We start from the raw sequence: 56,683 nt of genomic DNA on the forward strand, positions 1-56,683 counted from the left end.
TTGACCATCGGCAGCTGGATCTGCCCTTCACGCACGCCGCGGTACAGCACCGCGGCGACCAGCGAGTCCTGGTCGAGCTTGAGGTCGGCGAGGATTTCGGCGATCTCAAGGCCCGTCTGGAAACTCGAGGTGCCTTCGGACCACAGGTTCTTCGCCGCGTTGTGTTGCTGTTCTGCCTCGCGAGCGAACTCGCAGGCTTGCTTCAAGGCTTCGCGATCCAGTGCCGGATCGATACTGACCGCGTGATCGAGCCAAGCCTCGAGATTGATACTGCCGTCGGTGTTGATCGGCTGGTGTGCTCTCACCTGTACCATCTTTACTTACCTTCCCTATGACGCAGATTCAATGCGTCCACATCGCTGACCTTCGTTGCCCGTGTTTCCGCCCAGGGCTGTGGCGGGTCGGCACGAACGGGTCAGTCGGACAAGCCATCCTGGCTCGCTTCAAATAACGCCATGGCCTCGACATGCGCCGTCTGAGGAAACATATCGAGAATCCCGGCACGTTTTAACCGGTAGCCCTGCTTGATCAATTCGACCGTGTCCCGGGCCAAAGTTGCCGGGTTGCACGACACATAAACCAGCCGCCTGGCACCCAGCGAGGCCAGCTTGCGCACCACCTCGAAAGCACCATCACGGGGTGGGTCCAAGAGTACCGCAGAAAAGCCTTCGCCGATCCACTCGGCACCCGCCAAAGGCTGGGATAAATCGGCCTGAAAAAAGGCAGTGTTATGCAAATTGTTGCTGAGGGCGTTCGCCGCCGCGCGCTCGACCATGGTCTGCACGCCCTCCACCGCCACGACCTCGCGCACCTGCCTGGCCAGCGGCAAGGCAAAGTTGCCCAGGCCACAGAACAGGTCCAGCACTCGCTCATCGGGTCGAGGCGCCAGCCATTGCAGCGCCTGGGCGACCATCGCCTCGTTGACGGCCGCGTTCACCTGAATGAAATCCCCCGGCCGGTAAGCCAGTTCCAGGTCCCAGCTTTCCAGGCGATAACCCAGGGCCTGGCCCGGATCGACCGGTTGCGGCTCGCCTTCGCCATGCAGCCACAACTGGGCTTCATGGAACGCGCAGAAATCCTTGAGGATCGTCAGGTCGGCTTCCGACAACGGCGCCATATGCCGCAGCAATAACGCCAGGGACGAGCCGGCGAACAACTCGACATGACCGAGCGCCTGGGGTTTGCCCAAGCGACGGAGCATTTCCGGCAGGCGACTCATGATCGGCTGCAAGGGCTGTACCAGCACCGGACATTCACCGATGGCTACGATGTCCCGGCTGCCGACGGCACGGAAACCCACTTCAAAATTTTTTGCTTTCTGATCCCAACGCACCGCCACCCGGGCGCGACGTCGGTAGCCGAACTCCGGCCCGCTCAACGGCGCGGCCCACTCATCCGGCTCGACACCGGCCACCCGCGACAGTTGCTCGGCGAGCATGCGCTGTTTCAGGGCAAGCTGTTCGCCATGGGGCAAATGCTGGACGCTGCAACCGCCGCAGCGACCGGCATGCGCGCAGGGCGCTGCACGACGCAGTTCGCTGGAGGAAAACACCCGTTCGGTGCGGGCCTCGACCACTTTGCCGTGGGCACCGAGCACCCGCGCCTCGACCTCTTCACCAGCCAGGGCGCCGATGACAAACCAGGTCCGCCCGTCGACAAACGCAATGCCCCGGCCATCGTTGGCCAGGCGTTCAATGGTCAGGCGCTGCTTCTTGCCGGTGGGCACTTGCGGGGCCCGGCTTCCGCCGCTGGGCTGGAAGCGCAAGCCTCTTTCTTGTTTGGCCATCAGTTGGGCGCGTCGAAGATGCCGGTCGACAGGTAACGGTCGCCACGGTCGCAGATGATCGCGACGATCACTGCATTTTCCACTTCCTTCGACAAACGCAGCATGCCCGCCACGGCACCGCCCGAAGACACGCCGCAGAAAATACCTTCTTCACGGGCCAGGCGACGGGTCACGTCTTCGGCTTCGCTCTGGGCCATGTCGATGATGCGATCCACGCGATCGGCCTGGTAGATCTTCGGCAGATATTCCTCGGGCCAGCGGCGAATGCCGGGGATGGCCGAGCCTTCCATCGGTTGCAGGCCGATGATCTGCACGTTCGGGTTCTGTTCTTTCAGGTAGCGAGAAGTACCCATGATGGTGCCGGTGGTGCCCATCGAGCTGACGAAATGGCTGATCGTGCCGTCGGTCTGGCGCCAGATCTCCGGGCCGGTGGTGGTGTAGTGGGCTTCTGGATTGTCGCCGTTGGCGAACTGATCCAGCACCTTGCCCCGGCCCTCGGCCTGCATGCGCTCGGCCAGGTCACGGGCGCCTTCCATGCCCTCTTCCTGGGTCACCAGGATCAGCTCGGCGCCATAGGCCGTCATCGCCGCCTTGCGCTCGGCGCTGGAGTTGTCGGGCATGATCAGGATCATCTTGTAGCCCTTGATCGCCGCCGCCATCGCCAGGGCGATGCCGGTGTTCCCGGAGGTCGCCTCGATCAGCGTGTCGCCCGGGCGGATCTGGCCGCGCAATTCGCCACGGGTGATCATCGACAGCGCCGGCCGGTCCTTGACCGAACCCGCCGGGTTGTTGCCTTCGAGCTTGAGCAAAAGCGTATTGCTGGTCGCGCCAGGCAGGCGCTGCAAGCGAACCAGCGGAGTGTTGCCGACGCAATCGGCGATGGTTGGGTACTGCAAAGTCATGGCGTATTCGCAATCCGGGCTGCGGGGGCGCCTATCATACCGGCAAACCCGGCGAGGCCATATCACCCAAAGTGTGGTGGTTATGGCTTATGGGAATAAGCAGCTCCAGCCCAAACGCACTCCCGTGGCGAGGGAGCTTGCTCCCGCTGGGTGACGAAGTCGCCCCAATTCGGGTTTGGTGGTGTCAGGCAGGTCGCAGGGGGCCGCTTCGCGCCCCAGCGGGAGCAAGCTCCCTCGCCACGGGGGCGGTGGCTGCTTGAGTGGCGACCAGACGCAGGTTCAACCGCAAGCCCTTCCTGCCGTTCTGCGCCCACAGCCGCCCACCCTGGCGCGCCAGCGCATTACGGGCAATGCTCAGGCCCAGCCCGAAACCGCCGTCTCCCGGGCGAGAGCCATCGAGACGGGTGAACGGGTCGAAAATACGCTCAAGATCCTGCTCGGCCACGCCACCGCCGTCGTCTTCAAGCCACAGCAGCCAGAAACCGCCCTCACGTCGACCGTCCAGCCGCACCACGCCGCCGGGCGGCGAGTGCCGGATGGCGTTGCGCAGGATGTTTTCCAAAGCCTGCGCCAAGGTATTGAGGTTGCCTTGGACCCAGCAATCGGCATCGACCGCGCATTGCAGTTGAGCGCTGGGCCAGCCGCTTTCGTAACAGGCGTTTTCCGTGAGCATTTCCCACAAGGCCTGGACCTGGATCGCCTCGACCGCCAACGGCGCGCGTTCGGTGTCGAGCCAGGCCAGTTGCAGGGTGTCCTCGACCAGTCGCTGCATGCCCTCGACTTCCCGGGCGACGCGCTCGCGCAACTGGTCCAGGTCCTGCTCGCTGTCGCTGGCGACTTGCAGGCGACTCAGCGGTGTGCGCAGCTCATGGGACAGGTCGCGGAGCAGTTGCTGTTGCAGCGCGACGGTCGATTGCAACCGCTCGGACATGTGATCGAACGCCCGCCCCAGCTCGCCCAGTTCATCGGCACGCTCGGTGGTGCGGCTGGACAGGCGCACGCCCAACTGATCGGCCCGCCAGGCATTGGCCTGTTCGCGCAGTTGATTGAGCGGCACCACCAGCAGGCGATACAGCCCGACACAGAGCAACAGCGTGAACAGCCCGGGAATCACGCCGTTGGTCATCACGCGCCAGAACAACTGGTACTGCCCCGGCAGGAAACGCTCGGGCAGTTCGATCACCAGGCTGCCGACGGACGGGTCGCCGGGGAACGGCACCCGCAGCCACGGTCGACCCTTCTTGTGGATCGGCCAATCCAGACCACGGAGGAAGGTCAGCCGCTCGACCTCTTTCTCGGTCAACGGCTGCCCACTCAACGATTGCAGGTCGGAGCCGATCACCCCCACCCAGCTTGCCTCGCGCGGCTGCATGCCTTGCAACCAGCGGTCCACCCCCGCCTGTCGACCGGAACGCCACGCGTGCTCGGCCTCGGCGGCGTAACGCGTGAGGGTGCCGCGGGCCTGGTCCGAGAGAAACTGGTTGCGCTCCTCCATATAACGGCCCCAGGACCAACTCAGCCAGATCATCAGCAGACAGAACGCCACCAGCAGGCATGCCAGTTTCCAGAACAACGAGTGCCGCCCAGGCAGATCAGACCACTTCATCGATGGCACTCAACAGGTAGCCCTTGCCCCACACCGTGCGCAGCTCCCGCGCGGTGTAGCCGATAGACTTGAGCTTGCGGCGGATCTGGCTGACATGCATGTCCAGGCTGCGATCATGTGGTGCATAGCCGCGCTGCAACACATGCTGATAGAGGAAGGCCTTGCTCAGGACTTCACTGTCGCTGCGGTGCAGGACGTCGAGCAAACGGTATTCGCTGCGCGTCAGCCCTGCCCATTGGCCCTGGACCTGTACATCGCTGCGCTGCTCATCAAAGTCCAGGTCCTGCGCCTGGGGCAGAGTCATCATTTGAGCCGGGCGCCGATCCAGCGCCACTCGGCGCAGGATGGCCTCGATGCGCACACGCAACTCCGCCATGCTGAACGGTTTGGGCAGGTAATCGTCGGCGCCGAGGCGAAAGCCGCTGATGCGATCCGCTTCCGCGCCCAGGGCAGACATCAGCAACACCGGGGTCGAATGACTCAGGCGCAAACGGGTCAGCACTGCAAGGCCATCCAGCCCAGGCAGCAGGATGTCCATCAACACCACGTCGAAAGCCTGCCGGCAGGCGATATCCAGGCCATCCTGGCCGTTCTGGCACCAGGTCACTTCGAAGCCGCTGCGGGCCAGGTGCTCATGAACATAAGCACCCAGCACGGGGTCGTCTTCGATGGCAAGGATGCGCGGCGGCACAGCGGGGATGGGATTCATCAGTATCTGCAAACAATTCTCAGTTGAACGATTATTCAAGATCGGCTCCCGACAGGCAACCGCCGTGTATCGCCACGGCAAATGGCCAGCCGATCGGGATGCGCGAGGAGATGAATTTTACGAAGAAGGCTCGCCTGCAAATCGCTACACTGCGCAGATGTTGCGCGCCGGATGCGCGCAAAGCTCAATCGGACCGCTGGATGCAGGAGACAAGTGTGCTCAAGAAACTGGGAATCAAAGGCCGTGTGCTGTTGCTCACCCTGCTGCCGACCACCTTGATGGCGCTGGTCCTGGGCGGTTATTTCACCTGGATGCAGCAATCGGACCTGCACGCTCAGTTGCTGCAACGCGGTGAAATGATCGCCGAACAACTGGCACCGCTGGTCGCTCCGGCCATGAGCCGCCAGGACATCGAGTTGCTGGAACGCGTCGCCACCCAGTCCCTCGAGCAAGCCGACGTTCGCGCGGTGACCTTCCTCGCCCCCGACCGCACACCGCTCGCCCATGCCGGCCCGACCATGCTCAACCGGGCGCCGGAGGGCAACAGCAGCCAACTGCTGCAACGCACCGGCAACGACGCCACACGCTACCTGCTGCCGGTGTTCGGCAAGCATCGCAACCTGGCTGGCGAACTGATTCCCGAAGAAGCCGATCGCCTGCTGGGCTGGGTCGAGCTGGAGCTGTCCCACAGCGGCATGTTGCTGCGCGGTTACCGCAGCCTGTTCGCCAGCCTGTTGCTGATCGCCGCCGGCCTGGGTTGCACCGCGCTGCTGGCCCTGCGCATGGGCCGCACCATCAATCGACCGCTGAGCCAGATCAAGCAGGCCGTGGCGCAGCTCAAGGACGGGCATCTGGAAACCCGCCTGCCACCGTTGGGCAGCCAGGAGCTGGATGAGCTGGCGTCGGGTATCAATCGCATGGCCGGCACCTTGCAGAATGCTCAGGAGGAGTTGCAGCACAGCATCGACCAGGCCACCGAAGACGTGCGCCAGAACCTGGAAACCATCGAGATCCAGAACATCGAACTGGACCTGGCCCGCAAGGAAGCGCTCGAAGCGAGCCGGATCAAGTCCGAATTCCTCGCGAACATGAGCCATGAAATCCGCACGCCGCTCAACGGCATCCTCGGTTTCACCCATTTATTGCAGAAAAGCGAGCTGACCCCGCGCCAGCTCGACTACCTGGGCACCATTGAAAAATCCGCCGACAGCCTGCTCGGCATCATCAACGAGATTCTCGACTTCTCGAAGATCGAGGCCGGCAAGCTGGTGCTCGACAGCATCCCCTTCAACTTGCGGGACCTGCTGCAGGACACCCTGACCATCCTCGCCCCCGCCGCCCACGCCAAACAGTTGGAGCTGGTGAGCCTGGTCTACCGCGACACGCCGTTGTCGCTGGTGGGTGACCCGCTGCGGCTCAAGCAGATCCTCACCAACCTGGTGAGCAACGCCATCAAGTTCACCCGTGAAGGCACCATCGTCGCCCGCGCCATGCTCGAAGATGAGCACGAAGACAGCGTGCAGTTGCGCATCAGCATCCAGGACACCGGCATCGGCCTGTCCAGCCAGGACGTGCGGGCGCTGTTCCAGGCCTTCAGCCAGGCCGACAACTCCTTGTCCCGGCAGCCCGGCGGGACCGGGTTGGGCCTGGTGATTTCCAAGCGACTGGTGGAACAGATGGGCGGTGAGATCGGCGTCGACAGCACGCCGGGCGAAGGCTCGGAGTTCTGGATCAGCCTGCGCCTGCCCAAGACCCGCGACGACGCCGAAGACCTGCCCGGCCCGCCGCTGCTGGGGCGCCGCGTGGCGGTTCTGGAAAATCACGAGCTGGCCCGCCAGGCCTTGCAGCACCAGTTGGAGGACTGCGGTTTGCAGGTGACGCCGTTCAATACCCTGGAAAACCTGACCAACGGCGTCACCGTCGCCCATCAGACGGACCAGGCGATTGACCTGGCCGTGCTCGGCATCACCAGCAACGACATGCCGCCGGAGCGTCTCAACCAGCACATCTGGGACCTCGAGCACCTGGGCTGCAAGGTGCTGGTGCTGTGCCCCACCACCGAACAGACGCTGTTCCATCTCTCGGTGCCCAACCCCCACAGTCAATTGCAGGCCAAGCCGGCCTGCACCCGCAAGCTGCGCCGGTCGCTTTCCGACCTGGTCAACCCGCGCCCGACCCGCACCGAACCCAATGAACCGGTGGCCAGCCGCGCGCCCAAGGTGTTGTGCGTGGACGACAACCCGGCCAACCTGCTGCTGGTGCAGACCCTGCTCGAAGACATGGGCGCCCGGGTGCTGGCGGTGGAAAGTGGTTACGCGGCGGTCAAGGCCGTGCAGAAGGAAACCTTCGACCTGGTCCTGATGGACGTACAGATGCCCGGCATGGATGGCCGCCAGAGCACCGAAGCGATCCGCCAATGGGAAAGCGAGCGGCATTGCACGCCACTGCCGATCGTCGCCCTCACCGCCCACGCCATGGCCAACGAGAAGCGGGCCCTGCTGCAAAGCGGCATGGACGACTACCTGACCAAGCCCATCAGCGAGCGGCAATTGGCCCAGGTCGTACTCAAGTGGACCGGCCTGGCGCTGCGCAACCAGACCCCGGATCGGGGCGCTGATGCCCAAGGCAGCAGCGAGCTGCTGGTGCTCGACCACGAGGAAGGCCTGCGCCTGGCCGCCGGCAAGGCCGACCTGGCGACGGACATGCTGGCGATGTTGCTCGCTTCCCTTGAAGCCGACCGCGAAGCGATCCGCCAGGCCAGCGAGGCCAACGACCACAACGCGCTGATCGAACGGGTCCACCGCCTGCACGGGGCCACGCGCTATTGCGGCGTACCGCAACTGCGCGCCGCCTGCCAGCGCAGCGAAACCTTGCTCAAGCAGCAAGACCCGCGGGCTGCCGCGGCCCTGGACGACCTGGACCGTGCCATCCACAGGCTGGCTAGCGAGGCGCGCATCAGCGCCTGACCCAGCGCAATGGTCACCGGCACAATGGCTGTTAAGCTCGGTTCATCCCAGCGCCAGGAGGCCGCCATGCGTGCAATTCTATTCAGCAGCCAGACCTACGATCGTGACAGTTTCAGCAAGGCCGCCGTACCTGCCGGCTTTGAATTGCAGTTCCAGCCGGCACGCCTGAGCCTCGACACCGTGGCCCTGGCCGAACGGTGCGAGGTGGTGTGCGCCTTCATCAACGACGACCTGAGCGCGCCGGTGCTGGAACGACTCGCGGCCGGCGGCACCCGGCTGATTGCCCTGCGCTCGGCCGGCTTCAACCATGTCGACCTGCCCGCCGCCAAGCGTCTGGGGTTGAGCATCGCCCGGGTGCCGGCCTACTCGCCCCATGCGGTGGCTGAACATGCGGTGGCATTGATCATGGCCTTGAACCGCTGCCTGCACCGCGCCTGCAACCGCACCCGGGACGGCAATTTCAGCCTGAATGGCCTGACCGGCTTCGACCTGGTGGGCAAGACCGTGGGCGTGGTCGGAACAGGACAGATCGGCGCGACCTTCGCCCGGATCATGGCCGGTTTCGGTTGCCAGTTGCTGGCCTACGACCCGTTCCCCAACCCTCAGGTCGAAGCCTTGGGGACCCGCTACCTGCCTTTGGCCGATCTGCTGGCGCAGGCGCAGATCATCAGCCTGCACTGCCCGCTCAACGACCAGAGCCGACACCTGATCAATGCTCATTCCCTGGCAACCCTGCAACGCGGCGCCATGCTGATCAACACAGGACGCGGCGGCCTGGTGGATACGCCGGCACTGATCGAAGCGCTGAAAAGCGGCCAGCTGGGTTACCTGGGGCTGGATGTCTACGAGGAAGAGGCCGAATTGTTTTTCGAGGACCGCTCCGACCTGCCGTTGCAGGACGACGTGCTCGCGCGGCTGCTGACCTTCCCCAATGTCGTGGTGACCGCACACCAGGCGTTCCTGACTCGCGAAGCACTGGCCGCGATTGCCACCACCACCCTCGACAACATCGCCGCCTGGGCGGCTGGCGCTCCGCAGAATCTGGTGGACGGCTGACTCATCCCCTGTGGGAGCGAGCCTGCTCGCGAAGACGGTGTGTCAGCCACACATCGATCGACTGAGGCGCCGCTTTCGCGAGCAGGCTCGCTCCCACAGGGGGATTTCGTCGGCCCGCCCCGCTTGTAGGCGATGCCCAAGCCAGCCCCCGTGCTAGCATATCGCGCCTATCTGGAGGACCCATGGCCGAACACGATTTTCGCTACACCCTGATGAACCCGCAGCACACCTTGACCGAGGTCCGCGCCCTGGCGCCGGGCCGTTACCAGGTCACCGGCAATGGCGGCTCGATCCAGGCCAACGATGTATTGCTCGTCACCCTCAAGGGCAGCAAGGACCTCTCCATGCGCCTGACCGTCGACACCGTTCGCCATCTGCTCAAGCCGATCGGCCAATGGACCGCCATGACCACCGGTCCGGTGTTCGGTGAACTGGCGATCCACACCTGGCAGGTCAAGTGCGACCAATGCGCCAAGGAACTGAGCTTCGAGTTCGCCGTCGATGCCAAGCTCGGCACCAAGGCCCAGAAACCGGCCGCCAGCGCACGCATTGCCGAGCTGGGCTGGACGACCGACGGGGAGAAACACCGGTGCCCGAAATGCCAGGAAGCCGCCTGATGAAACATCTGGTCCTGGCCACGCTGATGGGCGCTGGCCTGATGGGCTGCGCCGCCGATCCGGTGCAACTGCAACACAACCGCAGCTACATCCTCGAATGGATCGGCGAGCGGCCGTTGATGGATTACAGCCACCTGACCATCACCCTCGACGATGACGGTCGTGCCTACGGCAATGCCGGCTGCAACCACTGGTTTGCGCCCTACACCCTGGAAGGCGACCGCTTGAGTTTCGGCAAGATCGGCAGCACCCGCAAACTCTGCGCCCCGGCGTTGATGGAGCAAGAGACGCGTTTCTTGCAGGCGCTGGAGAAGGTCGAACGCTGGGACGTGTCTCCTACGGGCCAGACGCGTTTCTGGCCGGCCCAGGGCAAGCCGCTGCGGTGGTGGTTGGAAGAGGGTTGACTCTTGCGCTGACCGATGCACCGGTCCGGACCAGAGAAAAGGTTGAGTCCTGTGGCCTGGTTAACCCCCCTGTGGCGAGGGAGCTTGCTCCCGCTGGGCTGCGAAGCGGCCCCAAAATGGATCTGCCACTGCGCTGTGTCAGATAGAAAGCAGGGGCCTGCTGCGCAGTCCAGCGGGAGCAAGCTCCCTCGCCACAAAAAGCCTGCCTCGCCATGGAGTGCTATTTCAGTGCTTGCAACGCCTCCAGCCTGGCCATCACCGCCGCCGCCGTCTGCTCTCCCAGCAATTGTTCACGCACCTTGCCCTGGGTATCGATGATGTACGTCACCGGCAGGCCTTCACTGCGCGGGACATCAAAGAACTCGGCCGGATCCCGGGCCAGTACGGTGAAGCGGATGCCCAGCTTCTCGCTGGCGCTCTTGAGTTCTTCGCCTTGCACCTGATCGAAGTTGACCCCGAAGACACCTACGTTGCGTCCCTTGAGCTGTTCGGCCAAGGCATTAAATTCGGGGATTTCAGTGCGACACGGCGCGCACCACTCGGCCCAGTAGTTGAGCACCAGCCATTGTTTGTCCAGCCGCTGCGCGGCAATCGGCTGACCGTTCTGGTCCACGCCGTAATCGTTGCCGCAGCCGCCGAGCAATAAAAAGCCGATGAATGTCAGTGCCGCCGCCAATCGCCTTGCCATGTGCCGATCCTTGTCTGAATGTGGACAGCTGCGCGACCCATCAGGTGCTAGGGGCCTCGCAGCACAGTAGAATAGCCGCCACCTTACGCAAGATGCGACCCGCTCATGACTGATCTGACGCTTTATCACAACCCGCGCTGCTCGAAATCCCGCGGTGCGCTGGAACTGTTGCAAGCCCGTGGCCTGGCGCCAACCGTGGTCCGCTACCTCGAAACCCCGCTCGACGCTGCGCAGTTGGAGCGGCTGCTGGGCAAGCTCGGCATCGATGCACGCCAGTTGTTGCGCACCGGCGAAGATGAATACAAGACCCTCAACCTAGCTGACGAAAGCCTGAGCCAGGCGCAGTTGATCGCCGCCATCGCCGCCCACCCGAAACTGATGGAACGGCCGATTCTCGAAGCAGGCGACAAAGCGGTGATCGGCCGCCCACCGGAGAAAATCCTGGAGATCCTGCCGTGAGCACGCCCTATATCCTGGTGCTGTATTACAGCCGCAGTGGCTCTACCAACGAAATGGCCCGCCAGATCGCCCGCGGCATCGAGCAGGCCGGGCTTGAAGCCAGGTTGCGCACGGTGCCGGCGATCTCCACCGAGTGCGAGGCGGTGGCGCCGGATATCCCCGAACAGGGCCCGCTCTACGCCAGCCTCGATGATCTGAAGAACTGCGCCGGCCTGGCCCTGGGCAGTCCGACCCGCTTCGGCAACATGGCCGCGCCGCTCAAATACTTCCTCGACGGCACCAGCAACCTCTGGCTGACCGGCGCCCTGGTGGGCAAGCCGGCCGGGGTGTTCACCTCCACCGCGAGCCTGCATGGCGGCCAGGAAACCACGCTGTTGTCGATGATGCTGCCACTGCTGCACCACGGCATGCTGATCACCGGCCTGCCCTACAGCGAGTCGGCCCTGATCGACACCCAGGGCGGCGGCACACCCTACGGCCCGAGCCACCACGCCGGCGCCGACGGTAAAAGCGGCCTGAATGAACACGAAGTCGCCCTGTGCCGCGCCTTGGGCCTGCGCCTGGCAAAAACCGCTTTGTTGCTGGAGAACGGCCGTGGCTAAGAAGCCGAAGATCCTGCCGCCGGTCGAGTGGCTGGAGCCGCGTGTGCACATCGCCCGTAACCTCAGCCTGTTGTGCTTTTTCGGCCTGGTGGGGCTGCTCAGCGGGTATTACCTGCTGATCGCCGACCTGCACGGCGCGCGCCCCTGGGTGATTCTGCTGATCGAACTGGTGCCACTGCTGATACTCGCGCCAGGCATGCTCAGCGGCAGCGCGCGCGGGCATTCATGGATGTGCTTCGTGGTGAACCTGTATTTCATCAAGGGCGCGCTGGCGGCCTACGATCCGAACCGGCAATTATTCGGCCTGCTGGAGATGGCGGCGAGCGTGGCGCTGTTCTGCTCGGCGTTGCTGTATGTGCGCTGGCGGTTCCAGTTGAATCGGCGGTTGGCTGGCGAGGGCGATATCTCCGTCGCCTGATAGACCGCCATCGCGAGCAAGCTCGCTCCCACACTGGATCTGCGGCGCTCAGAAATCCCCTGTGGGAGCGAGCTTGCTCGCGATGGCCGCAACTCGGTTTCAATGATTCACGGTATAAGCCAGCATCATCGAGATCTGGCTCAGCGGCCGCCCGCCACTCTCTTCATGCCACTGATTGAACGCATTCTGCACCGTCGCCAGGTCCCGCTGGCTGGTCGGGACTTTATCGATGAGGTCCTGGGCGTTGAGCGCCGCTACGACGTCATAGCTGGGCACGAACGTGTCCTTGCCCATCATCCGCAGGAAACGCGGCGCCGACAGGCCACCCAACTGATGGCCGTGTTTTTTCAGGTAGGTCCACAAGCCGACGATATCGGTCGCCGGCCAATCGGCGATCATCGCACCGAAGCTGCCCTTTTCATGGGCCACATCCAGCACCAGCTGCGCGTTGCGCGGCACGCTCTTGAGCTTGCCCAGGTGGCGGATGATCCGTGCGTCCTGCATCAGCCGTTCCAGGTGCTCGGCACTCATCAGCACGACCTTTTCCGGGTCGAACCTGAAAAACACCTCTTCGAACGCCGGCCATTTCGCGTCGACCAGGCTGTGCTTGAGCCCGGCGCGAAACACCCGCAGCGCCATGGTCGAGAGGTAGCGATCATCGCTGATCTTGCGCAGTTGCGCCGGGGTCTTGGGTACAGGCAGGTGGGCTTCCAATTCAGCCGCCGAACCGAAGCGGTTCAGACAATACTCGTGCAGCCACTTGTAATCGCGCATGCCCTCTCCTGGGATTGAAATGAAAACGGCGCTTGCAAGCGCCGTGAATGCAAGCTGTCGGTAGCGTCAGAGATTCACCACATTGACGAACCGCGGCGTGGCGCTTTCGTCGATGCGCAGGCTGGCGAAATCGAACAGGTTGCGGTCCGCCAGTTGCGACGGAATGACGTTTTGCAGGCCACGGAAAATGCTCTCGGTACGGCCTGGGGTCTTGCGCTCCCATTCCTGGAGCATCTCCTTGACCACCTGGCGTTGCAGGTTTTCCTGGGAACCGCACAGGTTGCAGGGAATGATCGGGAACTGCTTGAAATCCGAATAGGCCTGGATGTCCTTCTCGCTGCAATAGGCCAGCGGACGGATCACCACGTTGCGCCCGTCGTCGGCGCGCAGCTTGGGCGGCATGGCCTTGAGCGAGCCGTTGTAGAACATGTTGAGGAAGAAGGTCTCGACGATGTCGTCGCGGTGGTGACCCAGGGCCATCTTGGTCGCGCCGATCTGGTCAGCGAAGGTATAGAGCGTTCCACGGCGCAGGCGCGAGCACAGCGAACAGGTGGTCTTGCCTTCGGGGATCAGTTCCTTGACCACCGAATAGGTGTCTTTCTCGACAATGTGATATTCAACGCCCAACGATTCAAGGTAGGCCGGCAGCACATGCTCGGGAAAGCCCGGCTGCTTCTGGTCCATGTTCACGGCGACGATGTCGAACTTGATCGGCGCAACCTTCTGCAAATGCATCAGCACGTCGAGCAAGGTGTAGCTGTCCTTGCCGCCGGACAGGCAGACCATGACCTTGTCGCCATCCTCGATCATGTTGAAATCGGCGACGGCCTCACCGGCCAGGCGGCGCAGGCGCTTTTGCAGTTTGTTCTGGTTGACCGTGAGAGTGCCCATGACGCGAAATCCGTGAGGTGTGACGAAAGGCCGGCATTTTACGCAAAAAATCCCTCCCGTGGCACCGCCCTTCGTGGCGAGGGAGCTTGCTCCCGCTGGGTCGGTCCGACGCTTCGGGCGAAGCGACCCTCTGGGACTGCCCTGTTGGCGTCTGCTTCGCAGCCGAGCGGGAGCAAGCTCCCTCGCCACGGGGCGGATTCGCCTGGTATAGCGTACAGCGCACAGATCAGGTCGCGATTAAGCCGCTTCGTTACAGCGCGATTTGCTCTAAGCCGCCCATCCCCTTGACGGTCACTCCTTTCTATACTGCGGCATAAGGTCGCACACACTTACAGACCTTTACTTACCCGGCCCTTTGGCCCGTAGGCGCTCCGTTGGGGGGCGATGGCAATAACAAAGGAGTGACTGACTATGATCCATCATGTCGTGGGGCTCTTTACCCACCCTGATCAAGAATGGAAGGAAATCCGTGGCGATCAGGAGGAAAGCATCAGCCACATGTACCTCACCCACACGCTGATCCTCGCGGCTATCCCGGCGGTGTCGGCGTTCATCGGCACCACGCAGGTGGGATGGGTCATCGGCAATCGCCCACCGGTCATGCTCACCCTGGAAAGCGCGCTGTGGATGACCATCATGTCGTACCTCGCGATGTTGGGCGGCGTGGCGGTGATGGGCGCGTTCATCCACTGGATGGCCCGCACCTATGACGCCAACCCGAGCCTGGCCCGTTGTGTCGCGTTCGCCACCTACACCGCGACGCCGTTGTTCATCGGCGGGCTGGCGGCGCTCTACCCGCACATGTGGCTGGGAATGATCGTCGGCACCGCGGCGATCTGCTACACGGTCTACCTGCTGTACGTGGGTTTGCCGACGTTCATGAACATCCCGCAGGACGAAGGCTTCCTGTTTTCCAGCTCGGTGCTGGCCGTCGGCCTGGTCGTGCTGGTCGCCATCATGGCGTTCACGGTCATTGTCTGGGGATTGGGCGTGGGTCCGGTCTATACCAACTGAAGGCTTGCACAAGCCCTCCAACAAAAAGACGATCTGCCAACACAGGCCGCCGCAAGGCGGCCTTCCTGTGCCTGGGGCCGGCGAAACGACCGCTGGGCAGCTGGGCGATTCGCAACGGCCAGCGCTTGCGGCATACTCGGCTTTCTGGAGACCCGTAAAGCATGCTCGAGCAACTCAATACCCGCGTCGAAGAGTGTTACCAACAAGCCGAATCCTTTTTCAAACGTCCTTTCAAACGCCCGGTGGTCAGCCTCAAGTTGCGCGGCCAGAAGGCCGGTGTCGCGCACCTGCATGAAAACCTGCTGCGTTTCAATCCCCAGCTGTACCGGGAAAACACCGACGACTTCCTCAAGCAGACCGTTGCCCACGAAGTCGCGCACCTGATCGCCCATCAGTTGTTTGGCGACCGCATCCAGGCCCATGGCGAGGAATGGCAACTGATCATGCGCGGGGTCTACGAACTGCCGCCAAACCGTTGCCACACCTACGAGATAAAACGCCGCACCGCCACCCGCTACATCTACAAGTGCCCGTGCGACGGCAGCGACTTCCCCTTTACCGCACAGCGCCACAGCCTGGTCCGCCAGGGGCGGCGGTACTTGTGCCGAAGTTGTCGCAATACGTTGGTGTTCAGCGGGGAGACGCGGGTCGAGTAGCCTGGATTAGTCGTGTCTTGGCCGGCCTCATCGCGAGCAAGCTCGCTCCCACAGGGGATTTTGTGAACGCCGCAGATCCAGTGTGGGAGCGAGCTTGCTCGCGATGAGGCCAGAAAGCACGCTACACAACCACCCCGTCATCCCGCAGCCGGGCAATCCGCTCATCACTGAACCCCAACTCCCGCAACACCTGCTCCGTATGCGCCCCCAGTCTCGCGCCTATATGCCGAGGCTCGGGCAAGCCTTCGGAAAACTTCAACGGGCACGCCATCTGCGCCTGGCTCGACCCGTCGCCACGGGGCACCTGGGAGACCAGATGCCTGGCCTTCAATTGAGGATGCTCAAGCGCTTCGTCCAGCTCCAGCACTGGTTCGACGCAGGCATCCACCTCGGCGAATAGCGCGCAAAGGTCAGCAAAATCGCGCTTCTCGAACTCGGAGCGCAATTGCTCTTTGAGCCGCTGCTGTTGCTCGGGCGCCAGCCCTTGGGCGGCGAGCTCCGGCCGCCCCAGGGCCGCGCACAGTGCCTGCATGAACCCTGGCTCGAGGCTGCCCACCGACATCCAGCGACCATCCCGCGTGCGGTAGTAATCATAAAAACTGCCACCGTTCAGCGCATGGTTTTCCCAACCCGGTTTCACACCGCAGGCCAGGTAACCGGCGCCGGCCAGTGCGTTCAGGCTGAAGACGCAGTCGGTCATGCTCACGTCCAGGTGCTGGCCCTGCCCGCTCTGCTGGCGGGCAATGACCGCCGCCAGCAGGCCGATCACCCCGTGCAGCGAACCGCCGGCGATGTCCGCCGCCTGGATGCCCAGCGGCAGCGGCCCGCTGTCGGCCCGACCGGTGTGGCTCGCCAGCCCGGCCAGGGCCAGGTAGTTGATGTCATGGCCAGCGCGATCCTTGAACGGGCCGGTCTGGCCATAACCGGTGATCGACACGTAGATCAGCCGGGGATTGATCGCCTTCAAGGCTTCGTAACCCAGGCCCAGCCGCGCCATCACGCCGGGGCGGAACTGTTCCAGCAGGATGTCGTGGTCGTCCAGCAACCGCTTGATGATCTCCAGTGCCGCCGGCTGCTTGAGGTCCAGGGCCAGGCTGCGCTTGTTGCGGTTGAGGTAGGCATGGCTGGCCGAGGTGCCCTGGTCATGGGGCGGCAATATCCGCAGCAGGTCAGGACGCTCCGGCGATTCGATGCGCAGCACCTCGGCGCCCATGTCCGCCAGCAACAACGAGGCGAACGGGCCGGGCAGCAGGGTGGAAAAATCCAGAACCTTGAGCGATGCCAGTGGGCCTTGCATGGGCGATCTCCGCTTGAATGGTGCGTTCAAGACTAGGCAGGGCCTGGCGATTGGGCAATTACCGGGGGCGTCGTTCGGGCTGACAAATCCGCTCAGTGCGAGGGTTGTCGTGGCGAGGGAGCTTGCTCCCGCTGGACTGCGCAGCAGTCCCCTGCGTATGACCTGAAGCCATGCGGTGGCAGATATATTCTGGGGTTGCTGCGCAACCCAGCGGGAGCAAGCTCCCTCGCCACAGAGGCATGCCTGCTTCACATTCAAGAACCAACAAAAAACCCGCCGAAGCGGGTTTTTCGTTGCAGCCTGAAGCTTACTTCACAGCGCCTGGAGCAGCGGATTCAGCCGCGACAATCTGCGCTTGCGCGATCTGCTCGTCATCTTCACGCACGTCGGAGATACCGCGACCACCGGAAGCCAGCTCGGTCTGCAGCTGGTCTTCGTCCAGTTCCTTGACCCACTTGGCAACCACGATGGTAGCAACGGCGTTACCGACCAGGTTGGTCAGCGCACGAGCTTCGGACATGAAGCGGTCGATGCCGAGGATCAGCGCCAGGCCGGCAACCGGCAGGTGGCCCACGGCCGACAGGGTGGCCGCCAGTACGATGAAGCCGCTACCGGTTACGCCGGCAGCACCTTTGGAGGACAACAGCAGGACCAGCAACAGGGTGATCTGATGCGTGATGTCCATCGGGGTGTCGGTGGCCTGGGCAATAAACACCGCAGCCATGGTCAGGTAGATCGAAGTACCGTCGAGGTTGAACGAGTAGCCAGTCGGGATTACCAGGCCCACCACGGACTTCTTGGCACCCAGGCGCTCCATCTTGATCAGCATGCGTGGCAAGGCCGATTCCGACGAGGAGGTGCCCAGCACGATCAGCAGTTCTTCACGGATGTAGCGGATCAGCTTGATCACGCTGAAGCCGTGGGCGCGGCAGATGGCGCCGAGCACCACCAGCACGAACACCACGCAGGTGATGTAGAAGCAGATCATCAGTTGGCCCAGTTGCACCAGCGAACCGACACCGTAGGCGCCGATGGTGAAGGCCATGGCACCGAACGCACCGATCGGCGCGAGCTTCATGATCATGTTGATGATGATGAACATGACGTGAGCGAAGCGGTCGATGAAGTCCAGCACCGGCTTGCCGTAGGCACCCAGGCGATGCAGGGCGAAACCGAAGAGCACCGAGAACATCAGCACTTGCAGGATGTCGCCGTTGGCGAAGGCGCCGACGATGGTGTTCGGAATCACGTTGAGGATGAAGGCAACGATGCTCTGGTCTTTACCGGCATTGATGAAGCCGGCGATCTTGCTGGTGTCCAGGGTCGACACGTCGATGTGCATGCCGTTGCCCGGCTGCACGACGTTGACCACGACCAGGCCGATCAGCAGGGCAATGGTGGAAACGATTTCGAAATAGAGCAGTGCATAGCCGCCGGTCTTGCCGACCGATTTCATATTCTGCATGCCGCCGATGCCGCTGACGACGGTACAGAAAATGATCGGTGCGATGACCATCTTGATCAGTTTGATGAACCCGTCACCGAACGGCTTGAGGGCAACGCCGGTCTGCGGGTAGAAGTGGCCGAGCAGAATGCCGATGGCAATGGCTACGATCACCTGGAAATACAGGGATTTGTACAGTGGCTGACGAGTCGTCATGGCAAACCTTCCTCAAGAGTCTCGTGTGACAACATCCACCTGTTGTCCACGACACCTCAATTGCGAACCCTCCTGCACTGGAGGGATTTGTTTTTTGTCGGCTGCACGCGGCAGACCTGTGTATGGCATCGCAAGGCCCGTGCCATTTTTACGAAACGTCCTACAAGTGCCGGGGCAGACGGCGTTTGCTTCTTACCTGGAAATTAAACGCACGCCCAAACTTGGCGGTTTTCCGCCAACCTCCCGCGTCACGTTCCTGGATTTGGCGGATATCCGCCTTGTCGAGCCGCGACGCCCTGTTACCATTCGTCCGCTCAACGGACGGATTTGTGCCATGCGCCAACGCACCATCGCCAGCCACTTCGCCCGCGCCGCCCTGGGTGGCGCGCGTCGGCAGGGGTTCGACTACGTTCCCCTGCTGCAGCAACTGGGCATCAGCCCGGAGCTGCTGGACGAGCCGCGCGCGCGAATTGCCCCCGAGCAATTCGCCCGCCTGTTGCAGGCGCTGTGGGTCGCATTGGCGGACGAATACCTGGGATTTGGCCGGGCACCGAGTAAACCCGGGACGTTCGCCATGATGTGCCACACGTTGATCCACTGTCGGACGCTGGGCAAGGCGCTGCAGCGCGGCCTGTTGTTCTACAGCCTGTTCCCCGACGCCCCGAGCCTGACCCTCGAAGCTGAAGGCGAACGGGTAAGGCTGAGCCTGGACGAGTCGACACTGCGTGATCCCGACCACTTCCTGGCCGAAAGCCTGCTGGTCATCTGGCATCGCCTCGGCAGTTGGCTGATCGGCCAGCGGATCGGCCTGGAACAGGCGACCTTCAGCTATGCCAGGCCAGGCCACGGCGCGGAGTACGACTTGCTGTTCCCCTGCCCCTTGGTCTTCGAGGCGCGAAGCAGCAGCTTGTTATTCCATGCCCGCTACCTGGAGATGCCGTTGCTCCAGGACGAGCGAACCCTCAAGCACTTTCTCGAACGCTCCCCCGCCGACCTGCTCTCGCGCCCGGACGATGGCCACAGCCTCACCAGCCAATTGCGGCGCCTGCTCAGCCGCGACACGGCGCGCTGGCCGGACCTGGACACGGTCGCGGCGCATCTGCATATCAGCTCGCAGACCCTGCGCCGGCATCTGCGCGAGGAAGGCACCAGCTTCCAGGAGCTCAAGGATCAGTTGCGGCGGGATATCGCCATCTACCACCTGGGCCGCGCGGACCTGTCGTTGCAGCAGATCGCCGAACAGCTGGGGTTCTCCGAACCGTCGGCGTTTCATCGGGCGTTCAAGAAGTGGACGGGGGTGACGCCGGGGGCTTATCGGGAGCAGGAGAACTGATTTTCCGGGGATTTTTGCCGTCTGGACTGGCCTCATCGCGAGCAAGCTCGCTCCCACAGGGGATTTGCGCGTACCGAAATCCAATGTGGGAGCGAGCTTGCTCGCGATGGCGCCAGTGAGCCCACCAAAGATCCAGTCAAACCACCGGAAAATGAATCCGGAACGCCGCCCCGCCCAGCTCTGAATCTCCCAGCGTCAACCGGGCGCCATAGCTCTCGATGATGTCTTTTACCACCGCCAGGCCGATCCCTTGCCCCGGATGCTGGCGATCCAGCCGTTCACCCCGCTGCAGGATCCGTGCACGCTGGTCCGGTGGCACGCCCGGTCCATCGTCCTCGATGCTCAACTCCGTCCCGCCGAGCGTCTGGTGCACGCTCACTCGCACGTGCCCCAGGCACAGCCGATAGGCGTTTTCCAGCAGGTTGCCGAGCATCTCCAGCAAGGCGCCCTGCTCGATCGGCACCTGGCAATCCTCCGGCAGGTCGAATTCGACCTGCACGCGCTTGTCGCGATAGACCTTGTCGAGGGTGTCGCAGAGGCTTTGCAACACCGGGCGCAAGGGCACCTGATGGCGCACCAGGCCGCTTTTGCGCAGGCTGGCGCGCTGCAACTGGTAGCCGATCTGCTGGCTCATGCGCTCGATCTGGGTTTGCAGCACCCAGGCCTGCCCACGATCCTCGGGACGCCGGGCCATGTCCTCGCTGACGCCTTGCAGCACCGCCAGCGGAGTCTTGAGGCTGTGCGCCAAGTCATCGAGGGAGTCCCGATAACGGCTGCGCTGCTCACGCTCGCTGTGCAGCAGGCGGTTGAGCGAGCTGGTCAGGCGCAGCAGCTCGCGGGGATGCGCGGTGCTGAGGCTTTCGCGGGTGCCGGTTTCGATTTCGTCCAATTCCTGACTCAGGCGCCGCAACGCCCGCAAGCCCCAGGTCAGGCCGATCCATAACAGCGCCAGCAGCACCGCCAGCGCGGCGCCGAACCCCAGGTAAAGGTTTTCTCGCAGGCCTTGCAGCGTCATTTCGTAATCGTGCACCGGCTGCAGGGTGACGATGCTGAACGCCGCGCTCTGGCCCCCGAGCAGCTTGACCTCGACGTCGTAGACGAAAAACTCCTGGCCGTTGTCCTCGCGGATGCGCGCAAACTGGTTGCCCAGCCCGTCGTAGCGCGGCGCGTAGTTGATGTGTTCTTCCTGGGTCGCCTTCGAACGCCAGACCAACCGCCCTTCGCGATCATAGATGTAGCCCAGCAGGCGGGCATCGGCGAGGTTGAAGCGCTCATCGGGCAATTGCGCCGGCATCTTCAGACGATTGTTTTCCACCCGGGCGGCGGAGATCAGCGTGGTCACGTCCGAAGCCAGGCGCTGCTCGATGGATTCCTGCAAGGCCAGGCTGAAGGCGCCCTGCATCGCCGGCAGCAGCGCCAGCATGAACAACACCGCCAATGTCATGGCGGCCAGCATCAACCGCAACCGAAGCGAACGAATCACTGGCAGCGCTCGTTGAACAGGTAACCCAGGCCACGCACGGTATCGATCGGCTTGAACCCGGCTGGGGCTTCCAGTTTGCGGCGCAGGCGCCCGACCAGCACTTCGATCACATTGGGATCGCGCTCGTCGTCATCGGGATAAAGCTGCTCCATCAGGCGATCCTTGGCGACCACCTGCTGGTGATGGCGCATCAGGTACTCGAGGATGCGGTATTCGTAGGCGGTCAAGGCCAGCGGCTCATCGCCGAGGGACGCCTGCTTGCGGTTGAGGTCGAGCAACAATGGACCGGCCACGATGGTTGACTGAGTGAAACCGCTGGAGCGACGCAGCAGTGCATTCAGCCGGGCTTCGAGCTCTTCGAACTGAAACGGTTTCACCACGTAGTCATCGGCCCCGGCAGCCAGGCCTTCGACCTTGTCCTGCCAGTTGCCGCGGGCGGTCAGGATCAGGATCGGAAAGGTCTTGTCCTGCGAGCGCAACCGGCGAATCAGTTCCAGGCCGCTGATACCCGGCAGGCCCAGGTCGATCACCGCCAGGTCGTGATTGAATTCGCCGACCTGGTACAAGGCTTCCTCGGCATTGGCCACGGCCTGGACCACATGGCCGCTGTCGGTGAGACGGGTTTGCAAATGGTGGCGCAACAACGCTTCGTCTTCGACAACCAATAGTTTCATGGGCCTCTCCCAGGCGAATCAAACAACCAATTTCCAACCAAAGGCGCCGGATCGTACGCGCCGATCCGGCTGCATTCCATCATTGCCTTGCCGCCTAGAACGTATAGTTGGCGGACAGGTAGGTCTGGGCGCTGCTGGTCAGGTCCAGCGACCCCACCTTGGCGCCATCGCGCGGGCTCATCTCGGTGGTGGCATTGCTGCGCAGGTAACGGTAACCCAGTTCCACCGAGGTGTTTTGCGAAATCTGCTGCAGCACGCCGCCTTGCAAGCCAACGGCATAGCCGATATCGCTGTCGCGGCTGAAACCCGAGGAATCCTGGGTCAACTTGGTCAGGCCCGCCGTGCCACCTCCGAACAATTTGGTGCTGGCGGTCACCGGATAGAACAGATCGTAGCTGCCCAGCAGGTTCTCCTGGCGCAGCTTGATTCCGTTGTGGGTGCCCGATACGTTGTCGTAGGTGGCGTAGTAGCGGCCCTGGTCATTCTGCCGACCCAGGCGCAGGCCGTAGGTGGTGTCCTTGCCGATGATACCGTCGGCGTTCGGGTTGTTCAGCGCGCTGTCCAGGGCATTGGATTTCTTGACCTTGTCGCTGGTCTGGCCGAGGGTCAGGCCGGCGAAGTTGTCATCGGCATGGGCCAGGGCGCTGGCGCCCAGCACGGTGAAGGCCAGCAGCAGTTTTTTCATAGCAGTCATGGTCAGGTTCCTTGTGATGCGGTGGTTGTGTGAAGTCGCAGCCACGATATCCAGGGGTCCCTGAACCCCTCTTGAACGTTCTCTGAACCTGGGCTGAATGAATCGGCTAGTCTGTTCCAACAAACTTTTAAGGAGATCGATCATGCGCAGGTTGCTTGCTGTTGTACTTCTGGCCTTGAGCGGCGCGAGCCACGCCGCCATCCAGACCCAGGAGATCCCCTACACCAGTGCCGACGGCACGAAGCTGATCGGCTATTACGCCTATGACGACGCGGTCAAAGGCCCGCGTCCCGGCGTGGTGGTCGTGCATGAATGGTGGGGGCTGAACGACTATGCCAAGCGCCGCGCCCGTGACCTCGCCAGCCTGGGCTACAGCGCCCTGGCCATCGACATGTACGGCGACGGCAAGAACACCGAGCATCCGAAGGACGCCCTGGCCTTCATGCAGGCCGCGCTCAAGGATGGCAAGGCGGCCAGCGCGCGCTTCCAGGCCGGACTCGACCTGTTGAAGAAACAACCGCAGACCGACCCGGACAAACTCGCTGCCATCGGCTACTGCTTCGGCGGCAAGGTGGTGCTGGACGCGGCGCGCCAAGGTGTTCCACTGGCCGGCGTGGTGAGCTTCCACGGTGCGCTGGTCACTAACACGCCGGCCACCCCCGGCAGCGTCAAGGCCAGGATCCTGGTGGAGCACGGCGCGCTTGACAGCATGGTCACCGAGGACAACGTCACCGCGTTCAAGAGCGAGATGGACAAGGCCGGCGCCGACTACAAGTTTGTCAGCCTGGAAGGCGCCAAGCACGGCTTCAGCAACCCCGACGCCGACCGCCTGAGTCATGGCGAACATGGAGGGCCGGACATCGCCTACAACAAGGAAGCTGACGAGAAGTCGTGGGCGGATATGCAGAAGTTCTTCAAGAAGATTTTCTGACACATACCGCGCCTGTGGCGAGGGAGCTTGCTCCCTCGCCACAAAAGCCATCCCGCTCAAGCCGCTCCCACTACCCAGGCGCAAGCCAACCCGGCAAAATGCCCGGCATGAACCCACTCCCTGCCCTGCCCGCCTGCTGTTCGCCCCTGGATGACCAATGGCTGCTGCCTGACGCCCTGCCCGATACGGTGCTGCTCAGTACTCGCTTCGATCCGCTGTTGCTTGTCGCTGACGATTTTCCCAACAGCGCCATCGAGCCTCCGGCGAGCATCCGGCGTTCGGTAGCCAAGCGTCAGGCGGAGTTTCTCGCCGGGCGGATCTGTGCCCGGGCGGCGTTGCTGAGGCTCGACGGTCAGGCCGACGTGCCGGCCATCGGCGAAGACCGCGCCCCGGTGTGGTCGGCCCATGTCAGCGGCTCGATCACCCACAGCACCGGCCGGGCCGCGGCAATCGTCGCGCAAAAGCGGGATTGGCAAGGGCTGGGCATGGATCTGGAAAACCTCCTCGACCCCGAACGCGCCGAGCGCCTGGCCGCTGAAATCCTCACCCCGGCGGAACTGCTGCGCATGGCCACCGCGCCGCAGGATGACCGCGCATTGCTGGTCACCCTGACTTTTTCGATGAAAGAAAGCCTGTTCAAAGCGCTGTACCCCATCGTCGGGCAGCGTTTCTACTTCGAGCATGCCGAAATAGTCGAGTGGTGCCACTCCGGGCAAGCGCTGCTGCGGTTATTGACCGATCTGTCGGCCGAGTGGCGCCATGGCAGTGAGCTGCAGGGGCAGTTTGGGGTGAAGGATGGGCAGTTGTTGAGCCTGGTGGGCGTCAAGGCCTGAGAGTTGTATTGGCCACAATGCCGCCTTCGCGAGCAGGCTCGCTCCCACAGCTGGAATGCATTTCAAAATGTGGGAGCGAGCCTGCTCGCGAAGAGGCCTGCATGGACACCGCCTCTCTCAAGACCGATCCTGATGCCTCGGCCAGCTCAAGCTGAAACACGCCCCGCCCAGGCGCTTGCTCTTGCCGATCAGCGCCCGGCCGTCGTGCCAATGGATGATCCGCCGCACAATCGACAGCCCCAGCCCATGGCCGCCCGACGCGCGTGCGCGGCTGTCGTCCAGGCGCAGGAATGGCTTGAACACCCGCTCCCAGGCCGCCTCCGGTACGCCCGGGCCGTCATCCTCGACATCGACCCGACAGCGCAACTGGCCGACTTGGTAACTGACGGTCACCTGGGATCTGGCGTGGCGCATGGCATTACCCACCAGGTTCTGCAACGCCCGATGCAAAAAGCGTGGCTCGGCCTCGACCCAGGCGCCGTCGCAATCGGCGGCGGACAGGCACAGGCCGCGCTCAACGGTAATCCCCGCACGCAACGGGCCCAGTTCTTCGATAACCTGGTTGACCAACGCATCCAGGTCGACCCGTTGGAAATTCAACGCCGGCGACCCTTGCTCCAGCCGCGCATACGTCAGCATTTCATCCACCAGCCGATCCAGGTCTTCGATATCGTGATCCATGCCGGCCAGGTACTTGTCCCGGGCCTCGGGCGTGCTGGCGCTGCCAAGCATTTCCAGGCCGAAGCGCAGGCGCGCCACCGGCGTACGCAGTTCATGGGACACCGCGCGCACCAACTCGCGCTGGATCGCCAGCAGTTGCTGCAAGTGCTCGGCCATGCCGTTGAACGCTGCTGCCAGGCGCCCGACCGAGTCAGCGCCCCGAGCGGGTACGCGGGTCTCCAGGCTACCCTGGGCGATCTGGGTCGCGGCCGACTCCAGGCCACGCAGACGCCGCTCCAGCTGGCGCACCAGCAGATAGACAATCAGGCCGATCAGGCTCAACCCGAGTGCGGCAATCAGCACCAGCCACTCGGGCGGGTACGGATTCATCTGGTACAGCGGGCCGATTTCCAGCACCCACGGCGTCCCCACCATGCCGGCGAACACCCGGATCGAGTCGGCCCCCTTGCCCAGGGCCATCACCGTGTCGCCCTCGGCCACCCGCCGGCGCTGGTCGTCGTCCATGTCCGCCTGCTCGACAGTCATCAGGCGCAGGTCGAAACCGAAGCCTTTTTCCTGCTTGAGTTGCGCCAGCCGCTCGGGTTGCTCGGCCACCGGATAGCGCACCAGTTCGTCGGCCAGCAGGTAAATGGTCGCCCGGGCCAGTTGCTCGCTGATCTGGCGAACCTCCCCGACCAGGGTCAACTGCTCGCCATCGCTGACCAGCCGATAAACCTTCGCCGCATGCGGCCCGATCTGCTCCACCAGGACCTGCCCGCGCAACACCCGGGTGCGCTGGCCCAGGTCGAGGTCGGTCTGGCTGAACGTCTGCAACGCCAGCGGAATGCCCAGCAGGCGCTCCCACACCGCCAGGGCCCGGCGCCGTTCGGTGTCGTTCATCGGCCGCAGGTTGTCGGCCATCAAGGAAAACGTGCCATGGGCCAGGCGCTCGCGGTATTGCTCGCCGCGCGTCTGGTTGAGCAGGTGCAGCGCCAGCACGCCAAGCACCGCCACCAGCACCAGTGCCGCGCACATGCCGCCATAGATGCGCAGGAAGATGGAGTTCACGGGGTCGCGTCTACGCAGGCTTCAGGGACGAACAGGTAGCCTTTGCTGCGGATGGTCTTGATCAATCGAGGATGGTCCGGGTCGTCGCCGATCTTCGGACGGATGCGCGAGATGCGCACGTCGATCGAGCGATCCTGGCCGTCGTAGCCGATACCGCGCAGGGCGGTGAAGATTTCCTCGCGGGACAGGATGCGCCCGGCGTTGGACACCAGCAGCCAGAGCAGGTCGAATTCGGCGCTGGTCAGCTCGATACCGTTGCCCTGCAACCAGGCTTCGCGCAAGGCGTTGTCCACCACCAACGGGCCGAACTCCAGGCGCCGCTGCTTCGGCGCTGCGGACGGCTCCGGCTCGCTACGCCGCAACAGGGCCTGGATGCGGGCCAACAGGACGCGCGGGCGCACCGGCTTGCAGACATAGTCGTCGGCGCCCAGGTCCAGGCCCTGGATCTGGTCGGTGTCGTCAGCCCGCGCGGTGAGCATCAGGATCGGTCCGTCGTAGTGCTCGCGCGCCTTGCGGCAGATGCTCAAGCCGTCTTCGCCGGGCAGCATCAGGTCGAGAATGACCAGGTCCGGCTGCTCGTCGATGATCCGCTGGGCCGCCACCGCGCCGTTGCCCTCGATGGCGACGCGCAGGCCGTTGCTTTCCAGGTATTCGCGGGTCAGCTCGGCCAGGCGCTGGTCATCCTCGACAATCAATATCTGCCAGGCTTCTTGTTCCACGGAGGGGCCTCGTCTTGTTGTAGCTATAAAAAGAAAGGATGAACGCTCACCCTGTGGCGAGGGAGCTTGCTCCCGCTCGGTTGCGCAGCGACCGTAAAATCCTGGGGCCGCTACGCAGCCCATCGGGAGCAAGCTCCCTCGCCACAACAGTGCCCACTTGAAAACCTGCATCCTCCCATCTTTTTGTCATATCAAAGGAGGATCATCGCGCTCATGCACCGGCCGATTGTATAAACGGCGGCTGCATGGAAAACAAGCGGACAAATGCGTTCGGTCGAGCCGGATGTGTGTGGTAACGTGCGCGCCCGCAAAAACACCAAGCTGTTTTCGGCCGGTCGAAATCGTTGAAAAAAGGCTCGCTCCAGCAAGGTCGCGGCCTACAGAGCAGTTCCACGTTTCGCACACAAATTACGCACAGGCTTATCCACAGGTAGCACGTTGATTCATCCCCCAAAACGCATTATCTTGTAGCCCGCCGCGCAAAAAACCCTACATGTAGGGTTTCAGGCCAAAAACCAAACACAAGTCGGATAGAGAATTCAAGCGCTTTTCTTGCCTCTGTCCTGCTGCGACAGCGCATTTTTCCAAACCCAGACCGCCCCTGCGGATGGCAACTGTTTCCAAGGTCGAAAACGACCGGAACGGTACGGGTGTTGCAGTCCTTTGCTGCCACCCGGCAAACCCGGTTTCGAGCCCAGGCTCGCGACCCGAGAACTTCGGATGGAAGCGGTGCCACCGGCCCGCTTCCTACTGTCCCGAAGTTGTTATACCCGGCGCCAGCCGGTTGTAGTGCTTCAGGACGGAACGGTGGGCACCGTGATGGTGCCCAAATAAACATAGAGAACGTGGAGACACCCATGCACACCGACACAACTCGCGAGAACCCGCAGGGCACCGCGCCGCTGGCCGCCGATTCGAGCCCGGATCTGTCCGCCACCGCGCCTGGCCAGCTGCGCGTGATCAAGCGTAACGGGACTGTCGTTCCTTACACAGATGACAAGATCACCGTCGCCATCACCAAAGCGTTCCTCGCAGTTGAGGGCGGCACCGCTGCCGCCTCGTCGCGAATCCACGACACCGTGGCCCGCCTGACCGAACAGGTCACCGCGACCTTCAAGCGTCGCATGCCGTCGGGCGGCACCATTCACATCGAAGAAATCCAGGACCAGGTCGAACTGGCCCTGATGCGTGCCGGCGAGCAGAAAGTCGCCCGCGACTACGTGATCTACCGTGACTCCCGGGCCAAGGAACGCGCCATCCGCACGCCGGCCGACGCACCGGTCCAGGCTCACCCTTCGATCCGCATCGCCCGCGCCGATGGCAGCCTGGCGCCACTGGACATGGGCCGCCTGAACACCATCGTCACCGAAGCCTGCGAAGGCCTGGAAGAAGTCGACGGCGACCTGATCCAGCGCGAAACCCTGAAGAACCTCTATGACGGCGTCGCCCTCAAGGACGTCAACACCGCCCTGGTGATGACCGCGCGCACCCTGGTGGAACGCGAGCCGAACTACTCGTTCGTGACCGCCCGCCTGCTGATGGACACCCTGCGCGCCGAAGGCCTGAGCTTCCTGGAAGTTGCCGACAGCGCGACCCACCACGAAATGGCCGACCTGTACGCCAAGGCCCTGCCGGCCTATGTCGCCAAGGGTATCGAGTACGAATTGCTGAACCCTGTCCTGGCCGAATTCGACCTGGAGAAACTCGGCAAGGCGATCAACCACGAGCGCGACCAGCAGTTCACCTACCTGGGCCTGCAAACCCTGTACGACCGTTACTTCATCCACAAGGATGGCGTGCGTTTCGAACTGCCGCAGGTGTTCTTCATGCGCGTGGCCATGGGCCTGGCGATCGAAGAGAAGCAGCGTGAAGACCGTGCCATCGAGTTCTACAACCTGTTGTCGTCCTTCGACTACATGGCGTCGACCCCGACCCTGTTCAACGCCGGCACCCTGCGTCCACAACTGTCGAGCTGCTACCTGACCACCGTGCCGGACGACCTGTCGGGCATCTACGGCGCCATCCACGACAACGCCATGTTGTCGAAATTTGCCGGTGGCCTGGGCAACGACTGGACCCCGGTTCGCGCATTGGGCTCCTACATCAAGGGCACCAACGGCAAATCCCAGGGCGTCGTGCCGTTCCTCAAAGTGGTCAACGACACCGCCGTTGCGGTCAACCAGGGCGGCAAGCGCAAGGGCGCGGTCTGCGCCTACCTGGAAACCTGGCACATGGACATCGAAGAGTTCATCGAGCTGCGCAAGAACACCGGTGATGACCGCCGTCGTACCCACGACATGAACACCGCCAACTGGATCCCGGACCTGTTCATGAAGCGCGTCTTCGATGATGGCAAGTGGACCCTGTTCTCGCCATCCGAAGTGCCAGACCTGCACGACCTGACCGGCAAGGCCTTCGAAGAGCGCTACGAGTACTACGAAGCCCTGACCGAGTACAACAAGATCAAGCTGTTCAAAGTCGTCCAGGCCAAAGACCTGTGGCGCAAGATGCTCTCGATGCTGTTCGAGACCGGCCACCCATGGCTGACCTTCAAGGACCCGTGCAACCTGCGCAGCCCGCAGCAGCACGTGGGCGTGGTCCACAGCTCGAACCTGTGCACCGAGATCACCCTGAACACCAACAAGGATGAGATCGCAGTCTGCAACCTGGGCTCGATCAACCTGCCGAACCACATCGTCGACGGCAAGCTGGACACCGCCAAGCTGCAACGCACCGTGAACACCGCCGTGCGCATGCTCGACAACGTGATCGACATCAACTACTACTCGGTGCCGCAAGCGAAGAACTCCAACTTCAAGCACCGTCCGGTCGGCCTGGGCATCATGGGCTTCCAGGACGCGCTGTACCTGCAGCACATCCCGTACGGTTCGGACGCTGCGGTCGAGTTCGCCGACAAGTCCATGGAAGCGGTCAGCTACTACGCGATCCAGGCCTCCTGCGACCTGGCCGACGAGCGCGGTTCGTACGAGACGTTCCAGGGTTCGCTGTGGTCCCAGGGCATCCTGCCGCTGGACTCGCAACAGATCCTGATCGCCCAGCGTGGCCAGAAGTACATCGACGTTGACCTGAACGAATCCCTGGACTGGGCTCCGGTTCGCGCCCGTGTGCAGAAAGGCATTCGTAACTCCAACATCATGGCCATCGCACCGACCGCGACCATCGCCAACATCACCGGCGTGTCGCAGTCGATCGAACCGACCTATCAGAACCTGTATGTGAAGTCGAACCTGTCGGGCGAATTCACCGTGATCAACCCGTACCTGGTTCGCGACCTCAAGGCTCGCGGCCTGTGGGACTCGGTCATGATCAACGACCTGAAGTACTACGACGGTTCGGTACAGCAGATCGAGCGCATCCCGCAGGAACTCAAAGAGCTCTACGCGACCGCGTTCGAAGTGGACACCAAGTGGATCGTCGACGCCGCCAGCCGTCGCCAGAAGTGGATCGACCAGGCTCAATCGCTGAACCTGTACATCGCCGGCGCTTCGGGCAAGAAGCTCGACGTGACCTACCGCATGGCCTGGTACCGTGGCCTGAAAACCACCTACTACCTCCGTGCCCTGGCCGCCACCAGCACCGAGAAGTCGACCATCAACACCGGCAAGCTGAACGCGGTTTCCGCTGGCGGCAACCACGGTGACGATTCGGTCCTGGCCGCTCCAGCCGGCCCTGCGCCAGTGCCAAAAGCCTGCGCCATCGACGAACCGGATTGCGAAGCTTGCCAATAAGCTGAGCGGGTAGGCGCTGCAAGGCGCCTGCTAAAGAAGCCCCCGATAGACCGCTGGTTTATCGGGGGTTTTCTTTTGTCTGGAGGAAAGTCGGCGCCTGTCTCGGCCCCATCGCGAGCAAGCTCGCTCCCACATTTTGGACTGACCCCAAAATGTTGGACGGTCTACTGCCACATGCCCACGGATTGAGTCCTGTATTCCACAGGGCTCAGTCCACCGAGCTTCGATTTGATCCGCTCATGATTGTAATAATTGATGTACTCGTCCAGCCCTACATTCAGCTCTTCCAGATTTTCAAAGCGTTTTAGGTAGAAAAACTCGGACTTCAGGGTGCCGAAAAAACTCTCCATCGCCGCGTTGTCGAGGCAATTTCCCTTACGTGACATGCTCTGCTTTATGCCGCGTTGCTTCAGTGCATGCTGATAGCGAGGTTGCTGATACTGCCAGCCCTGGTCAGAGTGCAGCAGCAGATGAGACGGCCCTTGCAGGCGCTCGAAGGCCTTTTCCAACATTCCGGTCACCAAGGCAAAGCATGGGCGCGGGGCGGTTTCATAGGCGATGATCTCGCCGTTGTACAAATCCATTACCGGCGATAAATAGAGCTTCTTTGATCCGACTTTGAATTCGGTGACGTCCGTTACCCATTTCTGATTGGGCCGTTGCGCGACGAAATTACGCTCCAGAAGATTCGCCGCGACGGTTCCAACTTGCCCTCTATAAGATCGATACTTTTTTGGGCGCACCAAGGATTTAAGGCCCATGCGGTCCATCAGGCGCTGAATCATTTTTTCACTGACCGACTCTTTCTTTTGAAGTGCCAAAGCGATGCGGCGATAGCCAAATCGCCCTTCGTGCTGGTCGTAGAGGTCGCGGATCTTCGTTTTCAGCGAGGCATATTTGTCAGGTTTCTGAAGGGCGCTGACCTGGTAATAGAACGTGCTGCGGGCCAGGTTGGCTAACTTCAGCAGACTGTCCAGAGGAAACCTGGATCTCAACGCCATTACGGAGATGGTTTTTTCCCGGGGCGACTCCTCTTCGAAGCCTCCCTTACCTCTTCGAGCTTTTTTAGGTAAGCGTTCTCCATACGTAGGTATTCGAGTTCGGCCTTCAGTTGCTCTCGGCTCTTTGAATCGTCGTCCACGGGTTGGGAGTGATCAGGGACAGGCGTTTTTTTGGGCATGACAACAGCCTTTTTTCTCTTGGGTACGATCAGGGCAGGAAGACTGCCACTGTAGTACTGCCGCTCCCAAATGCCCACCTGCGAGGACTGACCGAGCCCGAACCGCGCGGCGACTTCCCGATGTGAGAGCCGCTCTTTTTGCATGCATTGGATGACTGAGCGTTTGAAGGCCGCGCTGTAATGGTGACCATGCGATTGCAGCCCAGCACTGCCTCGAGCCTGATAGGTGGCGACCCAGCGCCGAAGCAGGCTGTAGTCGATCAAGTAGCGGTGAGCTACCTTTCGAAAGCCTTCATTGCCATTGATATAAGCCTCAATCGCCGTAATTTTGAACTGAAGCGAAAATTTGCCCATGGAAACACCGCCAAAAGTCAGGTTGGTGTCCAACTTTTGGGGTGCAGTCCATTTTGGACTGCGTACACATAACCCTGTGGGAGCGAGCTTGCTCCGGGCGGCGATCCGACGATGAGGCCAGCCTAAGCAATACAAAACTGAAGCTCATGAAAAAGCCCCTCTCGCGAGGGGCTCCTTGTGCAGCCTTCAAACAGCCATCGACATCAAGCCATCTGAATGATGGTCTGCATGATGGTGCTCTGGGTGGAGATGGTCTTGGCGTTCGCCTGGTAGTTGCTTTGCGCCTTGATCAGCTCGACCAGTTCGTTGGTCAGGTTGACGTTGGACTCTTCCAGGGAGTTGGAGACGATCGAACCCAGGGTGCCGGTCTGTGGCGCATCGTAGCCCGGGATGCCCGAGGCGAAGGTTTCCTTCCAGCTGGTGCCACCTACTGGCTGCAGGCCCTGCTCATTGGTGAAGCTGGCGAGGGCGAGCTGACCAATCGGCTTGGTCTGGTTGTTGCTGAAGTTGGCCAGCAAGACGCCACTGCCGTCGATGGTCAGGTTAGTGATCTGGCCAGTGGCGTAGCCGTTCTGGGTTGGGATCGAGCGCGCGGTATCGGCGTTGAATTGGGTGGTGTTGCCCATGGAAATCGTAATGGTCGGCGCACTGGCGGCACCGTTGGCGGTCCATGTTCCGTTGGTCACGGTGCCAGGAACCCAACCAGTCAATACCAGATCGCTGTTGATAGTCGGCGTAGTGGCAGGCGGTACTGGCGGCGTGCTGACCTGCGTCAACCGGCCACTGGAATCAAAGGTCATGGTCGAAGGGATCGGCGCGTTCGCACCGGTCGTGGTCGGCGCGCTGCCATTGAGGTTACGACCGTCGATCAAGGTGTAGACATTCCAGGTGTTGCCGGAAGTCTTGACCATGTACTGGTCCATTGAGTGCTGGTTGCCCTGGGTGTCATAGACCGGGGTGGTGAACTGCTTGGTGAAGGTAGCGGTGTCGGCCGGATTGAACGCGGCTGTGATCGGCGTCGCTGTCGAGTTCAGGTTGATGGTCGACGATACCAGGCTGGTGGCGGTCGGCGGCAGGTTCGAAGTGTCGATGCGCAGGTCGGTCAGGATGCCGTTCTGGATCTTGCCGTTGGCATCCACGCCATAGCCCTGCAGGCGAGCAGTGCCATCACTGTTGGTGATGAAACCTTCCTTGTCGGTCTTGAACGTACCGGCACGGGTGTAGCTCAGGGAGCCGTCGTTGCTCAGGACAAAGAAGCCCTGGCCCTGGATGCCCATGTCCAGCACGTTGCCGGTGTTGTTCACGTCACCTTGGCCGAACTGCTGGGAAACGTTGGCCAGGCGCACGCCGTTGCCGACGGTCTTGCTGCCCGAACCGAGCTTGGTGGCCGAGTAGACGTCTTCGAATTCCGCACGGGACGATTTGAAACCGGTGGTCGCCACGTTGGCGATGTTGTTGCCGGTCACATCCAGCTGTTTGTTGGCTGCATAGAGACCGCTAAGGCCGATGTTAAAAGACATGTTGACTCCTTTTGCCGGTTAGTCGGCTCTACATACCAATAGTTTGTACTTTGGACAGGGCAATGCTGCCCAGTCCGGCCAGGTTGAGCATCAGCTCACCGCCCGTCTGGCTGATCGTCACGCTGCTGACCGTGGCCGGCAGGTTGGTGATCAGCGACGTGGCCTTGCCGTCGATGGTGGTCGAGGCCGCGAAGGTGTACGTGCCCGACTCGACCGTCGTGCCCGCGTCGTTCTTGCCATCCCAGATGAAGGCGGAGTTGCCGGCGTTCTGACTGCCCAGATCGATGGTGCGAACGGTCTTGCCGTCCTTGTCCACGATCTTGACGGCGACGGAGGACACCGATGCCGGTACCACTACCGTGCCGTTGAGGCTCTTGGAGGTGTCGACCACGGCCTTGTCACCGGGCGCGATGACCGAGCGACCGACCAGGGACGAAGCCTGCAACGCCTGGGACGAGTTGTAGTTGCCAGCGATGCCGCTGACGGTGTCGTTGAGCGTGGTGATGCCTTCCAGGCTGCTGAATTGCGCCAGTTGGGCAACGAACTCGCCGTTATCCTGTGGCTCCAGCGGGTTCTGGTTTTTCAGCTGGGTCACGAGCAGTTGCAGGAACGCATCCTTGCCCAGCTCTTTATTGCCGGAGGCAGCGTTGGTTGCCGCGCCCAGGCCATCGGTCGTGGTGTTGGTCTTGACCGAGGAGTTGGCCAGAATCTCGTTGAGGCTCAAACCGCTGGTGGTGTTGGTGACGCTCATGTGACTCGCCCCTTATCACTGACCGAGGGTCAGGACCTTCTGCATCATGGCTTTGGCGGTGTTCATCATTTCGGCGTTGGTCTGGAACGAACGACTGGCGGAAATCATGTCGGCCATTTCTTCAACGACGTTGACGTTCGGGTAGTAGACGTAACCCTTGGCGTCGGCGGCCGGATGATTCGGCTCGTAACGGGCGTCGAGGTTGCTCTGGTCTTCAACCACGCCGAGTACCTGCACACCCTGCCCGGCCGCGTCCTGATTCTGGAACAGCGAGTCGCTGCCGCCGGACTGGCCACCCTGGAACATGGTGGCGAATACCGGGTGGCGGGCGCGATAGGTCTGGTCGATGCTCGACGAGACGGTCTCGGCGTTGGCGATGTTACTGGCGACGGTGTTCAGGCGAGTGGTCTGGGCACTCATGGCACTGCCGGCGATGTTGAATACGCTCGCGATCGACATGAATTACTCTCCACGCAGGGCTGATACCAGCCCTTTGAATTTACTGTTGAGCAGGGTGAAGCTGGCCTGGAAGTTCACGGAGTTTTCCGCGTAGTTGGACTGTTCCAGTTGAGCATCCACGGTGTTCTGGTCGATCGACGGCTGCATCGGCGTGCGATACATCAACGATCCGTCGCCACTGCCAACGCCCTCGGCTTCGATATGACGGTTGTTGGTCATGTTCAAGGCGAAGTGGCCGTTCTTGGTTTTTTCGTTCTGCTCGGCGAGCACCTTGGAAAAGTCCAGGTCACGGGCCTTGTAGTTCGGGGTGTCGGCGTTGGCAATATTGTTGGCCAGGACTTCGGCACGCTGGGCGCGGAAGCTCAGGGCCTGTTCGTGGATACCGAGCGCTTTATCGAAGCTGATGCTCATGGCGGAAACCTTTGGGTGACCAGAATGTTCGTACGATGGCTTTAGCAATCACCGTGCCACTTTCCAAAAGCCCGTAAACCGGGGCTTTGCGGGGATCGGCAAAGCGGCAATGCCAGAAAAGCGGCAATCGGTTTCCGCTGGCTGCCGCTTTTCTGCCGCTTTCATCCAGACAATGGGGGACAAATGTGGGAGCGAGCTTGCTCGCGATAGCGATCTGTCTGATACATGGATTTTGGATGTGCCGCCGCTATCGCGAGCAAGCTCGCTCCCACAGGAATGTGTTGGATTGGAGAAACTGGAGGGCAAAAAAAAACGGGAGCCCCGTAGGGCTCCCGTTTTTTATAACCCAGGCCAATCACTTCGCCTGATAGATGATCCCCGGACTGCACTGGACCATCTGGTAATGATCCGGCAAGCCGTTCAACGCCTCGGACGCGCCCAGGAACAGGTAGCCGCCCGGCTTCAGGGTGCTGTGGATACGCAGCAGGATGTCTTTCTTCACCTCGGCGGAGAAGTAGATCAGCACGTTGCGGCAGAACACGATGTCGAACTTGCCCAGGCTGGCATAGCTGTCCAGCAAGTTGAACGAGCGGAACTCCACGCGGCTCTTGATCGGCGCCTTGACCACCCACTTGCCCGGCCCTTTCGGATCGAAATAGCGTTGCAGGCGATCAGGCGACAGGCCACGGCCGATCGCCAGGCTGTCGTACTCACCGGTCTTGCAGTTGTTGAGCATGGTCCCGGACAGGTCGGTGGCGACAATTTGCACGCCCATCTTCAGCTGGCCGAGGTTGGAGCGCTCGAACTCATCGATGGACATCGACAGCGAATACGGTTCCTGTCCCGACGAGCAGGCCGCCGACCAGATGCGCAGGCGTTGCCCCGGACTGGCCTTGATGGCCGCCGGCAACACCCGGTTCTTCAATACCTCGAAGGGATAGGTATCACGAAACCACAGGGTTTCGTTGGTGGTCATCGCATCCACCACCATCTCGCGCAAACCGCTGCGTGGCTGGGTCTGGATGCGCTGCACCAGTTCGCCCAGCGACTTGAGACCCTGTTGTTCCATCAATTTGTTGAGACGGCTCGACACCAGGTACTGCTTGTTTTCACCAAGCAAGATGCCACAGGCTTTTTCCAGGAAGACCCGGAACTGTTCGAAATCCAAATTACCCGTAGACAAGATACCGCCTCTTTTCACTGTGTTGACTTGCCGGGCGCACAACGCGCCCGACCTTTATTCTGCTGCCTTGATTCGCTCGACCACACGCGACGCCAGGTCATCGGGCCGGAACTTGGCCAGAAAATCATCGGCGCCGACTTTCTTGACCATCGCCTGGTTGAAAACCCCGGACAACGAAGTATGCAAGATGATGTGCAGCTTCTGCATGCGCGGGTCGCTGCGAATCTCCGATGTCAGCGTGTAGCCATCCATCTCCGGCATCTCGATGTCGGAAATCATCATCAGGAACTCTTCTTCCGGCTTCTTGCCCTCATCGACCAACTGGCGCAGGTAATCCAGCGCTTGCCGTCCGTCGTTCAGGGCAATCACTTCGACGCCGACCGTTTGTAGACAACGCGTGACCTGCTTGCGTGCCACCGAAGAATCGTCGACGGTCAGGACCCGCAGCGAAACCGCCTTGTGCTGCGTCTCGGCATCCACCACGCCGACGGAAATCGTCTCCGGGGTCGGCGCCACTTCGGCGAGGATCTTCTCCACGTCGATGATTTCAACCAGCTGGTTGTCGACCCGGGTCACCGCCGTCAGGTAGTGATCGCGGCCGGTGCCCTTGGGTGGTGGATGGATCTCTTCCCAGTTCATGTTGACGATGCGCTCCACCGACCGCACCAGGAACCCTTGGGTCTTGGTGTTGTACTCGGTGATGATCACAAACGGATTGCTCTGATCCAGCAGCCGACCGGAACCGGTCGCCATTGCCAGGTCGAGAATCGGGATGGTCGCACCCCGGATATTCGCCACACCGCACACGACGGGACTGGATTTCGGCATCAGGGTCAGTTTAGGGCATTGCAGCACCTCGCGGACCTTGAATACGTTGATCCCATACAGTTGTTGGCCATCGAGACGGAACAACAACAGCTCCAGGCGATTCTGACCGACCAGCTGTGTGCGCTGGTTTACCGAATCCATCACTCCCGCCATGCCCTGACTCCTACCTAACGCTAATGTGTCCGACGCGCATTCATCACTAAACGGCACGGGGCTTGCTATTGAACCGGCATGAACGCACAAACGACATTTTCTCGACGCCTGACCACTCACTGCCGCCATTGGCTCGGTGCACTGTTGGCCGTCTGCCTGTTCGCGGTCGGCGGACGCGCCGTCGCTGATGTGCCGGTTACCTTGCCTGATCTCCTTATCGGCGTCACGCAGGGCTTTCTTGAATTCACCGTAGAAGACTATCTGGCAACCAGTCAAACCGAAGGTCGCTACGAGATCGAAGTCAACCAGCTCGATCCGCGCCTGCGCATGCCGATGTGCGACAAGGAATTGACTGCCTCGCTGGAAAGCCCGGCCAGGCCCCTGGGTCGGGTCACGGTGAAGGTACGTTGCGACAGCGCCGCGCCCTGGACGGTTTTTGTGCCCGCTCAAGTGCGGCTGTTCCGCGAGATCGTCACGACCACCCGTCCGCTCAAGCGCGCCGGGATTGTCGAGCCCCAGGACGTAATGCTGCGTGAACGCGACATCAGCCAGATCAGCCAGGGTTTCCTGACGTCCGTCGATCAGGCCATCGGGCAGAAACTTGTCCGACCAATGGTCGCCGATCAGGTCGTCACCCTCGTGCACCTGGAACAGGCCGAAGTGATCCGCAAGGGCGACCAGGTCGTCATTACCGCCCGCAGCGGCACCCTGGCCGTGCGGATGCCCGGCGAGGCGCTGGCCAATGGCGGCGTACGCGAGCAGATTCGGGTAAAGAACCTCAATTCGAAACGGGTAATCAAGGCGCAGGTGATAGCGCCCGGCCACGTGGAAGTGGCCATGTAACGGGGTAGACAGGCTGGCGCTTGACCTCGGTGTTCCCTAGACTGTGCCTTACGCAAAGGCAAGCGCAGACGTGCGCACGTTCATTTGATAAATGAGCCTAAAGTTATTTTGGGAATGGCCGAAAACATGGCAAGCGTCCAAATACCCAGAGGTTTTTTACCATGGTCATCGATTTCAATCGTTTAAACAGCTCCTCGCCGCTGACAGGCACAACGCGCACTGGCGCCAGCAAGGAAACCGTCGAAACCGACAAGTCCAAGCCGGCTGACAAGGCCGCCACTGTCAACAACGGGGAGTCGGTACACCTCAGCAATGAGGCTCAGCAGTTGCAGAAGGTCACTGACAAGCTGCGCGATCAACCTGTCGTCGACGACGCCCGCGTGGCGCAGTTGAAAGCAGCAATCGCCGATGGCAGCTATAAAGTCGACAGCAACCGTGTAGCCAGCAAACTGCTCAACTTCGAAGCCCAGCGCTAGGCTGATGCCAGCGCCAGGCTTTTGGACGCTTAAGACCCAAGGCCAGCCATGCACGATACTAATTTGTTGCAATTGATCATCGACGACTTTGCCCCGGCGCAACAATTGCTGGAGCTGTTGCAGACCGAAGCCCTGGCATTGCACGGGCGGGATATGCCTCTGCTGGAAAATCTTCTGGCGCAGAAACAGGCATTGATCATTTTGCTCGATCAGCATGGCCGCAAGCGCAGCGAGATTCTCGCCAGCCTCAACCTGCCCGCTGACAACAACGGCCTCGCGCAACTGGCCAGCCAGTCGTCGGTTGGCGATCAGCTGTTGTCGCAAAGCGCGGTGCTCAATGACCTGCTCAGCCAGTGCCAGGCCGCCAACGCCCGCAACGGTCAATCCATCCAGATGCAGCAAGTCGCTACCGCCAACCAGTTGCGGATCCTCAATGGCGGCGAAATCCCTACGCTCTACGACGCTCGCGGTTCGACCGCTAAAATGGTCAAGCACCGTCCGCTCAGCCAGGCGTGAAATGAACGATGCCTGCGCACTATCAACGCGCGATACATGCTGGCAAAATGCTGGCTCTTTGTAGTCGTATTTTGCCTGGAGATTGACCCACCGTGTTCAATGCCACAAACGCGGATGATGCTCCGCAGCCGCCCATGGTCCTCACCACTCCCCTGGAAATCTCCGGCAACCTGCGGATGCTGCAAGAGAGCCACGACCCCCTGATCATTACCTTTCATGAGCGCACCCAGCGTTTCCAGAGCTACCTGGTGGATGTCGATCGCGAGACCAACACCATCGCCCTGGACGAAATGATCCCACGGGACGGCGAGCGTTTCCTGCTGGCAGGCGAGCCGTTTCGGGTCGAGGGTTTTCATGACGGCGTGCGCATCGCGTGGGAAGGCAACGGGCCCCTGACTATCCAGGACTCGAAGGACGGCCGCTGCTACCGCGGCGCCCTGCCTGAAGAAGTGGTTTACCACCAACGCCGCAACGCCTTCCGGGCCGCACTGAAACTGGCGCAACTGGTGAATGTTGAACTGGGTGGCGACAAGCTGAAGTCACCGGTGAACGGCAAACTGCTGGATATTTCCGCAACCGGCTGCAAGCTGCGCTTCGATGGCGACATTACCGCACGCCTGCAACTGGGCCAGGTCTACGAACGCTTTGTCGCCGCCCTGCCCTTCGGCAACATGACCGCGCCGGTCGAACTGCGCTACCTGCATTTTGAAGAGCGGATCAATACCACCTTCGCCGGTGTGCGCTTTCACAACATCAGCGGCCTGGTGCAGCGCCAGGTCGAACGCTTCGTGTATCAATTGCAGCGTGAAGCCCGTCGGTTCGACAAAGACGATTTCTGATTTTTCGCGGGCGATAAAAAACGGGCAATCCTTGCAAGGATTGCCCGTTTTTTTTAACGCCGCTTCAAGGCCTGGCCTGGGTGAAATCGGAGGCTGGCGGTTCGTCGTCCGCGCCTTCAGTGACCGGCTCCAATTCCGGCTCAGGCTCCACGTCGGGGTTGGGCGAGGTCTGCATCTGATCCTGGACAACCTGCTCGTCTACCCGAGGGTCGAGGCATGCCACCAACGGTGAGCTGGTCATGTTGTCCGGCATGGCCACGTGGTGCAGCGGCGCATCATCGACCTGATGAAGATTGGTGACCGCTTTCGGCCGGATCCGCCACACCAGCACCAAAGCGAACAAGGCGAAAAATCCGTACAACATCTGGCTACCGAACAGCTTCATCAGCACCCCGGCCGCCAACGGACCGATACTGGCGCCCACGCCGTAAGTCACCAGCAACATGGCCGTAAGCGACACTCGGCGATCGCCTTCGACGTGGTCGTTGGAAAACGCCACCGCCAACGGATACAAACAGAACTGCACCAGCGAACAGCAGAATCCGGCGATGAACAGGACTTCCACCGGCACCTTCGGCAGGATGGCCAGCGGCAACGCGCAAACCACCAGGATCAGCGCGAAGCAGCGGATCAGCAGCGCACGATCATAACGATCCGACAGCCAACCCAGCGGCCACTGCACCAGCAGGCCGGCAAAGATGCAGCTACCCATGAACAGACCGACCTGCTCAGTAGTAAGCCCCTGCTGGGAAGCGTACAGCGGCGCCAGGCCGTAGAAGGAACCGACGATCAGCCCCGAACCAAGCACCGTGGTCAACGATTGCGGCACGCGCTTGATAAAGAAGCGCGGCTCCATCGGTGCCGGATGCAGCGGCGCCGGGTGAATCCGCCGGGTCAGCGCCACGGGCACCAGGCACAGGGCGAAACACAGCGCCACCAGCATCAGCAATTCCAGGCCCAGGGCCGGGTGCATGACCAAGATCAACTGGCCCAGCACCAGCCCCAGGTACGAGGCGATCATGTAGCCGCTGAACACCACCCCGCGCTGCTTGGCCTCGGCCTGCTCGTTGAGCCAGCTCTCGATAACCATGTACTGGCACATCATGCCGAGGCCGACAATCATCCGCAGCACGATCCAGGCCGGCAGCCAGTTCACCAGGCCGTGGCCCAATACCGCCGCGCCGACGATCCCGGCGCAGGCCGAATAGGCCCGAATATGCCCGACGCGGGCGATCAACCGATGGCCGATCTTGCCGCCCAGTACCAGGCCGAAATAGTTGGCGGCCATCAGCGCACCGACCCACAGGCTGTCGACGTTGTCGGCAGCCAGACGCAAGGCCAGGTACGTACTCAGGAGGCCCGAGCCGATGAGCATCATCAGCGAGGCGAAATAAAGCGCTCGAAAAGGTTTCCAGATTTGGCGCATCGGCGTTCCGAGCGGCTCCTTGAGGTGAGTGAGGGCTACCTTCTGAAGATAGCCCGAATGCGACGGTTGGTTATGCCTGGGCCGCCAGGACGCGCCGCTCCCAAGGCGTGATCTCGTCAAAGAAACTGGTCAGTTCCAGGCTCTTCGAAGCGATGTAACCTTCGATGAACTCGCTGCCGAACAGTTCCTTCGCCAAGTGGCTACGCTTGAGACGCTCAAGGGCCGCATGCAAGGTACATGGCAGGGAGAGATTCTCCGGCACTTCGAATTCGCCCTGGATCGCGGCGCTTGGCTCCAGCCGGTTTTCGATGCCATACAGCCCGGCCGCCAGGCTCGCAGCGATCGCCAGGTACGGGTTGGCGTCAGCCCCCGGCAAGCGGTTCTCGACCCGTCGGGCCGCCGGCGAACTGGCCGGAATGCGCAACCCGGCCGAACGATTGTCATGGGACCAACAGGCGTTGTTTGGCGAAGCAAACGGGTGGCACAAGCGGTGGTAGGAATTCACGTTCGGCGCGAACAATGCGGTGAAATCCGCCATGCCGGCCTGCTGCCCTCCAATGAAGTGACGGAAAACAGCCGTTGGCTCGCCCGCCTCGTCGCTGAATACATTCCGCCCACTGTCCAGCTCGACGACGCTCTGGTGAATATGCATCGAACTGCCTGGCGTCTGCGCCAGGGGCTTGGCCATGCAGACCACCGTCAGGCCGTGCTTGAGCGCCACTTCCTTGAGCAAGTGCTTGAACAGGAACGTCTGGTCGGCCAGCAACAGAGGGTCGCCATGCAGCAGATTGATTTCGAACTGGCTCACGCCCATTTCATGCATGAACGTATCGCGCGGCAAACCCAACGCCGCCATGCATTCGTAGACTTCAGTAAAGAACGGTCGCAAGCCATTATTGGAGCTGACGCTGAACGCCGACTGGCCGTCTTCGCGGCGTCCGTCCAGGCCCACCGGCGGTCGGAACGGCTGGGTCGGATCCGGATTGGCTGCGAAGACAAAAAACTCCAGTTCCGTCGCGACGACCGGCGCCAGCCCAAGCGCCGCATAGCGCGCTATCACAGCCTTGAGCTGACCACGGGTCGACAGCGGCGAGCTCTCCCCGCTGAGCTCGTCGGCGTCGCAAATCGCCAGGGCACGGGGCGGATGACTCCATGGCAAGCGATGGATCTGTTTCGGATCGGCCACCAGCGCCAGGTCGCCATCATCGCTGCCATAAAAGCGCGACGGCGGGTAACCGCCCATGATGCATTGCAGCAGCACGCCCCGCGCCATCTGCAACCGCCGGCCTTCGAGGAAGCCCTCGGCGGTCATCACCTTGCCTCGCGGCACGCCATTCAAATCCGGCGTGACACATTCAATCTCATCAATGCCCGTCAGTCGCTGTGCGAGTGAACGCTGGCCATCGGTCGTCATGACGCAATCCTTGTTATGTGCGAGCCGCGAACGGCAACTCGTACAAAATAGGCTCCGGCTGTTCGGAATATCAAGCAGCTACAAAAATAAACAGCTGCTACTGAAACAACTGTGGGAGCGAGCCTGCTCGCGAAGGTGGCGGATCAGCCAACTCAGTATCGAATGGGCGGACGCCTTCGCGATCGGGCTCGCTCCCACAGGTGAGGGAAATGTTGCGAGAGGTTTTGTTCAGGGCAGATAAAGCCTGAACACCCCGCCGCCCAGCACGCCGCCATTGGCAATCTCGGTACGCCCGCTCAAGCCACCCCGCTGATGCAGACCGGCGATCCTCGCGGCGAAATACAGGCCCAGACCGGTGCTGCCGGTGCTGTGGTTGATGCCCTGCACATACTCGGCCTGACGCTCGATCATCGCAGCTGGATAGCCTTCGCCGTCGTCATTGATGGTCAATACCAACTGCCCGGCCTCGTCGCTCACACTGATCAAGAGCGTCTGCCGAGCATGGCGAATCGCGTTGTTGATCATGTTGTCGAGCACCGAGGCAATCAACTCACGATCAAAAAAGCCCAGAGGACTCAGCGGGTCGACTTCGTAGGTGGCCATGATTCCGCGGCTGCGGAACACGTCCTGATGGCCGGCCAGCTGCGCTTCGATGAAGTCATCCAGCTCATGATAGGCCGGATGCAATGGCAACTGGTTGACCCCCAGCTTGTACAGCCCCAGCAGTTGCACCAGCAGGCCGTTGAGGTGGGCGAACTCGAAGTCCATCACGCCCTGCTCCGAAGTCTGTCGCTCGGACTCCGGCAAACGCTCGAGCCATTGCGTATGAGCCTGCATGAGCAAGGTCAGGGAGTTCTTCATGTCGTGCACGGTAGATGCAATCACCGTGGAAAAATCGAGAGCCTGTTCGCTGTCATTCATCGCCAAATGCCTTGCTTCGCAGTTTCTGATAGCGCGCAAAACGCGCATCGGTATCGGGCATCATGCCCACCAGTTTCAGGCAGGCGCGACATTCCTGGAGCAGCTCCGATTCGACGCTGGTATCGGTGCCGTGTAGCAGGGATTGCGCCATGTTCAGGGCAATACTGATGTTTTTTGGTTGCAGCTTCAGGGCGCGCCGGAACAGCTCTCGCGCCTCGGGCAAGGCGCCGGTCTTGTAGACGCGCACACCTTCACGGTTCAGCTCGGCAGCGGCATTGCCCTGATTGAGAATGTTGGGGTCATCGGTGAGCTTGGCGATGCCTTGCATCACCGTCGGGTCATCGCCGTAGATTTCCGCGCAGTTCTTCAGCATCGACTCGCCGGCGCTGGTCTGCCCAAGCATCTGCAACTGCTTGGCCACCAGCAAGGCGGCTTCGGCGCTCATGAATTGCTCCATGCCGTCGAGGCGCTGCAACGCCTGCTCGGTGAGCTTCTCGGCGGTTTCGGCATCGTTGAGCAACAGGCTCGTGGCCTTCATCAGCCGCGCCCGGACTTGCAGCCCCGGATCGCTGGGGTTTTCCTTGGCCACGGCGCTGAGCGTCGTGTTGATTTCCAGGCGAGTGCGGGTATCCAGGCCTTTCTCGCTGCCCTTGCTGATCAGCGCATGGGCCAGGCCGAGGTTGGTTTCCGGGTCCTTGAAGCGCGACTGCGCGCCCTGCCCCACCGCCTGGCGGTAGGCTCTCGACGCGGTGTCGTAATCTTCGTTGGTCATTGCCAGCTTGCCCAGCAGCGCTTGCCGGCGCACCGCCAGGGGCGACAGGCGCACCGCCTCTTCCAGCACGTTTTGCGCCTGCTTCGTATCACCTTCGGCCACCAGCACATCGGCCATGCCGTCGTACAGGGCGGGCATCATCGGAAAAGCTTTCAAGGCTTTTTCATAGACAGCCTTGGCCTCGCCCACCTGCCCGCGCTTGAACAGCAACTTCCCCAGCCCCGCGTACGCCCAAGGCAACGGACGATCCGCGATGATGGAGTTGTACAACCGCTCAAGGGCCTCGTTCTGATTCAGGTCGCGTAACGCATCGGCGCGATAACGCAGGCACAGCGGCCCGTAGCGAGGGTCCTGCTTGCAAAGGGCCATACAGGCATTGAGCACCTCCATCGGCTTGCCACGGTCAAGGGCTTGCAGGATCGGCTTGAGCAAGGTCTTGCGCTGCTCGAGCCGCTCCAACCGCTGGGCCAGGCCGGAGCGATTGAACGGTTTGGTCAGGTACGCATCCGGCTCATGTTCCAGGGCACTGAGCACCATCGCCTGGCTGGTCTCGGCGGTCACCATGAGGAACACGCTTTCATGGCTGATCAGCTTCTCGACCATCAGGTCTTCCAGCACCTGCTGGCCATTCTTGCGCCCGTCGCCCAGGTGATAATCCTGCAGGATAAAGTCGTAGCGTTTCTGCGAGCACATGCGCAGGGCCACTTCACCGGTATCGGCGGTATCCACGTCCTTGACGCCCAGCTCCCGCAACATGGACCGGACGGAACTGCGGAAATCCGAGAAATCATCGACGATCAGAAAACTTTTTTGGTGGTACGCCAGCATCGAGGATGTCCAGGCAAATAAGAAAAAATGAACTCAATGGCGAAACAAACGAAACACCGCTCCACAACGCCGGGACGTCAGGAAAGGAGACTCATCGGGTTATCGGCAGCAGATGGCGTTCCGTTAAGGGAGAGTAGATCGGCGTTGGGGGGCTGGTGCGAAAAATGGTGTCCCAGGGCAGGTTCGAACTGCCAACCTTCCCCTTAGGAGGGGGATGCTCTATCCAATTGAGCTACTGAGACACGGGTCGACCGCGAGAAACGCGGTGCGTTGGACGGCGTGCATGTTAACGGCCGCTCTCGCGTTTGTCATGTCGTCGTTGCCTGATAAGTGTAGGCAAATGGTGCGGCTGGGCCGCTGCGCAGAGCACAGACCTGGCGAATCCAGCCACCATTCATCCATCCCCGGCTTGTCGGCCTAGTAAATCGGCATTTTGCCACTATCCTATACAAAGCAAGGACAGTCGCCATTGTGCTCCGTAGCGGTTATCCGCCAAACGGTATGGCACAACGACACGATGCAGTGGTCACAAATGCGGAACCTGTATGTTTTTTCAAACCAGTCCGCATTTTTTGACGAAGGGTGCTGGCATAACGCCTTTACCCGGATCAGAATTTGTCACAGAATTGGCGCCAATGATCTGGCAATTTTGAGGCATCATGCGGGCCTCTTAACAATTCAGGTTGAACATTTGGCTGCGGACCTTGTCCTATCGACATCCTGCGGCCAATCCCGAGAACCGCTCCCCTGAACTAACCGGTTAAATAAATATGCGCCCAATGAAACAGGCAATTTATTCCAGCCGTACGGCTGACAAGTTCGTCGTGCGTCTGCCAGACGGAATGCGGGAACGCATTGCCGAGGTGGCTCGTAACCATCACCGCAGCATGAACTCCGAAATCATCGCGCGCCTTGAGCAAAGCCTGATTCAGGAAGGGGCACTGGGTGAAGAGTTGAGCATGCGCCTGGACAGCCCTGAGCTGTCGTTGCACGAGCGCGAATTGCTTCAACGCTTCCGACAACTTTCCCATCGTCAGCAGAACGCCCTCGTTTCGCTGATTGCCCACGACGCAGAAATGGCCGCAGACGCGTCCTGATCGCCACCCAATTATTAAAGCCAGCCTTGTGCTGGCTTTTTTTTTGCCTGGAATCCGGCTCCTGGCAAAAACCATCGCGCACAAAAAAGCCCGCCAAACAGGCTAATGCAATTCACTTGAGAAAAATGAAGTACCCGTGGCGAGGGAGCTTGCTCCCGCTCGGCTGCGAAGCAGTCGCAAACCGGCGGGTGCGGTGTGTCTGATACTCCGCATTGGCAGGTTTTGGGGCCGCTTCGCAGCCCAGCGGGAGCAAGCTCCCTCGCCACGGGTTCGTCGGTTGTCTTAAGTGAACAGCATTACGCCAATCAGGCGGGCTTCTTGAGAAGCCATTCAGAGCAGGAAAATCGTCGCCAGGCCCAGGAAGATGAAGAACCCTCCACTGTCCGTCATGGCGGTAATCATCACGCTGGCGCCCATTGCCGGGTCGCGCCCCAGGCGGGCCAGGGTCATCGGGATCAATACCCCCATCAACGCCGCCAGCAGCAGATTGAGCGTCATCGCCGCAGTCATCACCACACCCAGCGACCAACTGCCATATAGCAGGTACGCCACCACGCCGATCACGCCGCCCCAGATCACGCCATTGATCAACGCCACAGCCAGCTCCTTGCGCATCAATCGCGACGTATTGCCGGTGCTGACCTGGTCCAGCGCCATGGCGCGAACGATCATGGTGATGGTCTGGTTGCCAGAGTTGCCGCCGATACCGGCTACGATAGGCATCAACGCCGCCAGCGCTACCAGTTTCTCGATGGAGCCTTCGAACAGGCCGATGACGCGAGAAGCGACAAACGCCGTAACCAGATTGACCGCCAGCCAGGCCCAACGGTTGCGCAGGGATCTCCAGACCGAAGCGAAGATGTCTTCCTCTTCTCGCAGACCGGCCATGCTGAGGACTTCGCTTTCGCTTTCCTCACGAATCAGGTCAACCATTTCGTCGATGGTGAGACGGCCGATCAGTTTGCCGTTCTTGTCCACCACCGGCGCGGAAATCAAGTCATAACGCTCGAATGCCTGGGCCGCGTCGTAGGCATTTTCGTCGGGATGGAAACTTACAGTGTCGCTGGCCATGACCTCGGCAACCTGCTTCTCCGGGTCATTGACGAGCAGCCGCTTGATCGGCAGCACGCCCTTGAGCACGCCGTCGTAATCAACCACGAAGAGTTTGTCGGTATGCCCCGGCAGCTCCTTGAGGCGACGCAGGTAACGCAAGACCACTTCAAGGCTGACGTCCTCGCGGATCGTCACCATCTCGAAGTCCATCAGCGCACCGACCTGCTCCTCGTCGTAGGACAACGCCGAGCGGACACGCTCGCGCTGTTGCCCATCAAGCGCCTCCATCAGCTCATGGACAACGTCGCGCGGCAGTTCGGGGGCGAGGTCGGCGAGTTCGTCGGCGTCCATTTCCTTGGCCGCCGCCAACAGCTCGTGATCATCCATGTCGGCGATCAGGGTTTCACGAACCGAGTCGGACACTTCCAGCAGGATGTCACCGTCGCGATCGGCCTGGACCAGTTGCCAGACCGTCAGACGTTCTTCCAGTGGCAAGGCTTCAAGGATGTAGGCGACGTCGGCCGAGTGCAGGTCATCGAGCTTGCGCTGCAACTCGACGAGATTCTGCCGGTGGACCAGGTTCCCGACCCGGTCGGAATGAGGGCCTTCCTGGCGATGCGTCAGGTCTTCCACGACCCGCTGACGATGCAGCAGCTCAACGACTTGAGCGAGGCGATCCTGAAGGCTTTCCTGCGTTTTTTTTACTTCTACTTCGGTCATAGGCGAACTCCACTCCCAGCAGTGGAGCACGCCGGAAGGATCAATCAGTCAATTCATGATTGGTAAAACGCGATATTGAGTAACTACTGGGTAAGTCCATGAAGATATTCCAAAGCCCCGGCGGGGCTGACGGCCGCAATCATACACCGCTTGACGCTCTAGAACGTTAAAAAATCGTGGCAAGAACAAGCGCTTGCGAGACAAACCTGAACACAGGCTGAACCTCTGCATTTACGACGACTTATTCTGAAAAGAAAACACACGCTGCGGCGCAAATGTAGCGGCTACCCTTCTCTACCAACGGTCAAGGAGGAAGTCCGGATGCCCGCAAACCGCTGTCTGTTTCCAATCGCCGCCTTAGCCTGCCTGCCTCTCTGGAGCGCCGCACAAACCGTGCATCGCTGCGAAAACGGCGCCGGGCAGGTGACGTTCACGAGCCTGGGCTGCCCGTCCGGGGAGATTCTGTCCGTGCAGCAGATAAATGCATTCAACCCAGGCCATGTCGCACCGCTGCTGCCGGAAGCGCAGCCGCTGAAAACATCCGGCAATACAAACAGACGCAAGGCACCGACCATCGTTGGCCAGCTGGAGGACGACTGCGGGAATCTGATCGACGCCAGTCAGCGCCGGGAGGCAATCATGAATCGGCGGGTAATCGCTGGCATGAACCAGCAAGACGTGGAGAGCGCACTCGGCAGGCCCGACACGATCAAGGTGCGGAATTCGAACACGCGCTATACCTACAAAAAGAGGAACGGCCGCAGCACCGAGGTCGCGTTCGATGGAAAAGGCTGCGTGAAACGTTAAATCCCAGACAGCAAAAAGCCCGCGTTGAACGCAGGCTTTTTGGTGTTTGGTGCACTCGACAGGATTCGAACCTGTGACCGCTCGGTTCGTAGCCGAGTACTCTATCCAGCTGAGCTACGAGTGCAAGTTGTGGTTTTATACCAGATCACAACTGGTTGTAGCCAAGTTATTTGCATCGCTGCAAGCAACTCTTAAATGGTGCACTCGACAGGATTCGAACCTGTGACCGCTCGGTTCGTAGCCGAGTACTCTATCCAGCTGAGCTACGAGTGCATTTGTTGCCGCGCATTATAGGTCGCCGAATCTTTTTGTAAAGCGCTTTTTTCAGTAATTTCAAACACTTACCGATCAAGCCAGAGACAGCGCACTAAACGAATAATGGCGGAGAACGGGGGATTCGAACCCCCGACACCCTTTTGAGGTGTACTCCCTTAGCAGGGGAGCGCCTTCGGCCACTCGGCCAGCTCTCCGCAACACGGGGCGTATATTAACCACCTTCATCCCCGTTTGCAAACATAAAAATCGATAAAAATTAATGGCTTGGTTCGTCGTCCTTCTCTTTCTTGATACGCAGGTAAATTTCCTCCCGGTGCACAGCGACCTCTTTCGGCGCGTTGACGCCGATACGCACTTGGTTTCCTTTGACGCCGAGCACGGTCACGGTGATTTCGCCATCGCCAATAATCAGGCTCTCTGCGCACCGACGGGTCAGAATCAGCATACCTTTCTCCTCACGCGATTCAGTTCAGGAACAACAGTCTGCAAAATAAGGGCATGACACCTACAAGCGAAACGGTCGCAGCCCACAGGCCTAGTATTGACCAGCGGGCGCAAAAGAACAGTTTTGGGACATGCCATCCGGAAAAACAAAGGGCGCGGTCGAAACCGCGCCCTCAAGGTAACGCCTTACTCGCCCTGTCGGGCCGCAGCGTCGAGTTCAAAAGCCGTGTGCAGGGCGCGCACGGCCAGTTCCAGGTACTTCTCTTCGATCACCACCGACACCTTGATTTCCGAGGTGGAGATCATCTGGATGTTGATGCTTTCCTTGGCCAGCGATTCGAACATGCGGCTGGCCACGCCTGCGTGGGAGCGCATGCCGACGCCGACGATCGAGACCTTGGCGATCTTGGTGTCGCCCACCACTTCCCGGGCGCCAATCTCGCCAGCGGTCTTTTTCAGCACGGTTTCAGCGGCCTGGTAATCGTTGCGGTGCACGGTGAAGGTGAAGTCGGTGGTGTTATCGTGCGCGACGTTCTGCACGATCATGTCGACTTCAATGTTGGCCGCGCTGATCGGGCCGAGAATCTTGAACGCCACGCCGGGGGTGTCTGGCACGCCACGGATGGTCAGCTTGGCTTCATCGCGGTTGAAAGCGATGCCGGAAATGATCGGCTGTTCCATGGATTCCTCTTCATCGATAGTAATGAGGGTGCCCGGACCCTCCTTGAAGCTGTGCAGAACGCGCAGCGGAACGTTGTACTTGCCGGCGAACTCCACCGCGCGGATCTGCAACACCTTGGAACCGAGGCTGGCCATTTCCAGCATCTCTTCGAAGGTGATCTTGTCCAGGCGCTGAGCCACGGGCACGACCCGCGGATCGGTGGTGTAGACGCCGTCCACATCGGTGTAGATCTGGCACTCGTCAGCCTTGAGGGCTGCCGCCAGGGCCACGCCAGTGGTATCGGAACCGCCACGGCCGAGGGTGGTGATGTTGCCGTGCTCGTCCACGCCCTGGAAACCGGCGACAACCACGACGCGGCCAGCCTTCAGGTCGCCGCGAATCTTCTGGTCGTCGATCTGCAGGATACGCGCTTTGTTATGCGCACTGTCGGTCAGGATACGCACCTGGTTGCCGGTGTAGGACACCGCCGGTACGCCACGCTTGATCAGCGCCATGGCCAGCAAGGCGATGGTCACCTGCTCGCCAGTGGAAACGATTACGTCCAGCTCACGGGGGACCGGTTGCTGGTCGCCGCTGATTTGCTTGGCCAGATCGATCAGACGGTTGGTCTCGCCGCTCATTGCCGACAGCACGACCACCAGGTCATCGCCAGCGTCACGGAATTTCTTAACCTTGTCGGCGACTTGTTCGATTCTCTCGACGGTGCCGACCGAGGTGCCTCCAAATTTCTGTACGATCAAAGCCATTTCAAAGCCGCCTCTGCCCATGAAGGGCGCCCAAATAATCTCAACAGCGCCCGGGCCCGCCTTGGCGAACCCGGGGCGCTGCCTTAAATGCCCTGCTCTACAAATGCAACGGTCTGGGCCAGTGCCGCGTCCAGGGCGCTGGCGTCGGTACCGCCGCCTTGCGCCATGTCCGGACGACCACCGCCCTTCCCGCCCACTGCCGCAGCGGCCTGCTTCATCAAATCACCGGCTTTGAGTTGGCCAGTCAGGTCTTTGGTCACGCCTGCGACGAGAACGACCTTTTCCTCATGGACACCGCCGAGCAGGATCACTGCGCGGCCGAGTTTGTTTTTCAGTTGATCGACCAGCGCCAGCAGCGCCTTGCCGTCCTGGCCGTCGAGACGCACAGCCAGCACCTTCACGCCCTTGACGTCCACCGCCTGGGCCGACAGATCGTCGCCCGCGGCACTGGCAGCCTTGGCCTGCAGCTGTTCGAGCTGCTTTTCCAGCAGGCGGTTGCGTTCCAGCACAGCCGACAGCTTGTCGATCAGGTTGTCACGGCTGCCCTTGATCAGGCTCGCCGCTTCCTTGAGTTGTTCCTCAGCCGCGTTGAGGTAGGCCAGCGCAGCAGCGCCAGTGACCGCCTCGATACGCCGCACACCGGAGGCCACGCCGCCTTCGCTGATGATCTTCAGCAGGCCGATGTCGCCGGTACGATTGGCGTGGATGCCACCGCACAGCTCCACCGAGAAATCGCCCATGCTCAGCACGCGCACGTTGTCGCCGTACTTCTCGCCGAACAGCGCCATCGCGCCTTTGCGCTTGGCGGTCTCGATGTCGGTTTCCTCGGTCTCTACCGGGGAGTTCTTGCGGATCTCGGCGTTGACGATGTCTTCCAGCGCCTTGAGTTGCTCAGGCTTGATCGCTTCGAAGTGGCTGAAGTCGAAGCGCAGGCGCTGGCTGTCCACCAACGAGCCCTTCTGCTGAACGTGTTCGCCCAGCACCTGGCGCAACGCTGCGTGCAGCAAGTGTGTCGCGGAGTGGTTCAACGCAGTCGCGTGACGGACCTCGGCGTCGACATGGGCGGCCACGGGCGCTGCGACCATCAGGCTGCCGGAGGCCAGCACGCCGTGGTGCAGGAACGCGCCGCCGGTCTTCGTGGTGTCGCGCACATCGAAGCGCGAGTTGCCGGCCTGCAAGTAGCCGCTGTCGCCGATCTGGCCGCCGGACTCGGCGTAGAAAGGAGTCTTGTCCAGCACGATCACGCCTTCCTGGCCTTCGCTCAGGATGTCGACCGATTGCCCGTCCTTGTAGATCGCCACGATCTTGGCCGAGCCGGTGGTCGCGGCGTAACCGGTAAATTCGGTGGCCACGTCAACCTTGACCAGGCTGTTGTAGTCCATGCCGAAGGAACTGGCGGAGCGCGCACGCACGCGCTGGGCTTCCATCTCGCGCTCGAAACCTTCCTCGTCGAGGGTCAGGTTGCGTTCGCGGGCGATGTCGCCGGTCAGGTCCATCGGGAAGCCATAGGTGTCGTACAGCTTGAACACCACGTCACCAGGAACCACGTTGCCCTTGAGCTCGGCCAGATCCTGCTCGAGGATCTTCAGGCCCTGCTCCAGGGTCTTGGCGAACTGCTCTTCTTCACCCTTGAGGACACGTTCGATGTGCGCCTGCTGAGTCTTGAGTTCCGGGAAGGCCTCGCCCATCTCGGCCACGAGCGCCGCGACGATCTGATAGAAGAAGCTGCCCTTGGCGCCCAGCTTGTTGCCGTGACGGCAGGCGCGACGAATGATCCGGCGCAGCACATAGCCGCGACCTTCGTTGGAAGGCAGCACGCCGTCGGCGATCAGGAAGCCGCAGGAACGGATATGGTCGGCCACCACTTTCAGCGAGGCCTGGTTGTCGTTGGTGCAACCGATGGCCTTGGCCGAAGCGGCCAGCAGGCTCTGGAACAGGTCGATCTCGTAGTTGGAGTGGACGTGCTGCAACACCGCACTGATCCGCTCCAGGCCCATGCCGGTGTCTACCGACGGCGCCGGCAGCGGATGCAACACGCCGTCGGCGGTGCGGTTGAACTGCATGAACACGTTGTTCCAGATCTCGATGTAGCGGTCGCCGTCTTCTTCCGGCGAGCCGGGTGGGCCGCCCCAGATGTCGGCGCCGTGATCGTAGAAGATCTCGGTGCAAGGGCCGCACGGGCCGGTATCACCCATGGTCCAGAAGTTGTCGGAAGCGTAAGGCGCGCCTTTGTTGTCGCCGATTCGCACCATGCGTTCAGCCGGGACACCGACCTCTTTGGTCCAGATGTCGTAGGCTTCGTCGTCGGTGGCGTAGACCGTGACCCAGAGCTTTTCCTTCGGCAGGTTCAGCCACTTTTCGGAAGTCAGGAAGGTCCAGGCGAACGTGATGGCGTCGCGCTTGAAATAGTCACCGAAGCTGAAGTTACCCAGCATTTCGAAAAAGGTGTGGTGACGAGCGGTATAACCGACGTTTTCCAGGTCATTGTGCTTGCCACCGGCACGCACGCATTTCTGGCTGCTCACCGCGCGGGTGTAGGCACGTTTTTCCTGGCCCAGGAAGCAGTCCTTGAACTGGTTCATCCCCGCGTTGGTGAACAGCAGGGTCGGGTCGTTGCCCGGAATCAAAGAGCTGGAGGCTACTCGGGTGTGGCCTTGCTCTTCGAAGAAGCGAAGGAAGGCTTCACGGATTTCTGCGCTTTTCATTAGGTTCTTCCACGGAGGCTGCGGCCAAAGGCCTGTGCAAAACGTCAACAGACGAAGCAACGGCAAAGGGCCGCATTATATCGGCCCTTTGCGTGGGGTACAGTGTGTTATGCGATAGAAACCGTCAATCGGACCGCTGAAAGGATCAGTTGCGGGAAAATTCGACGAAAGTGTCGATCACCTGGTCGATTTGCCCGGCGCCGACATCCATGTGGGTGACCATGCGCAGACGGGGCGCGGCACTGAGCTGGATGCCTCGCTCGGCGGCATAGGCCTTGATCGCCTCGGCCCGCTCGCCGATCTGCACGTAGACCATGTTGGTCTGCACCGGCTCGACAGCATAACCCGCCGCACGCAAGCCCTCGGCAAGCCGCTGGGCGTTGGCGTGATCGTCGGCCAGGCGCTGGACGTTATGTTCCAGGGCATACAGCCCCGCCGCCGCGAGGATCCCGGCCTGGCGCATGCCGCCACCAACCATCTTGCGCAGCCGACGGGCCTTGCCGATCAACTCGTCAGTGCCGCACAGCAGCGAGCCCACCGGAGCACCGAGCCCCTTGGACAGGCACACCGACACCGAATCGAAATGCTGGGTAATCTCCCGGGCGTCCACATTCAGCTTGACGGCGGCGTTGTACAGCCGCGCGCCGTCCAGGTGCAGCGCCAGGCCATGTTGCCGAGTGAAACGCCGGGCTTGCGCGAGGTATTCCAGCGGCAAGACCTTGCCCTGCATGGTGTTTTCCAGGGCCAGCAGCCGGGTGCGGGCAAAATGGAAATCGTCGGGCTTGATTGCGGCAGCCACTTGCGCCAAGTCCAGCGAGCCGTCCGCCTGCACTTCCAGGGGCTGGGGCTGGATCGAGCCGAGCACCGCCGCACCACCACCCTCATATTTGTAGGTGTGGGCCTGCTGGCCGACGATGTATTCATCGCCGCGCTCGCAGTGGGCCATCAACCCTAGCAGGTTGCTCATGGTGCCCGTGGGCACGAACAACGCCGCCGCGAACCCCAGGCGCGCGGCCAGTTCGGCTTCGAGGCGATTGACGGTCGGGTCTTCGCCATACACATCGTCGCCGGTCGGCGCGCTGGCCATGGCATCCAGCATGCCGGCGGAGGGTTGGGTGACCGTGTCGCTGCGAAGATCGATAACGCTCATGAATCTGGCCTCGGGTTCTGGTGGGGGAATTCCCTTTCGGAGGGCAATTACTGCGGGCATGGGCAGGAATAATCAAGCCCGGAGAAAGGAAAAGAACACCTGTCCTGAAGATTGATCAGCCCCCCTGTGGGAGCGAGCCTGCTCGCGAACGCGTTGGGTCAGCGACATTTATTCAGCTGACACACCGTATTCGCGAGCAGGCTCGCTCCCACAGGGGGTTATGTGTTAAAAATCCTCCGCCGTCACAAAACGTGACGGCAAAACGTTCTCAGGGCGGGGTGCAACTCCCCACCGGCGGTAATTGCGCGCAATGCGCATAGCCCGCGAGCGCTTGGTGCTACACGGTCTTTACAGTGCAGCGACAAGGTCAGCAGACCCGGTGTGATTCCGGGGCCGACGGTCATAGTCCGGATGAAGAGAGAACGGGATTGACACCCAAGGGCCGCCTGCGACTGTCTTGTGCGCGGCGTACCCTCGAATCCCCTTCGATTCATGACGCCCTGTTTTTCACACAAACAGGAACCAGAACATGCAACCCACCGCAATCGACAGCAAGACCAAAATCCATCCGGGCGAGCGCGTCGCGTTCATCCAGGCCTGCTGGCACAAGGAAATCGTCGACCAGAGCCGTAAAGGCTTCGTCGCCGAGATGATCAGCCAGGGTTATCAGGAAAGTGACATCGACTTCTTCGAAGTCGGCGGCGCCTTCGAAATCCCGCTGCACGCCAAGCTGCTGGCCAAGTCAGGTCGTTACGCCGGCATCGTCGCCGCCGGCCTGGTGGTGGACGGTGGCATCTATCGCCACGAGTTCGTCGCCCAATCGGTGATTAGCGGTTTGATGCAGGTTCAGCTGGAAACCGAAGTGCCGGTATTTTCGGTCGTGCTGACGCCGCATCACTTCCACGCTGGCGAAGAACATCAGAAATTCTTCTTCGAGCACTTCGTGTACAAGGGCCAGGAAGCGGCGAAGACCTGTGCCGATACGCTGCACAAGACGCGGGCGTTGCGCCGCAGTGAGCAGCGGTCGGTCGCGGTCTAAAGAAACACTGAGACCCTGTGGGAGCGAGCTTGCTCGCGATAGCGGACTGTCAGTCACCTTCAACATTGACTGAAGCACCGCAATCGCGAGCAAGCTCGCTCCCACATTGGTTCTGCGTTGGCTTTAGGCCAGGTTCTCGTCAGTCGCTGGCACGATCAGGATGCCCGCGCGCAAGCCATTCTTGACCTTGGGATTGGGGAAGATGATCCGCGCGCCCTCTTCTTCGATCACCCAGCGGGTCTGGGCGATGTCCTCGGCCAGGACGTAACCTTTTTCAAGCTCCGAGAAGTTCTCGATGTCCGCCGGCAGGTTCAGGCGGAAGCTGTCGCTGTGCTTGATGATTTCCCGCGCCACGCTGAACAGTTGCAGACCATCCAGGCTCTCTTCCAGCTCCGGCTCGTTGCCTTCGATGATCTGGTGCAGGCGGGTTTCCAGCTGGTT

52 protein-coding genes, 4 tRNA genes and 1 riboswitch (2 of these 57 cut by a window edge) are annotated in these 56,683 nt (G+C 61.4%); of the genes, 20 read left to right on the forward strand and 36 right to left on the reverse strand.

What is annotated here, in order from left to right:
* The 5 genes from relA to J3P91_RS20535 form a co-directional block, all read right to left on the reverse strand.
* Positions 1-314 carry the 5' portion of a GTP diphosphokinase gene (gene relA / locus J3P91_RS20515; protein ID WP_434601575.1) on the reverse strand. The gene continues 1,933 nt to the left of window position 1, outside the view, so 314 of the gene's 2,247 nt are visible here — the first part of the coding sequence; the start codon lies at positions 312-314; its stop codon lies off the left edge, out of view.
* A gap of 101 nt (positions 315-415) precedes the next feature.
* The gene (gene rlmD / locus J3P91_RS20520; RefSeq protein ID WP_434601576.1) at positions 416-1,786 is read right to left on the reverse strand and encodes a 23S rRNA (uracil(1939)-C(5))-methyltransferase RlmD; all 1,371 of its coding nucleotides are present in this window, start codon (positions 1,784-1,786) and stop codon (positions 416-418) included.
* Entirely contained in the window at positions 1,786-2,688 is a 903-nt protein-coding gene (gene cysM / locus J3P91_RS20525) for a cysteine synthase CysM (protein ID WP_305499413.1), read from the reverse strand. Before cysM ends, rlmD begins: the two co-directional genes overlap by 1 nt.
* Before the next feature lie 184 nt (positions 2,689-2,872).
* A complete protein-coding gene (locus tag J3P91_RS20530; protein ID WP_434601577.1) occupies positions 2,873-4,294 on the reverse strand; it encodes a histidine kinase sensor domain-containing protein in 1,422 nt (473 codons plus the stop codon).
* A complete protein-coding gene (locus J3P91_RS20535) occupies positions 4,281-5,003 on the reverse strand; it encodes a response regulator transcription factor (RefSeq protein WP_434601578.1) in 723 nt (240 codons plus the stop codon). Before J3P91_RS20535 ends, J3P91_RS20530 begins: the two co-directional genes overlap by 14 nt.
* Positions 5,004-5,218: 215 nt before the next feature.
* Between J3P91_RS20535 and J3P91_RS20540 the strand changes: the two genes are divergently transcribed.
* The 4 genes from J3P91_RS20540 to J3P91_RS20555 all read left to right on the forward strand — a co-directional run bounded on the left by J3P91_RS20540 (position 5,219) and on the right by J3P91_RS20555 (position 10,046).
* Entirely contained in the window at positions 5,219-7,969 is a 2,751-nt protein-coding gene (locus J3P91_RS20540; RefSeq protein WP_434601579.1) for a response regulator, read from the forward strand.
* Positions 7,970-8,035: 66 nt separating this feature from the next.
* The gene (locus J3P91_RS20545) at positions 8,036-9,025 is read left to right on the forward strand and encodes a 2-hydroxyacid dehydrogenase (RefSeq protein ID WP_434601580.1); all 990 of its coding nucleotides are present in this window, start codon (positions 8,036-8,038) and stop codon (positions 9,023-9,025) included.
* Positions 9,026-9,207: 182 nt separating this feature from the next.
* A complete protein-coding gene (locus J3P91_RS20550) occupies positions 9,208-9,642 on the forward strand; it encodes a hypothetical protein (protein ID WP_434572413.1) in 435 nt (144 codons plus the stop codon).
* Positions 9,642-10,046, forward strand: coding sequence for an META domain-containing protein (locus J3P91_RS20555; protein WP_434601581.1), 405 nt, complete (start codon positions 9,642-9,644; stop codon positions 10,044-10,046). Before J3P91_RS20550 ends, J3P91_RS20555 begins: the two co-directional genes overlap by 1 nt.
* A 220-nt stretch (positions 10,047-10,266) precedes the next feature.
* On the opposite strand, the gene J3P91_RS20560 is transcribed toward J3P91_RS20555, so the two are convergent.
* Positions 10,267-10,734 carry a TlpA family protein disulfide reductase gene (locus J3P91_RS20560; protein ID WP_434601582.1) on the reverse strand — a complete coding sequence of 156 codons (468 nt, stop codon included), beginning with the start codon at positions 10,732-10,734 and terminating at the stop codon, positions 10,267-10,269.
* A 105-nt stretch (positions 10,735-10,839) separates the two neighbouring features.
* Here J3P91_RS20560 and arsC point away from each other — a divergent pair, with 105 nt between their 5' ends.
* The 3 genes from arsC to J3P91_RS20575 are packed head-to-tail and all read left to right on the forward strand — an operon-like array spanning position 10,840 to position 12,213.
* A complete protein-coding gene (gene arsC, locus J3P91_RS20565; RefSeq protein WP_305499404.1) occupies positions 10,840-11,193 on the forward strand; it encodes an arsenate reductase (glutaredoxin) in 354 nt (117 codons plus the stop codon).
* Complete coding sequence (gene wrbA / locus J3P91_RS20570; RefSeq protein ID WP_434601583.1) at positions 11,190-11,795, forward strand: NAD(P)H:quinone oxidoreductase; 606 nt, start codon at positions 11,190-11,192, stop codon at positions 11,793-11,795. The genes arsC and wrbA overlap by 4 nt, the downstream gene beginning before the upstream one ends.
* Positions 11,788-12,213, forward strand: coding sequence for a DUF2069 domain-containing protein (locus J3P91_RS20575; protein ID WP_434601584.1), 426 nt, complete (start codon positions 11,788-11,790; stop codon positions 12,211-12,213). Before wrbA ends, J3P91_RS20575 begins: the two co-directional genes overlap by 8 nt.
* A gap of 99 nt (positions 12,214-12,312) precedes the next feature.
* Here J3P91_RS20575 and J3P91_RS20580 read toward each other — a convergent pair whose 3' ends face one another.
* A complete protein-coding gene (locus J3P91_RS20580; RefSeq protein ID WP_434601585.1) occupies positions 12,313-12,987 on the reverse strand; it encodes a DNA-3-methyladenine glycosylase I in 675 nt (224 codons plus the stop codon).
* Positions 12,988-13,053: 66 nt separating this feature from the next.
* Complete coding sequence (gene ttcA / locus J3P91_RS20585) at positions 13,054-13,878, reverse strand: tRNA 2-thiocytidine(32) synthetase TtcA (protein ID WP_434572407.1); 825 nt, start codon at positions 13,876-13,878, stop codon at positions 13,054-13,056.
* 411 nt (positions 13,879-14,289) lie between these two features.
* On the opposite strand from ttcA, the gene J3P91_RS20590 reads away from it, so the two are divergent.
* Both J3P91_RS20590 and J3P91_RS20595 read left to right on the forward strand, forming a co-directional pair.
* A complete protein-coding gene (locus J3P91_RS20590; protein ID WP_305499396.1) occupies positions 14,290-14,892 on the forward strand; it encodes a Yip1 family protein in 603 nt (200 codons plus the stop codon).
* Positions 14,893-15,053: 161 nt separating this feature from the next.
* Positions 15,054-15,548: a SprT family zinc-dependent metalloprotease gene (locus J3P91_RS20595; protein ID WP_434601586.1), complete on the forward strand. Its 495-nt coding sequence runs from the start codon at positions 15,054-15,056 to the stop codon at positions 15,546-15,548.
* A gap of 121 nt (positions 15,549-15,669) precedes the next feature.
* Here J3P91_RS20595 and J3P91_RS20600 read toward each other — a convergent pair whose 3' ends face one another.
* Both J3P91_RS20600 and J3P91_RS20605 read right to left on the reverse strand, forming a co-directional pair.
* Positions 15,670-16,845 carry a CaiB/BaiF CoA transferase family protein gene (locus tag J3P91_RS20600; RefSeq protein ID WP_434601587.1) on the reverse strand — a complete coding sequence of 392 codons (1,176 nt, stop codon included), beginning with the start codon at positions 16,843-16,845 and terminating at the stop codon, positions 15,670-15,672.
* A 307-nt stretch (positions 16,846-17,152) separates the two neighbouring features.
* Positions 17,153-18,505, reverse strand: coding sequence for a dicarboxylate/amino acid:cation symporter (locus tag J3P91_RS20605; RefSeq protein ID WP_305499392.1), 1,353 nt, complete (start codon positions 18,503-18,505; stop codon positions 17,153-17,155).
* A 334-nt stretch (positions 18,506-18,839) separates the two neighbouring features.
* On the opposite strand from J3P91_RS20605, the gene J3P91_RS20610 reads away from it, so the two are divergent.
* A complete protein-coding gene (locus J3P91_RS20610; protein ID WP_434601588.1) occupies positions 18,840-19,838 on the forward strand; it encodes an AraC family transcriptional regulator in 999 nt (332 codons plus the stop codon).
* 136 nt (positions 19,839-19,974) lie between these two features.
* Here J3P91_RS20610 and J3P91_RS20615 read toward each other — a convergent pair whose 3' ends face one another.
* From J3P91_RS20615 to J3P91_RS20625, 3 genes are all read right to left on the reverse strand, one after another.
* Positions 19,975-21,321 (reverse strand): ATP-binding protein, encoded by a 1,347-nt coding sequence (locus J3P91_RS20615; protein WP_434572400.1) that lies wholly within the window; start codon positions 21,319-21,321, stop codon positions 19,975-19,977.
* Entirely contained in the window at positions 21,318-21,995 is a 678-nt protein-coding gene (locus J3P91_RS20620; RefSeq protein WP_434572398.1) for a response regulator, read from the reverse strand. Before J3P91_RS20620 ends, J3P91_RS20615 begins: the two co-directional genes overlap by 4 nt.
* Before the next feature lie 94 nt (positions 21,996-22,089).
* On the reverse strand, positions 22,090-22,689 hold the full coding sequence (locus J3P91_RS20625; protein WP_434601589.1) for a hypothetical protein: 600 nt from the start codon (positions 22,687-22,689) through the stop codon (positions 22,090-22,092).
* 142 nt (positions 22,690-22,831) lie between these two features.
* On the opposite strand from J3P91_RS20625, the gene J3P91_RS20630 reads away from it, so the two are divergent.
* Together J3P91_RS20630 and J3P91_RS20635 are read left to right on the forward strand one after the other, a co-directional pair.
* Positions 22,832-23,620 carry a dienelactone hydrolase family protein gene (locus J3P91_RS20630; RefSeq protein ID WP_434601590.1) on the forward strand — a complete coding sequence of 263 codons (789 nt, stop codon included), beginning with the start codon at positions 22,832-22,834 and terminating at the stop codon, positions 23,618-23,620.
* A 107-nt stretch (positions 23,621-23,727) separates the two neighbouring features.
* Entirely contained in the window at positions 23,728-24,453 is a 726-nt protein-coding gene (locus J3P91_RS20635; protein ID WP_434601591.1) for a 4'-phosphopantetheinyl transferase family protein, read from the forward strand.
* A gap of 117 nt (positions 24,454-24,570) precedes the next feature.
* On the opposite strand, the gene J3P91_RS20640 is transcribed toward J3P91_RS20635, so the two are convergent.
* Both J3P91_RS20640 and J3P91_RS20645 read right to left on the reverse strand, forming a co-directional pair.
* A complete protein-coding gene (locus tag J3P91_RS20640; RefSeq protein ID WP_305499381.1) occupies positions 24,571-26,181 on the reverse strand; it encodes an ATP-binding protein in 1,611 nt (536 codons plus the stop codon).
* Positions 26,178-26,900 carry a response regulator gene (locus tag J3P91_RS20645; protein ID WP_434601592.1) on the reverse strand — a complete coding sequence of 241 codons (723 nt, stop codon included), beginning with the start codon at positions 26,898-26,900 and terminating at the stop codon, positions 26,178-26,180. The genes J3P91_RS20640 and J3P91_RS20645 overlap by 4 nt, the downstream gene beginning before the upstream one ends.
* Positions 26,901-27,757: 857 nt before the next feature.
* Here J3P91_RS20645 and J3P91_RS20650 point away from each other — a divergent pair.
* The gene (locus tag J3P91_RS20650) at positions 27,758-30,649 is read left to right on the forward strand and encodes a ribonucleoside-diphosphate reductase subunit alpha (protein ID WP_434601593.1); all 2,892 of its coding nucleotides are present in this window, start codon (positions 27,758-27,760) and stop codon (positions 30,647-30,649) included.
* A gap of 164 nt (positions 30,650-30,813) precedes the next feature.
* Here J3P91_RS20650 and J3P91_RS20655 read toward each other — a convergent pair.
* The 7 genes from J3P91_RS20655 to J3P91_RS20685 all read right to left on the reverse strand — a co-directional run bounded on the left by J3P91_RS20655 (position 30,814) and on the right by J3P91_RS20685 (position 37,488).
* Positions 30,814-32,183 (reverse strand): IS3 family transposase gene (locus J3P91_RS20655; RefSeq protein WP_434605000.1). Its coding sequence is split into 2 segments (ribosomal slippage): positions 30,814-31,707 and positions 31,710-32,183, totalling 1,368 coding nucleotides; the frame shifts between segments, so codons are not numbered across the junction.
* Positions 32,184-32,386: 203 nt separating this feature from the next.
* Positions 32,387-33,703 (reverse strand): flagellar hook protein FlgE, encoded by a 1,317-nt coding sequence (flgE, locus tag J3P91_RS20660; RefSeq protein WP_434601594.1) that lies wholly within the window; start codon positions 33,701-33,703, stop codon positions 32,387-32,389.
* A 28-nt stretch (positions 33,704-33,731) separates the two neighbouring features.
* The gene (gene flgD, locus J3P91_RS20665; RefSeq protein WP_434601595.1) at positions 33,732-34,454 is read right to left on the reverse strand and encodes a flagellar hook assembly protein FlgD; all 723 of its coding nucleotides are present in this window, start codon (positions 34,452-34,454) and stop codon (positions 33,732-33,734) included.
* A gap of 15 nt (positions 34,455-34,469) precedes the next feature.
* Positions 34,470-34,913, reverse strand: coding sequence for a flagellar basal body rod protein FlgC (gene flgC, locus J3P91_RS20670; RefSeq protein WP_434572380.1), 444 nt, complete (start codon positions 34,911-34,913; stop codon positions 34,470-34,472).
* A 3-nt stretch (positions 34,914-34,916) separates the two neighbouring features.
* Positions 34,917-35,324, reverse strand: coding sequence for a flagellar basal body rod protein FlgB (gene flgB, locus J3P91_RS20675; RefSeq protein WP_434572378.1), 408 nt, complete (start codon positions 35,322-35,324; stop codon positions 34,917-34,919).
* A 355-nt stretch (positions 35,325-35,679) separates the two neighbouring features.
* Positions 35,680-36,507, reverse strand: a complete 828-nt coding sequence (gene cheR / locus J3P91_RS20680) for a protein-glutamate O-methyltransferase CheR (protein WP_305499372.1) — start codon at positions 36,505-36,507, stop codon at positions 35,680-35,682.
* Positions 36,508-36,561: 54 nt separating this feature from the next.
* Complete coding sequence (locus J3P91_RS20685; protein ID WP_434572376.1) at positions 36,562-37,488, reverse strand: chemotaxis protein CheV; 927 nt, start codon at positions 37,486-37,488, stop codon at positions 36,562-36,564.
* Between the two features lie 78 nt (positions 37,489-37,566).
* Between J3P91_RS20685 and flgA the strand changes: the two genes are divergently transcribed.
* The 4 genes from flgA (at position 37,567) to J3P91_RS20705 (ending at position 40,162) form a co-directional block, all read left to right on the forward strand.
* The gene (gene flgA, locus J3P91_RS20690; protein WP_434601596.1) at positions 37,567-38,331 is read left to right on the forward strand and encodes a flagellar basal body P-ring formation chaperone FlgA; all 765 of its coding nucleotides are present in this window, start codon (positions 37,567-37,569) and stop codon (positions 38,329-38,331) included.
* A 161-nt stretch (positions 38,332-38,492) separates the two neighbouring features.
* A complete protein-coding gene (flgM, locus tag J3P91_RS20695; protein WP_305499366.1) occupies positions 38,493-38,807 on the forward strand; it encodes a flagellar biosynthesis anti-sigma factor FlgM in 315 nt (104 codons plus the stop codon).
* A gap of 48 nt (positions 38,808-38,855) precedes the next feature.
* Positions 38,856-39,323: a flagella synthesis protein FlgN gene (locus J3P91_RS20700; protein ID WP_434572372.1), complete on the forward strand. Its 468-nt coding sequence runs from the start codon at positions 38,856-38,858 to the stop codon at positions 39,321-39,323.
* Between the two features lie 92 nt (positions 39,324-39,415).
* Positions 39,416-40,162, forward strand: a complete 747-nt coding sequence (locus tag J3P91_RS20705; protein ID WP_434601597.1) for a flagellar brake protein — start codon at positions 39,416-39,418, stop codon at positions 40,160-40,162.
* Positions 40,163-40,226: 64 nt separating this feature from the next.
* Here the strand turns inward: J3P91_RS20705 and J3P91_RS20710 are convergent, their stop codons facing one another.
* The 5 genes from J3P91_RS20710 to J3P91_RS20730 form a co-directional block, all read right to left on the reverse strand.
* A complete protein-coding gene (locus J3P91_RS20710) occupies positions 40,227-41,588 on the reverse strand; it encodes an MFS transporter (RefSeq protein ID WP_434601598.1) in 1,362 nt (453 codons plus the stop codon).
* Between the two features lie 70 nt (positions 41,589-41,658).
* A complete protein-coding gene (locus J3P91_RS20715; protein WP_434605194.1) occupies positions 41,659-42,900 on the reverse strand; it encodes a glutamine synthetase family protein in 1,242 nt (413 codons plus the stop codon).
* 330 nt (positions 42,901-43,230) lie between these two features.
* Positions 43,231-43,923, reverse strand: coding sequence for a sensor histidine kinase (locus tag J3P91_RS20720; RefSeq protein ID WP_434572366.1), 693 nt, complete (start codon positions 43,921-43,923; stop codon positions 43,231-43,233).
* On the reverse strand, positions 43,916-45,523 hold the full coding sequence (locus J3P91_RS20725) for a response regulator (protein ID WP_434601599.1): 1,608 nt from the start codon (positions 45,521-45,523) through the stop codon (positions 43,916-43,918). The genes J3P91_RS20720 and J3P91_RS20725 overlap by 8 nt, the downstream gene beginning before the upstream one ends.
* Before the next feature lie 165 nt (positions 45,524-45,688).
* A tRNA-Arg gene (locus J3P91_RS20730) sits at positions 45,689-45,765 on the reverse strand.
* A gap of 528 nt (positions 45,766-46,293) precedes the next feature.
* On the opposite strand from J3P91_RS20730, the gene J3P91_RS20735 reads away from it, so the two are divergent.
* Entirely contained in the window at positions 46,294-46,620 is a 327-nt protein-coding gene (locus J3P91_RS20735) for an Arc family DNA-binding protein (protein ID WP_010226671.1), read from the forward strand.
* A 330-nt stretch (positions 46,621-46,950) separates the two neighbouring features.
* Here J3P91_RS20735 and mgtE read toward each other — a convergent pair whose 3' ends face one another.
* Positions 46,951-48,393, reverse strand: coding sequence for a magnesium transporter (mgtE, locus tag J3P91_RS20740; RefSeq protein ID WP_434572363.1), 1,443 nt, complete (start codon positions 48,391-48,393; stop codon positions 46,951-46,953).
* 321 nt (positions 48,394-48,714) lie between these two features.
* Between mgtE and J3P91_RS20745 the strand changes: the two genes are divergently transcribed.
* Entirely contained in the window at positions 48,715-49,200 is a 486-nt protein-coding gene (locus tag J3P91_RS20745; protein WP_434601600.1) for a cell envelope protein SmpA, read from the forward strand.
* 47 nt (positions 49,201-49,247) lie between these two features.
* Here the strand turns inward: J3P91_RS20745 and J3P91_RS20750 are convergent.
* The 7 genes from J3P91_RS20750 to ltaE form a co-directional block, all read right to left on the reverse strand.
* A tRNA-Arg gene (locus tag J3P91_RS20750) sits at positions 49,248-49,324 on the reverse strand.
* 72 nt (positions 49,325-49,396) lie between these two features.
* Positions 49,397-49,473, reverse strand: a tRNA-Arg gene (locus J3P91_RS20755).
* A 106-nt stretch (positions 49,474-49,579) separates the two neighbouring features.
* Positions 49,580-49,670 (reverse strand) — tRNA-Ser (locus J3P91_RS20760).
* A gap of 62 nt (positions 49,671-49,732) precedes the next feature.
* Positions 49,733-49,921, reverse strand: a complete 189-nt coding sequence (csrA, locus tag J3P91_RS20765) for a carbon storage regulator CsrA (protein ID WP_003178872.1) — start codon at positions 49,919-49,921, stop codon at positions 49,733-49,735.
* A gap of 185 nt (positions 49,922-50,106) precedes the next feature.
* Positions 50,107-51,348, reverse strand: coding sequence for an aspartate kinase (locus tag J3P91_RS20770; RefSeq protein WP_305499355.1), 1,242 nt, complete (start codon positions 51,346-51,348; stop codon positions 50,107-50,109).
* Between the two features lie 83 nt (positions 51,349-51,431).
* Positions 51,432-54,053: an alanine--tRNA ligase gene (alaS, locus tag J3P91_RS20775; RefSeq protein WP_434601601.1), complete on the reverse strand. Its 2,622-nt coding sequence runs from the start codon at positions 54,051-54,053 to the stop codon at positions 51,432-51,434.
* A 145-nt stretch (positions 54,054-54,198) separates the two neighbouring features.
* Positions 54,199-55,203: a low-specificity L-threonine aldolase gene (ltaE, locus tag J3P91_RS20780; protein WP_434601602.1), complete on the reverse strand. Its 1,005-nt coding sequence runs from the start codon at positions 55,201-55,203 to the stop codon at positions 54,199-54,201.
* A gap of 260 nt (positions 55,204-55,463) precedes the next feature.
* Positions 55,464-55,631: riboswitch (FMN riboswitch) on the forward strand.
* Between the two features lie 101 nt (positions 55,632-55,732).
* Here ltaE and J3P91_RS20785 point away from each other — a divergent pair.
* Entirely contained in the window at positions 55,733-56,242 is a 510-nt protein-coding gene (locus J3P91_RS20785; protein ID WP_434601603.1) for a 6,7-dimethyl-8-ribityllumazine synthase, read from the forward strand.
* A 123-nt stretch (positions 56,243-56,365) separates the two neighbouring features.
* Here the strand turns inward: J3P91_RS20785 and astE are convergent, their stop codons facing one another.
* Positions 56,366-56,683, reverse strand: partial view of a succinylglutamate desuccinylase gene (gene astE, locus J3P91_RS20790; protein WP_434601604.1) — the 3' portion only. 690 nt of this gene lie beyond the right edge of the window; the window shows 318 of its 1,008 coding nt (coding positions 691-1,008); its start codon lies beyond the right edge, outside the window — the gene reads right to left on this strand; its stop codon occupies positions 56,366-56,368.

The sequence above is a fragment of the Pseudomonas sp. Z4-7 genome, assembly GCF_051131965.1.
GTDB lineage: Bacteria > Pseudomonadota > Gammaproteobacteria > Pseudomonadales > Pseudomonadaceae > Aquipseudomonas.

Coding starts and splice junctions, on each gene's coding strand:
- rlmD (WP_434601576.1), bottom strand. CDS start 1,786: ATGGCCAAACAAGAAAGAGGCTTGCGCTTCCAGCCCAGCGGCGGAAGC.
- cysM (WP_305499413.1), bottom strand. CDS start 2,688: ATGACTTTGCAGTACCCAACCATCGCCGATTGCGTCGGCAACACTCCG.
- J3P91_RS20530 (WP_434601577.1), bottom strand. CDS start 4,294: ATGAAGTGGTCTGATCTGCCTGGGCGGCACTCGTTGTTCTGGAAACTG.
- J3P91_RS20535 (WP_434601578.1), bottom strand. CDS start 5,003: ATGAATCCCATCCCCGCTGTGCCGCCGCGCATCCTTGCCATCGAAGAC.
- J3P91_RS20545 (WP_434601580.1), top strand. CDS start 8,036: ATGCGTGCAATTCTATTCAGCAGCCAGACCTACGATCGTGACAGTTTC.
- J3P91_RS20550 (WP_434572413.1), top strand. CDS start 9,208: ATGGCCGAACACGATTTTCGCTACACCCTGATGAACCCGCAGCACACC.
- J3P91_RS20555 (WP_434601581.1), top strand. CDS start 9,642: ATGAAACATCTGGTCCTGGCCACGCTGATGGGCGCTGGCCTGATGGGC.
- J3P91_RS20560 (WP_434601582.1), bottom strand. CDS start 10,734: ATGGCAAGGCGATTGGCGGCGGCACTGACATTCATCGGCTTTTTATTG.
- arsC (WP_305499404.1), top strand. CDS start 10,840: ATGACTGATCTGACGCTTTATCACAACCCGCGCTGCTCGAAATCCCGC.
- J3P91_RS20580 (WP_434601585.1), bottom strand. CDS start 12,987: ATGCGCGATTACAAGTGGCTGCACGAGTATTGTCTGAACCGCTTCGGT.
- ttcA (WP_434572407.1), bottom strand. CDS start 13,878: ATGGGCACTCTCACGGTCAACCAGAACAAACTGCAAAAGCGCCTGCGC.
- J3P91_RS20590 (WP_305499396.1), top strand. CDS start 14,290: ATGATCCATCATGTCGTGGGGCTCTTTACCCACCCTGATCAAGAATGG.
- J3P91_RS20595 (WP_434601586.1), top strand. CDS start 15,054: ATGCTCGAGCAACTCAATACCCGCGTCGAAGAGTGTTACCAACAAGCC.
- J3P91_RS20600 (WP_434601587.1), bottom strand. CDS start 16,845: ATGCAAGGCCCACTGGCATCGCTCAAGGTTCTGGATTTTTCCACCCTG.
- J3P91_RS20605 (WP_305499392.1), bottom strand. CDS start 18,505: ATGACGACTCGTCAGCCACTGTACAAATCCCTGTATTTCCAGGTGATC.
- J3P91_RS20610 (WP_434601588.1), top strand. CDS start 18,840: ATGCGCCAACGCACCATCGCCAGCCACTTCGCCCGCGCCGCCCTGGGT.
- J3P91_RS20620 (WP_434572398.1), bottom strand. CDS start 21,995: ATGAAACTATTGGTTGTCGAAGACGAAGCGTTGTTGCGCCACCATTTG.
- J3P91_RS20625 (WP_434601589.1), bottom strand. CDS start 22,689: ATGACTGCTATGAAAAAACTGCTGCTGGCCTTCACCGTGCTGGGCGCC.
- J3P91_RS20630 (WP_434601590.1), top strand. CDS start 22,832: ATGCGCAGGTTGCTTGCTGTTGTACTTCTGGCCTTGAGCGGCGCGAGC.
- J3P91_RS20635 (WP_434601591.1), top strand. CDS start 23,728: ATGAACCCACTCCCTGCCCTGCCCGCCTGCTGTTCGCCCCTGGATGAC.
- J3P91_RS20650 (WP_434601593.1), top strand. CDS start 27,758: ATGCACACCGACACAACTCGCGAGAACCCGCAGGGCACCGCGCCGCTG.
- flgE (WP_434601594.1), bottom strand. CDS start 33,703: ATGTCTTTTAACATCGGCCTTAGCGGTCTCTATGCAGCCAACAAACAG.
- flgD (WP_434601595.1), bottom strand. CDS start 34,454: ATGAGCGTCACCAACACCACCAGCGGTTTGAGCCTCAACGAGATTCTG.
- flgC (WP_434572380.1), bottom strand. CDS start 34,913: ATGTCGATCGCGAGCGTATTCAACATCGCCGGCAGTGCCATGAGTGCC.
- flgB (WP_434572378.1), bottom strand. CDS start 35,324: ATGAGCATCAGCTTCGATAAAGCGCTCGGTATCCACGAACAGGCCCTG.
- J3P91_RS20685 (WP_434572376.1), bottom strand. CDS start 37,488: ATGGCGGGAGTGATGGATTCGGTAAACCAGCGCACACAGCTGGTCGGT.
- flgA (WP_434601596.1), top strand. CDS start 37,567: ATGAACGCACAAACGACATTTTCTCGACGCCTGACCACTCACTGCCGC.
- flgM (WP_305499366.1), top strand. CDS start 38,493: ATGGTCATCGATTTCAATCGTTTAAACAGCTCCTCGCCGCTGACAGGC.
- J3P91_RS20700 (WP_434572372.1), top strand. CDS start 38,856: ATGCACGATACTAATTTGTTGCAATTGATCATCGACGACTTTGCCCCG.
- J3P91_RS20710 (WP_434601598.1), bottom strand. CDS start 41,588: ATGCGCCAAATCTGGAAACCTTTTCGAGCGCTTTATTTCGCCTCGCTG.
- J3P91_RS20715 (WP_434605194.1), bottom strand. CDS start 42,900: ATGACCGCCGAGGGCTTCCTCGAAGGCCGGCGGTTGCAGATGGCGCGG.
- J3P91_RS20720 (WP_434572366.1), bottom strand. CDS start 43,923: ATGAATGACAGCGAACAGGCTCTCGATTTTTCCACGGTGATTGCATCT.
- J3P91_RS20725 (WP_434601599.1), bottom strand. CDS start 45,523: ATGCTGGCGTACCACCAAAAAAGTTTTCTGATCGTCGATGATTTCTCG.
- J3P91_RS20735 (WP_010226671.1), top strand. CDS start 46,294: ATGCGCCCAATGAAACAGGCAATTTATTCCAGCCGTACGGCTGACAAG.
- mgtE (WP_434572363.1), bottom strand. CDS start 48,393: ATGACCGAAGTAGAAGTAAAAAAAACGCAGGAAAGCCTTCAGGATCGC.
- J3P91_RS20745 (WP_434601600.1), top strand. CDS start 48,715: ATGCCCGCAAACCGCTGTCTGTTTCCAATCGCCGCCTTAGCCTGCCTG.
- csrA (WP_003178872.1), bottom strand. CDS start 49,921: ATGCTGATTCTGACCCGTCGGTGCGCAGAGAGCCTGATTATTGGCGAT.
- J3P91_RS20770 (WP_305499355.1), bottom strand. CDS start 51,348: ATGGCTTTGATCGTACAGAAATTTGGAGGCACCTCGGTCGGCACCGTC.
- alaS (WP_434601601.1), bottom strand. CDS start 54,053: ATGAAAAGCGCAGAAATCCGTGAAGCCTTCCTTCGCTTCTTCGAAGAG.
- ltaE (WP_434601602.1), bottom strand. CDS start 55,203: ATGAGCGTTATCGATCTTCGCAGCGACACGGTCACCCAACCCTCCGCC.
- J3P91_RS20785 (WP_434601603.1), top strand. CDS start 55,733: ATGCAACCCACCGCAATCGACAGCAAGACCAAAATCCATCCGGGCGAG.